The following is a 57,671-nucleotide window of genomic DNA, read 5'->3' as shown; positions in this document are numbered from 1 at the left end:
TGCTCGGCCGCGGGCGCCGGCCGCTGCGCGGGCACCACCAGCCGGTCGCCTCCCGGGTCGCGGCGCTGCTCGCCGAGGATGCCGGGCGGGGCGCTCACCGGGGCCTGGCGGCCGACCGGCGAGTCGTCGGCGTGGCTGACGCCGTTGACGTGGTGACCGTTGGCCCGGGCCGGCGGCTCGGCTGCGGCCGGCGGACCGGGCAGCGGCGACGGCAGGTCGCCGTGCCGGGGTGAGGAGGCGGCCCAACCGAGACCCGGGTCGGGCGGGCCCCACGCCGAGGCCTGCTCGCGGGCCCCGGAGATCTCCTCGCCCCGGGACCATCCGGCCGCCGAGGGCGCCCACCCGCTGCCGGCCCGGCCCAGGTCGTCCTGCTGACCCGTCCCGTCGCCGTGCTCTCCCGGGGTGGCGGCACCGGGTTGCCCTGTTTCACTCACCGCGCGCTCCTTGGTCGCCCCCGCTGAGGCTACCGTGTGGTGACAGTGGCGATAAGTTACAGCGGCGGGCCAATTCCGCGACGGGCCATGAGCCCAGACCGGTTCGGGTGAAATGCCGGCTCGTACGAAGAAACTCGGAGGTTCCCATGACCGCTGTGGGGAACGGTGCACAGACAGCCGGCCGGCCCACCCGCCTGCCCCGCTCGGCGCGCCGCAAGCAACTGCTCGCCGCCGCTCAGGAGGTGTTCGTCGCCCAGGGCTACCACGCGGCGGCGATGGACGACATCGCCGAACGGGCGGGAGTCTCCAAGCCCGTGCTCTACCAGCACTTCCCCGGCAAGATGGACCTCTACCTCGCGCTGCTGGACACGCACTGCGACGCGATCCTCGCGAAGGTCGACGAGGCCATGCGCGGCACCAACGACAACAAGGAGCGGGTCGGCGCGTCGGTGCGCGCGTACTTCGACTTCGTCGACCACGAGAGCGAGGCGTTCCGCCTCGTCTTCGAGTCCGACCTGCGCAACGACCCGGCGGTGCGGCAGCGCGTCGAGCGGGTCGAGCAGGGCTGCATCGCGGCCATCACCGACACCATCATCTCCGACACCGGGATCAGCCGGGCACACGCCGAGCTGCTCGCCTCGGGCCTGGTCGGCGCGGCCGAGACCGCCGCGCAGTTCTGGCTGGCCCGCGGCCGGCAGCTGCCCAAGGCCGAGGCCGAGGCTCTGGTCGCCGCGCTCTCCTGGCGGGGCATCGCCAGCTTCCCGCTGCAAGGTGAGTCAGCCTGAGCATCGGGGCGCGAGATCGGATAGCCTTCCCCTCGGCGGCTCTTTCGCCCGAACGAGGAGGCACTGTGGAGGTCAAGATCGGCGTGCAGTACGCGCCCCGCGAGCTGGTGCTGGAGAGCGCGCAGTCGCCGGCCGAGATCGAGCAGATCGTGACCGACGCCATGACCAAGGACGAGGGCACCCTCTCCCTGACCGACGAGAAGGGCCGGCGGGTGATCGTGCCGGTCAACAAGGTCGCCTACGTCGAGATCGCCGAGGCGTCGCCGCGGGCGGTCGGTTTCACCGTCCGCTGACCCGGTCGGCAGCCCGCGACGGGTGACGGCGTCGCCCGTCGCGGACCCCGCCCACCGGCCCGGCACGCCGACTCGTCCGGCACTCCGTGTGCCGGTGCGTCAGTCGTCGGGCCCGCACGTCAGTTGTTCAGCCCGGCGGCGGCCATCCGCGTGGTGTGCGCGGCGGTCAGCCGCCGGAACAATCCCTGCACGTCCACCCCGTCGCTGCCCGCGATGAGGGCGGTCAGCGTGCCCCGGTCGGCGGCGACCCGACCGGCCTGCGACAGGGCCTCCCCGACCAGCCGCCGCGCCCACATCGAGAGCCGGCCGGCCACCTTCGGGTCGGCCGCGATGGCGGCCCGGATCTCGGCGACGGCGAAGTCGGCGTACGCGGAGTCGTGCACCACGTCGAGGACGAGCCGGCGGTCCGGCTCGGCCAGGGCCGCGGCGATCTCCCGGATGAAGTCGTCGGTGATGGCGTCGCCCACGTACGCCTTGGTCACCGCCTCCGCCCAGTCCCGCGGCTCGGTCGAGTCGTGGTACGCCTGCAGCGGCGCGACGTACGGCGCCATCGCGTCGTCGGGGAGCACGCCGAGCGCGGCGAGCCGGTCGGCCAACCGACGGTAGTTGCCGATCTCGGCGGCGGCCATCTCGCTCAGGGCCGCCCGGCGGCGCAGGTCGGGGGCGAGCCGGGCGTCGACGGCCATCCGCTCGAAGGCGAGCAGTTCGCCGAACGCGACCAGGCCGAGCAGATCCGGGACGGCAGGGTCGGGCGGGTCCGGAACGGCAGGGCCGGGCAGGTCAGGGACGGCAGGGCCGGTCTGGTCGGGGTCGGGCACGAGCGCAGGCTACCGCCCGCCCGCACGCGCCGGGGGGAGTGGCGCAGGTCACACCCGGTGCCCCCGCGCCCGCCACCTGCGCCAGGAATCAGGACGACCGGCGTGCTGTTCAGGTAACATGGAGCAGTTGCCGTGGGCGCCGAGCTGGCCAGGCCGGTCCAACAGACCGGTCGGTCCGATCGAAGTCCGACTCCACGGCGCGCGTGCGGCCCGGTCCGGCCAGGCATTCCGCCGCCGACCGTGTGGCCCGCGCCACACCGATCGCGCCCTGAGGACATGACGGGGCGCACCCACGAGAGGGCACCCCCAAATCCATATGAGCGAGCTGACCCAAGAACTCATGGACGGCCAGGAGCTGGCCGCCACCGCTCCGGTGCGTCCGGAGGCACCCACCTTCGCCGAGCTGGGCGCGCGTCAGGAGACCGTCGACGCGCTGGCCGCGGCCGGCATCACCCGCGCGTTCGCCATCCAGGAGTACGCGCTCCCGATCGCGCTGCGCGGCACCGACCTGATCGGCCAGGCGCCCACCGGCACCGGCAAGACCCTCGGCTTCGGCGTACCGCTGCTGGAGCGCGTCTTCGCGCCCGAGGAGGGCGGCGACGGCGTGCCGCAGGCGCTGGTCGTCGTGCCCACCCGCGAGCTGGGCATCCAGGTCGCCAAGGACCTCGCCGCCGCGGCCCGGACGCGGGGCGTCCGGGTGCTGCCGATCTACGGCGGCGTGGCTTACGAGCCGCAGGTCGACGCGCTGCGCAAGGGCGTGGAGATCCTGGTCGGCACCCCCGGCCGCCTGCTGGACCTGGCCAAGCAGAAGCACCTGCGCCTGGACCGGGTGCACGCGCTGGTCCTCGACGAGGCCGACCGGATGCTCGACCTGGGCTTCCTCGACGACGTCGAGCGGATCCTCGCGATGCTGCCGGAGGACCGGCAGACGATGCTCTTCTCGGCGACCATGCCCGACCCGATCGTCACCCTCTCCCGGCGCTTCCTGCGCCACCCGGTGACGATCCACGCGGGCCACACCGCCGAGACGGGGCCGTCGCCGCAGACCGAGCAGCTGGCCTACCGCACCCACTCGATGAACAAGATCGAGATCGTGGCCCGCATCCTGCAGGCCGAGGGTCGCGGGCTGACCATGATCTTCACCCGCACCAAGCGGGCCGCCGACCGGGTCGCCGAGGACCTCGACTTCCGGGGCTTCGCCGTCGCCGCCGTGCACGGTGACCTCGGGCAGGGCGCGCGCGAGCGGGCACTACGGGCGTTCCGGGCGGGCAAGATCGACACCCTGGTCGCCACCGACGTCGCCGCCCGGGGCATCGACGTCAGCGGTGTCACGCACGTGATCAACTACGACTGCCCCGAGGACCAGGACACCTACACCCACCGGATCGGTCGCACCGGCCGGGCCGGGGCGAGCGGCGTCGCGGTGACCTTCGTCGACTGGGACGACATGCCCCGCTGGCGGATCATCGACAAGACGCTGGGCCTGGAGATGCCGGAGCCGCCGGAGACGTACCACACGTCCCCGCACCTCTACACCGACCTGCACATCTCCACCGAGATCACCGGCACCCTGCCGACGGCCGAGCGCACCCGCGCCGGCCTGGCGGCCGAGGTGGAGGAGGACCTGGGCGGTGGCCGGTCCCGCCGGGGCGAGGGCCGGGGCTCCCGGCGCGGCGACGGTCGCGGTCGCGGCGAGCGCCGCCAGGGCCACGCCACCGGGGAGACCGGCGGGCCGGGCGCCGACGCGCCGGCCGAGGCCGCCGAGGAAGGCACCCGCACCCCGCGTCGCCGCCGGCGTCGCCGCGCCGGCGAGACCGTCTCGGGCGAGCCGACCGCGGTGATCACCACCGAGGCCGCCGACGCCCCCGTCCCCGCCGCCGCCGCGGGCGAGGCCCCGAAGCCGCGCCGCCGCCGGCGCCGTCGTGGTGGCGGTGGCTCCGCCGCCGGTACGCCGGCCGAGGCGACCGCCGACTGACCCGAGCACGACACCCGACATCCCCGTACCGTTCCCCGGTGCGGGGATGTCGCCGTCGTGACCGGATGAAGGCCCGCGCGACCGGACGACCGAACGCGACCGGCCCCCACCCGCCCACCGCACCACCGCGCGTGGTCGGGGCGCACGCGGCGCGTCCGCGGGAGCGCAGCGTGCCCGAGAGGGTCGGGCCGCCCGGCGGTGCGCCGCCGACGACGAGGAAGATGGTGCAATGCCCGAACCGCTGGATGCCGCCCTGACCGAGGTTCGGGCGCTGTTGCTCGACCCCGCGCTGACGCGGGCGGTGGCCGCCGGACGCCGGCGCGGGCACCGCCCCTCGATGGTCCGCGCCGAACTGCGGCCGGTCGCGCTGAAGGCCGGTCCCCGGCTGCAGATCTCCACCTCCGACGGCTCCCGGCCGTACACCCGCAACGTCGCCCCCGGCCCGGAGGCGGACGCGGCGGTGGACGCGCTGCTGGCCGAGCCGTTCGGCAACTGGCACGTGGAGACCGCCGACGCGACGCTGCAACTGCGGGTGACCAAGTCGGGCGAGGCGCAGGTGCACCGGGCCGCCGCGGCCCGGCCGGTCGCCGAGCCGGGCGGGCACGACCGGGCGAAGGAGTACCTGCTCGACCCGGGCGACCCGATCTTCGCGGAGATCGGGGGCTCGGCGGCCAAACGCCGACAGGTCGACGCGTTCCTGCGGGCGCTGGCGGCGACCCTCCCCGACGACCTGACCGGGCCGCTGCGCGTCGTCGACCTGGGCTGCGGCAACGCGTACCTGACCTTCGCCGCGTACCGGTGGCTGGCGCGGCGGGGGCTCGACGTCGAGCTGGTCGGCGTGGACGTCCGGGAGGACCAGCGCCGCCGCAACACCGAGCTGGCCGAGCGGCTCGGCTGGGCCGAGCGGGTCAGCTTCGTGGCCGGCACGATCGCCGACGCCGTCGTGGAGCCCGCCCCCGACCTGGTGCTGGCGCTGCACGCCTGCGACACCGCCACCGACGAGGCGCTGGCTCGGGCGGTGCGCTGGCGGGCCCGCTGGGTGCTCGCCGCGCCGTGCTGCCACCACGACGTCGCCGCCCAGCTGCGTGCCAGGCCGGCCCCCGCGCCGTACGACCTGCTGACCCGGCAGGGCATCCTGCGCGAGCGCTTCGCGGACGTCCTCACCGACGCGCTGCGGGCCGGGCTGCTCCGGCTGCACGGCTACCGGGCCGAGGTGGTGGAGTTCGTCGACTCCCGACACACCCCGCGCAACCTGCTCATCCGGGCCCGGCGCACCGGCACCGCCCCGACGGACGGCCAGCGGGCGGAGTACCGGGACCTGGTCGGCCAGTGGGACGTCACCCCACGGCTGGCGACGCTGCTCCCCGCAACCACCCCGGACGCCGGCGCCGCACCGCGCTAGCGCGATCGCCCGACGCCGGCCCGGCACCGCGCCGGCGCGGCCGATCGCGGCCCGGACGCCGACCGTCACCGCGCCGGCGCCGCTGTTCGCGGCCCCTCGTCGCGTGGCGTCCTCGGCCAACGCCGTCGCCCGCCGCCCCGATCCCGCGCGGGCGCGCCGGTGCCGCGGCGCCCCAGCCGCTCACAGATTGGTTGAGAAGCGACAACCATCGCTCGGTCCCGGGTGATTCGCGTCATTGTTCCGGCGAAAAAGTCCCGCCCACGGGACGGTCTGGTCGGTCAGTCAATTGTTTCCATACCTTTTCGTACTACCCTCGGAGGCGCACCGCCGGGTGCCGGTCGGGAGGGAAGACCCGCAGGGATGGGTTCGGTAGAGGTATCGCCGCAGATGGCCTTCGCCCGCTTCGTGCGGCGCGCCATCGACGACGCCCGCGAGGAACGCGGGTGGACCGTGACGGACCTGGCGTCCCACACCGGCGTCGGTCGCTCCACCGTGTTCCGCTGGCTCGCCGGGGACTGGCAGGACTACCCCGAGCTCGCCAAGGTGCGGGGTTTCTGCGCCGCGCTGGACCTGCCGGTCGCGGCCGCGTTCCGCGCGCTCGGCCTGCCCGACGCCGGCCCGGCGCCCCGTCGACGCGTCGACGACGGCCCGGTCGAGGCGGACGTCCGGGTGATCCTGCAACGGCTGGCCGACCCGACCGTACCGGCCGAGGAGAAGCACCACATCCGCGACCTGCTGCGCTACCTGGCCCGCCGCCCGATCCGGCGCGCCGGCTGAGCCGCCACCCGCACCACCGCCACCCGCAGCGCGGGCCGAGGCACCACCCGCAGTGCCAGCGGCGATGGCGACCGCGCGGCCGGCGGCCACGGTGGGGCCGGCCGCCGGAGGATCAGGGCACGGTCAGGGTGAACTCGGCGGTCCGCACCACGCCGCCGACCTGGAAGTCGAGGTAGAGCCGGTACCGGCCCGGGCCGGGCGTGGTCACCCAGAACGTCACCGCCCCGTCGACCGTCTGCGGCTCCGGGTGGACGTGCAGGTAACCCAGGTCGCCCTCGCGCAACGCGACCAGGTGGCCGTACGCGCCGAGGTAGCGCTCCAGCGTCGGGGTGCCGGCGGCGGCCGAGCCGAAGCGGAAGGTCAGCGGGACGGTCAGGCCCGCCTGCGGTGTGCCCTGGTAGCCGACGGTGAACCCGTCGACCGTGGCCGAGGTGGCCGGCGCCGGCAACGGCAGCGGCTGGTAGCCGCCGGGCGCGACCAGGTCCACCCCGAGCGTCACCGCCGTCTGCCGGCCGTCGCCGGCGAGCGCGGTGAAGTCGGCGTACGCGCGCCAGACGCCCGGCTGCGGCAGGGTCAGCGGCACCGACCACGTGCCGTCGGCGGCCATGGTCGGGTGCAGGTGCTGGTAGCCGGTCAGGTCGCGGCGCACCACGATCAGGTGCATCGGCTTGTCGTGCACGACGGCGAACCGCGTCACCGGGCGGCGCTGCGCGTCGCGCACCTGGAAGCGCAGCTCGCCCGGCCGGCCGGCGGTGAACGACGACGTCACGGGGGCGAGCGTGTAGCCGGCCGAGGTGACCGAGAGGCCCGCCGCCTCCGCCGCCGCGCCCTGGTCGGCGCCGTGCTCGTGCGCGCCCGTCCCGGGGGCGTGGGCGTGATCGGCCAGGGCGCTGTCCCGCCCCGCCGACCCTGCCGGGCCACCGCCGTTGAGCCGGCCGAGACCGAAGCCGAGCAGCACCGCGAGCACCAGGCCGCCGACGACCAGCGCCAGCCGGAGCGTGCTCCGGTCCGGCACGGCCGACACCTGCTCCGGCCCGGCCGGGGACTGGTCCGGCACGGCCGACACCTGGTCCGGCCCGGCCGGGGACTGGTCCGGCACGGCCGACACCTGGTCCGGCCCGGCCGGGGACTGGTCCGGCACCGCCGAGGTCTGCTCACGCACCGTCGATCCCTGCTCCGGCACGGCCGGAAACTGGTCAGGCACCGCCGCCGTCCCGCTCACGCCCGGGCTGCTGATCGGTCATGCCGCTCACGCTACCCTCCGTCACGGTCGCGCCGCCCCGGCGGCGACTCGGCGTGGCGACGGTCGCAATCCCGCCCGCCCGGGAACTTCCCCGCCCGGTCTGCGACGGGGACGCGCGGCTCAGCCGGCCACCGCCAGGGCAAGGGGCAGCACGTCGGGGGCGCCGGCCCGGCGCAGCTCCCGGGCGACCATCGTCATCGTCCAACCCGAGTCGACCAGGTCGTCGACGAGGAGCACCGGTCCGTCGAGGCCGGCGAGGGTGTCGGCCAGGTCCTCCGGCACGGTGAAGGCACCGTGCAGCGCGCGTACCCGCTGGGCGCTGTTGCCGCGCGGGCCCCCGCCGGCCGGGCCGGCCGCCGTCACCCGGCCGAGCATCGGCAGCCGGCCGACGGCGGCGATCCGCTCGGCGAGCGAGCCGACCAGCCGGGGCCTGCTGCGCGAGCCGACCGCGACCACGCCGACCGGGCGGCGCGGCCACGGGTCGTCCCCGTGCGCCCACGCCTTCAGCACCTCGACCACGGCGGCGGCCACGTCGTCGGGGACGGCGACGTCGGGCGCCTCCGGCGCCACCAGGTCGCGCAGCCGGCCGCCCCACCCCAGGTCGGACAGCCGCCCCACCGCGCGCCCCGGCAGCGCCTGCTCCGCCGGGGCGATCCGCCCCTTGAGCGGTACGCCCACCGCCTCCAGCCCGGTCGGCCAGAGCTTCTTCGGCGCGATCTCCACGCCGGGTCGGCCGAGGAAGGTCTGCGCGGCGGTCAGCGCGACGTCGGACACCTCGGGCGTGAACAGCGGGCCGGCGCAGCGGTCGCACCGGCCGCAGCCGGTCGCCCCGGCGTCGTCCAGGCACTCGCGCAGGTAGCGCAGCCGGCAGTCGGGCGTGGTCGCGTACTCCCGCATGGCCTGCTGCTCGGCGGTGCGCGCCTGGGCGACGCGGCGCAACCGGGCCTCGTCGTAGACCCAGGGCTCGCCGGTGGCGAGCCAGCCGCCGCGCACCCGGCGGACCGCGCCGTCGACGTCGAGCACCTTGAGCATCAGCTCCAGCCGGGCCCGGCGCAGGTCGACGATCGGTTCGAGGGCCTGCGTGGAGAGCGGGCGGTCGGTGTGCAGGGCGGCCAGGACCGCCCGGACCTGCTCCTCCGGCGGGAACGCCAGCGAGGCGAAGTAGCGCCAGATCGCGGCGTCCTCGACGCCGGGCAGCAGCAGCACCTCGGCGTGCGCGACGGCGCGGCCCGCGCGGCCGACCTGCTGGTAGTACGCGATCGGCGAGGGCGGCGCGCCGAGGTGCACCACGAAGCCCAGGTCGGGCTTGTCGAAGCCCATGCCCAGGGCGCTCGTGGCGACCAGCGCCTTGATCTTGTTGTCCAGCAGGTCCTGCTCGGCGGCGCGCCGGTCGGCGTCCTCGGCCTGGCCGGTGTAGGAGGCGACCGCGTAGCCCCGGGAACGGAGGAACTCGGCGGTCTCCCCCGCCGCGGCGACGGTGAGCGTGTAGACGATGCCCGACCCGGGCAGCCGGTCCAGGTGGTCGGCGAGCCAGGCCAGCCGGTGCGCCGGGGTCGGCAGGTCGAGTACGCCGAGGCGCAGCGACTCCCGGTCCAGGCTGCCGCGCAGCACGAGGGCGTCGCCCAGCTGCTCGGCGACGTCGGCGGTGACCCGGGCGTTGGCGGTGGCCGTGGTGGCGAGCACCGGGGTCCGCCCGGGCAGGTTGTTGAGGAAGGTACGCAGCCGCCGGTAGTCCGGCCGGAAGTCGTGCCCCCAGTCGGAGACGCAGTGCGCCTCGTCGACCACCAGCAGGCCGGTGGTGGCGGCCAGCTTCGGCAGCACCGTGTCCCGGAAATCCGGGTTGTTGAGCCGCTCGGGGCTGATCAGCAGCACGTCGACGGCCCCGGCGTGGATCTCGGCCGTAATCTCGTCCCACTCGTCGAGGTTGGCCGAGTTGATCGTGCGGGCCCGGATGCCGGCGCGGGCCGCCGACTCGACCTGGTTGCGCATCAGCGCCAGCAACGGCGAGACGATCACGGTCGGGCCGGTGCCGCCCCCGTCGCCCTGTCCGGCGGGGGCATCTTGGTCGCGCCCCCGCAGCAGGGCGGTGGCCACGAAGTAGACGGCCGACTTGCCCCACCCGGTGCGCTGCACGCAGAGCACCCGGCGCCGGTCGACCACCAGCGCCTCGATCGCCCGCCACTGGTCCTCGCGGAGCCGGGCGTGCTCGCCGGCCAACCGCCGCAGCACCGCCTCGGCCCGCTCCCGTACCGCCGTCCGATCCTGGCTCATCCGGCATTTCTACCAGCGCCGGACGACCGCGCCCCGGTTCACGCCGGAGGTTCCGGTCACGATCCGGCCGGTGGCGGTCGCTCCGGCGTGGGAGCCTGTGCCGGGGGCAGGAAGAACAGCAGCTCACGGAGCCGGTCGGTGACGGTCGGCGGCAGCAGGCAACGGCCGGCGAGTTCCTCCATCGAGGCGTACGGGCCGCGCAGCCAGCGGTCCACCGCGATCTGGCGGCACTGGTCCGCGGTGAGCCCCGGCAGGCCGGCGAGCACCACCTCGGGAACGGTGTTGACGTCGACCAGGCCGCCGTCGTCGAACGTCCGGGACAGGTCGGGCCGCCCGATGCGCAACTCGTTCCGGGCGGCCGGGTAGTGGTAGAGCAGGTAACGGGCGTGCTCACGGCGGATCCGCCGCTCCTCCTCGGCGCGGGCCCTGGCACTGCCCTGGCCACCGGTGAGCGCCGCCCAGACCCCGCGACTGAGCAGGACCACGTGTGCCGCCCCGACCGCCCAGGTGATCGCGGCCAGGCCGAGGAAGAGCGCCGCCTCCGGCCCGGGCACCTCGGCGTCCGGATTCTCCACGTCGAGCATGGCCACCTCGACCGCGAGGACGACCAGATAGCCGACGCCGACGAGAGCGAGGCGCCAACTGCGCCGCCAAGCGGCGTACGCCAGGATCACCAGCCAGGTGAGGCACCCGAACGAGAGCAGAACGAGCGCGGTACCGGCGATCGTGGCGGTCGCGCTCGCCCAGCGGGGCAACGGCGTCCTCGGGCGCTTGGCGTCGACCACGGGCGGCAGTGCGGCGGCCGGGGGCGGACCGTACGCCGGCTGGGGCACCGGGCCGGCGGGCGGTGAGCTGACGGGCAGCGGCCCGGCCGGCGGCGGTACGGCCGGCGGCCCGGACGGGGCGGCCGCCGAAGTGGATGGTGCCGGCGGTGGCGATGCCGGGGCCGACGGTGCCGGCGGAGGTGAGGACGCGGCGGGTGGCCCGACCGGCGGGGCCGCGACGGTCGGTGCCAGCTCCGCCGGCGGAGCCACCTCGGCGGCAGCCGGCGGCAGTGGCCCGGCAGTGGTCGGCATGAGCGCCGGGTCGGAACGAAGGATGCGGCGGTGCAGGTCCTGGAGCGCGTCGCCCGGCTCGATGCCGTACTCGTCGCGCAGCATCTCGGCGAACTCCCGATAGGCGGCCAGCGCTTCGGCCTGCCGTCCGCCGCGATACAGCGCCAGCATCAACTGGTGCCTTAGCCGCTCCCGCACCGGGAACTCCGCGGTCAGGTCCACCAGCTCGCCGATCAGCTCCCGGTGCCGGCCCAGACGCAGCTCCAGGTCGGCCCAGCTCTCCAGTGCGGTGGCCCGCAGCTCGACCCAGCGTTGCCGGGCGGACTCGAAGTACGGGCCGGCGAAGCCCGTGAACGGCTCGCCGTGCCACAGCTCCAACGTGGATTTCAGCTCGCTCACCGCCTCGGCGGCCTGGCCCTCCGCACGGAGCCGCTCGGCCCGGCGGATCCCCCGCTCGAAGCGCACAGCGTCGACCGCCTCCGGCCCGACACGAAGCTGGTAACCGGCGTCGGTCAGGGTGAGCACCTGGCCGGGGCTGCGCGGTGACCGCTCCGGCTCGATCACCCGGCGCAGCCCGGCGACGTACTTCTGCACCACGTTCGTGCCGTTCGCCGGCGGCTCGTCCGGCCAGACCGCGTCCACGATCTGCGCGGTGGTGACCGGGCGGCCGGCGGCGAGCAGCAACACGGCCAGCACGGCGCGCTGCTTGCCCGGCCCGAGGTCGATCTCCCGCTCGCCGCACCAGGCCCGCTGGGGCCCGAGAACCTCGAAGCGCAGCGTCCCTGACATGCGAGTTTCCCGCTCCTGACACCCCCGCTGCGTGCGCCACGGCAGTGCACGGCAGTCGGACCGCAGCATATCGGCAGTGGTTCCGCCGTACCGGCCGGCAGCATCTGTCCCGGCAGACGCCAGACTCGTGAAGGAAGAGACCATGATGACGAACGGAACCGGCCGCGCCGGCACCGTCCGACGGAACGCCGGCGCCCTGGCCGCCGTCCTCACCGCGACCACTCTGCTCGCCGGGTGCGGCGCGATCGGGACGGGTTCCGAGGCCGGAGGAACCGCCTCGGGTCAGGCGAGCCCGACCGCCACGCCCAAGCAGGCGCTCCTCGCGGCGGTGCCGGACGGCACCGAGGGTGCGTTCCGGTTCACCGGCAAGGACGCCACCGCGGACCTGTCCGGCGTGGTGGACCCGGACGCGAAGGGCATCGACCTCACCGCCGCGGTGAAGGACCCGGAGCACGGCTTCACCACCCGGATGTCGTTCCTGGTGGTCCAGGAGCGGATTTGGATGAAGGTGAAGTTCACCGGCACCGAGGGGCTCACCGGGCTGCCGAAACTACCGAACCGCTGGATGGAGCTGGACCGGGCCCGGCTGACCGATCCGGAGAGCACCCCGACGTACGAGGGGGCGGACGTCGGCAACGCCGGGCCGATCATCGAGGCCGCCACCAGGGTCGAGGAGAAGAGCGACCGGACGTACGCCGGGATCGCCGACCTGACCGGCGGTGCGGCTGCCGAGGCGGTCGGCGAGGAGGAGGTCGCGGCCCTCGGCGACGCCGCCCGGCAGGTGCCCTTCACCGCCGTCGTCGGCGCCGACGGCAACCTCGCCTCGCTCACCGTGGACGTGCCGGCCGCCGGCAAGGCGAAGGCCTGGACGTACGTGGTGAAGTACCTCGACTACGGCGCGGCGCCGAAGCTCGCCGCGCCGAGCGGCGACGCCGCGCAGCAGGCACCGAAGTTGGCGTACGAGATGCTCAACGGCTGATCGACGGCGCAGGCGACCGGGTGTCGCGGCCGCACGGGGGGCCGCGACACCCGGTCGCTCTGTGCTCCGCTGGATATCCCGGCCCGTCGCGCAGCTGTCAGCGCCCGAGGACGGAGCCGCCGTCGACGCCGAGTACCCGGCCGGTGACGTGGCCGGCCAGGTACCGGACGGCCTCGGCGATGTCGTCTGGTACGCCGGCCCGCCCGACCAGCGTCGCCCCACGACAGAGACCCCGTCGATCATGAGGTTATTGCCACCGTCAACGGCGTTTCGCGGCAACAACTTCATGATCAACGGGGTCTGTCGGGGCGGAGGCCGGGTGGGTGGGGGTCAGGGGCGAGGGGGGCGGCGGAGCGAGTGGCGTAGGAGTGCCACGCGGGGGGCGAGGCTGGCCAGGCCGCCGGGGAAGAAGTAGACGGCCAGGATGAAGACCGTGCCGAGCACGAACAGCGGCTGCGACAGCGGGCGGCTCAGGAACCCGGGCAGCGCCTCCACCGCGTCGGAGGTGCCGAACGCGACCAGGCGGTGGTCCAGGTACATGTAGAGGATGCCGCCGATCACCGGGCCCCACCGGGTGCCCGGCCCGCCGAGCACCACCATGACCAGCAGCGCCAGGGTCCACTCGGAGGAGGTGATGTGCGGCGAGGCGCCGCCGACGATCAGGACGTAGACCACGCCGCCGGCCGCCGCCAGCCCACCCGCCAGGGTGAACGCCACCAGCTTGAACCGGTACGGGTCGAGCCCGAGCACCCCGATGCGCCGCTCGTCGTCGCGCAGGCCGGCGAGCACCCGCCCCGTCGGCGAGCCGGAGACCCGGTGCACCACGAAGACCACCACGACCAGGTACGCCAGCGCCAGCCAGTAGAGGTTGACCGTGTTGGTGACCCCGACCAGCCCCTGCGGCAGCCCGGAGACGTCCAGCGGCAGGCCCTCCTCGCCACCGGTCAGCCCGCCGAAGTCGCGGGCCACCAGGATCGCCCCGACCTGGGCGAAGGCCAGCGTCACCATGGCGAACGCGATGCCGACGGTGCGCAGCGCCACCGCGCCGAGGAGCGCGGCGAGGATCGACCCGCCGGTGATCGCCAGCAGCGCCGCCTGCCACAGCGGCAGCCCCGCCTTGGTGATCAGGATGTCCGTGCCGTAGACGCCGGCGGCGAAGTAGAGGGCGTGCCCGAAGGACAGCATCCCGGTGCGGCCGAAGAGCAGGTCGTACCCGGCGGCCAGGCCGCCGAAGACGAGGCAGACGGCGAGCAGTTGCAGGGTGCCCGGGGAGTTGAGCGCCCCCTCGAAGATGCCCGGCAGGTGCAGCGTGGAGTACGGCAGGATCAGCGCGACCACCAGCGCGACCAGTGGCAGGAACGGGCGCAGTCCGTGCCAGCGTCCCCGGCGCGGGTCCAGCTCGTCGGGCACCGCCGCGGGCGGAGCCGGGACCTCGGGGCTCTTGACCTCGGTCATGCCGTTGCCACCTTTCCGGCGATGCCCTGCGGGCGCAGCAGCAGCACCACGGCCAACAGCGCGACCACGCAGATGTCGCCCAGCCCGGAGGTGCCGTAGTAGTTCACGAACTGTTGCGTCAGCCCGACGGCGACGGCCGCGTACGCGGAGCCGACCACCGAGCCCATCCCGCCGATGACCACCACGATGAACGCGAAGATCAGCAGCGAGCTGCCCTGGCCGGGCGAGACGGTGCCGAAGTAGACGCCGCCGAGCGCGCCGGCCAGCGCCGCCGCCGCCCCGCCGATCGCGAAGACGAGGGTGAACGCCTTGCGCACGTCGATGCCGAGCGCGGTGACCATCTCCCGGTTCTCGACGCCGGCCCGGATGATCAGGCCGTAGCGGGTCCAGCGGAGGAAGGCGAGGATCGCGCCGAGCACCAGCACCGCGGCGATGATCAACAGCAGGCCGCCGTTGGGCACGTTCGCGCCGAGGATCGAGGTGACCTGCCGGGTCCACTCGGGGCGCGGGAACGGCCGGGCGTCCGCGCCCCAGGTGGCCTGGAGCAGGGCCACGCCGGCCAGCGAGAGGCCGACGGTGACCAGCACCTGCTCGATGGTGCGGGAGTAGAGCGGCCGGATCAGCACCAGCTCGACCAGCATCGCCACCAGCGTGCCGGCGGCCACCCCGAAGGCGACGGCGACCACGAAGCCGAAGCCGTCCGAGCCGGCGCCGGGCAGGTTGTGCGCCGCCCACCAGGTCCCGTACGCGCCGACGCCGAGGAAGACGCCGTGCGCGAAGTTGAGCACGTCGGCGAGGCCGAAGACCAGGGAGAGCCCGCTGGCGACCAGGAAGTAGAGCGCCGCCAGGCCGAGCCCGGTCAGCGCCAACAGGATGACGGTGTCCATCAGTGCTGGTCCTTCCTCGCGCCTGCGGGGCTCGCAAGCTCACGCCTCGCGCTCGGCGCGTGCCCCTCAGCCGAGCCCACGCCCAGCAACGACTTGGTCAGGGCGGTCTCCAGCAGCAGCTCCTGGGCGTCGCCGGTCCAGGCCACCTGCCCGGCGGCCAGCACGACCGCGTCCCGGGCGAGCCGCCGGACCACCGCCAGGTTCTGCTCGACCAGCAGCACCGGCACGGACTCGGCGACCCGTTCCAGCACCTCGGCCACCTCGGTCACCACCTTCGGCGCGAGGCCCTTGGTCGGCTCGTCGATCAGCAGCAGCCGGTTGTCGTTGAGCAGCACGCGGCCGATCGCGAGCATCTGCTGCTGCCCGCCGGAGAGCGAGCCGGCCCGTTGCCGTCCGCGCCGGTCCAGCTCCGGGAAGAGGGCGTAGACCTTGTCGTACGCCGGGGTGGTGCCCCGGCGTTCGGCGAGCCGCAGGTTTTCCGTGACGGTGAGCCCGGCGAACACGCAGCGGTCCTCCGGCACGTAGCCGAGCCCGCCGCGGATCAGCCGGTGGGTCGGCCGGGCCAGCAGGCTCTGCGCGCCCATCCGGATCGTGCCCCGGACCTCGCCGCCACGCGGCGTGAGGCCGACGATCGCGCGCAGCGTGGTCGTCTTGCCGACGCCGTTGCGCCCGAGCAGGACGGTGACGCCGGTCGGGGCGACCGTGAAGGACACCCCCTGGAGGATGTGCAGCCCGGCGATCCGGACCGACAGGTTCTCCACGCTGAGAATCGGTTCACTCACAGTGCCGTCTCCGTTCGCGACTGCGGGACTCGCAAACCCGGCTCATTCCTCGCGCTCACAGCGACTCCCCCAGGTAGGCCTCTTGCACGGTGGGGTTGGCCATCACCGTCTCCGGGGTGTCGCAGGCGAGCAGCGCGCCGTGGTGCATCACGGCGATCCGGTCGGCCAGCTCCAGGATGACGTCCATGTGGTGCTCGACCATGAGCACCGACCGGCCGCTGTCGCCGGTCAGCGAGCGGATCACCGAGACGAGTTCGGGCACGTCCTCGGCGCTGACGCCGGCCATCGGCTCGTCGAGCAGCATGACGCGGGGCTCCCCGGCGAGCAGCAGGGCGATCTCCAGCTTCCGCTTCTCGCCGTGGGCGAGGGTGCCGGCGAGGGCCTCGCCCCGGTGGGCGAGGCCGACCCGGTCGAGCGCCGCGTCGGCGGCGGCGGCGACCTCACGGTCGGCCGCCGCCCGCCGCCACAGCTTCATCGAGCCCCCGCGGTGCGCCTGCACGGCGAGCCGGACGTTCTCCCGCACGCTGAGCGAACCGAAGACCGAGGATGCCTGGAAGGTACGGCCGAGCCCGAGGCGGGCCCGCCGGTGCGGCGGGAGGGAGCCGATGTCCTCCCCGTCGAGGGTGATCCGACCTTCCGTGGCCCGGCGTACGCCGGTGATCAGGTTGAACAGTGAGGTCTTGCCGGCGCCGTTCGGCCCGATGACGCCGAGGAACTCCCCGGGCGCCAGGTCGAGGTAGACGCTGTCGACGATGGCGACCTCACCGATCCGCCAGGTCAGACCGCGGGTGGCGAGCATCTGTTGTCAGCCCTTCATCGCCACGGCCGGCGGCGCGGTCTCGTCCCCGGTCAGCGCCTTCTGGGCGGTGGCCGTGAACGTGGTGCCGCTGCCGGTCAGCTTGGCCTGGAACATCGGCTGGAGCAGCGCGTGGTCCTCGGCGCGGATGCTCATCTTGCCCTTGACCCCGTCGAAGCTCCAGCCCTCCAGGGCCTTGACCATCTTCTCGACGTCGTCGCCACCCTCCTCGACGGCGCGCACGACCATCTGCCCGGCGGCGAAGCCGTCCGGGTGGAACAGGTCGACGGTGCCGACCTTGGCCTTCAGCGCCTTGGCGGCCTCGTTGTCGGAGGCCCCGTCGAAGTAGTGCGACAGGAAGGAGATCTTGGCGCCGGCGGCGCCGAAGGTCGGCCACGAGGCGCGGATGTCCAGGCCGGTGACGACGGTGGTGGAGGAGAGCACGCCCTGCTGGTCGAGGGTCTGCCACATGGCCGGGGCGGTGGTGCCGGCCCAGGCGACGAAGAGCAGGTCCGGCTTGGCGGACTTGATCTGGCTGGCGAACGGGGTGAACTCGGTGGCGCTCGCCGGGGCCCGGACGCTGCTGACGGTCGCGCCCGCGCCGCCGATGACGGTCTTGACGGCGGCCTCGTTGGCGTCGCCGAAGGCGCCGTCCTGGGCGAAGACCACGACCTTCTTGCCGGCCGGGTCGCCGATGAACGACTTGGCGGTCACCACGTCCTGGTACGACTGCCGCCCGGAGCGGAACGTGTACTTGTTCGCGCCGGTCACCGCGTCGGTGGCGGCCGGCCCGGAGATGAAGAGGACCTTGTTCTGCGCGGCGATCGGGGCGACCTGGAGCGCCACGCCGGACGCCGTCGAGCCCGCGATGATCTTGTTGCCCTTACCGATCAGGTCCTTGGCCGCGGAGACCGCCTTCGCCGGGTCACCGGCGTCGTCGACCTCGGTGATCTCGATCGTCCGGTCGCCGACCTTGTTCGTGCCCTTGGTGGCATAGTCGAGGCCGGCCTTGAACCCCTCGATGTACTGCTTGCCGTAGCTGGCGAGGGCTCCCGACTGGGAGTACACCAGGCCAACCTTCACCGGGGCGGCGCTGTCACCGCCGCCGGAGGCGGTTTCCTGCGGGCTGCCACAGGCCGTGGCGGCGAGCGCCGCGGCCATCATGGTGGCGGCGGAGAGGAACACCCGCCGCGTCGTCCGGACCGTCATTGCGACTCCACGTGAGGACTCGGAGGTAGGGAACTACATGTGACGGCTCACGCTAGAAGTGACGTCACGCACGGGCTATGTGGCCGAAACACACAAGTAACAGGGGTGGGGTGGCCGAGAGTTACAACGGTCACGACCCGGCAGTGACGGCGCACGTCCGCGATGGGTCTCCGGGCCATCGATGGAAACGCTCCTGTGTCGCCCCGCGCCACCGGCACCCACCGAATGCCGTATTCCTCCCGCCGCCCGCCGGCCGCGCCTCCCCGTCAGGCACCTGCCTCGCTGGACCGCCTGCGAGATCTTGGTACGAAGGCACCCCTGGAGGGGCCGTTTCGTACCAAGATCTTCGGCGTCCGCTGCCCCTCAGGTCACCGGTCGGGGTGGACGTCATCGGGCCGGGGGCTGCCCCCATACATGGGGCAGCTCGACAGCGTCCACGCAGCCACCCGGCACACCTGAATCGTCTGCGACATCAGCTCGACAGGCACGTGACACAGGTGCGCGGGGCACGGACAGCCCGCCCGGGCACCACGGCCACCCCGGGCACCACGGGCACCACGGGCACCCCGACAACGACGCCGGCCCGGCACCCGGGGAGGGGTGACGGGCCGGCCGGCGGGGCGGCGGAGCCGGTCAGCGTCGGGCGAGACCCTCGCGGGCGGCGACGGCGGTGTCCGGGTGGTCGCTGAAGATGCCGTCCAGGCCGAGGCCGAGGAACAGCTCGTACTCGGCCTGGATGTCGCCGCGGGCGTTCGGGTCGGTGCCGATCCGGAAGTCGGCCGGCAGGAACTGGTTCTCCGCCCGGAACGTCCAGGCGTGCACGACCAGCCGCTCCCGGTGCGCGTCCCGGACCAGGGTGGTCGGGGCGAGCAGCTTGCCGGTGGCGTCGCGCGGGACGATCAGGTTCTTCTGCGCGCCGACACCGTCGGCGTAGCCGGCGATCCACTTCAGGCCGGCCGGCTTCGCCAGGTCCTGGTAGGTGCGGGCGTCGCCGGCGACGGTGAAGTCGTACGGGCGGCCGGTGGCGTCGAGGAGCTGGGCGAGCTTGACGTCGATCATCCGGTCCAGCTTGCGCAGGTTGGCCGTCTCGAAGGACTGGATGATCACCGGCGAGTTCCGGTGGGTCAGCTTGTTGCGCCGCAGCACCTCGACCAGCGGCTCCTCCAGCGGCAGCCCGATGGACGCGAAGTAGGTGGGGTGCTTGGTCTCCGGGTAGACGCCGATCGTGCGCCCCCGCGCCCGCCCTTCGGCGCGGGCCAGGTCGATGACCTCCTGGAGGGTGGGCACGTCGAACCGCCCGTCGAACGCGGTGTTGCCGACGCGCACCTGCGGCAGCCGCTCCTTGGCCCGCAGCGTCTTCAGCTCGGCCAGGGTGAAGTCCTCGGTGAACCAGCCGGTGACCGCGACGCCGTCGATGGTCTTCGTGGCCTTGCGGGCGGCGAACTCGGGGCGGGCGGCCACGTCGGTCGTACCGCTGATCTCGTTCTCGTGCCGGGCGACCAGCGCGCCGTCGCGGGTCGCGACCAGGTCCGGCTCGATGTAGTCCGCGCCCTGCCGGATCGCCAGCCGGTAGGCCTCCAGGGTGTGCTCCGGCCGGTAGCCGCTGGCGCCGCGGTGGGCGATGACGAGGGGGCGGTCGGTCGCCCGGGCCCGCTCGGCGGCGGGCGCCGGGGCGGCCGACGCGGCCACGGTCGGCACGGCCACGGCGGCCGCGAGCAGGGCCCCGGCCACTCCGAGGGCGGAAAGGGTACGTCGCAACGCCGTCTCCTGTCGTCGAGGGATCCGCCTCAGCAGACCTGTCCGGATTGACGGCGAGTTGGTCGGCGGCTGACGGGCGGATGAACCCTGGGCATGCCGGTTTCGACACCCGGATCGCGATGGAAAAGGAAGATTGTCTGGTGCGCCGGCTTCTCCGTCACCCCGTACGGATCGTGCCGTTCGGCTTCCTGGTGGCGATCCTGCTCGGCACCGGGCTGCTGATGCTGCCCTGGGCCACCAGCGAGCACAGTTACACCCCGTTCCTGACCGCCCTGTTCACCGCGACCTCGGCGGTCTCGGTGACCGGCATGGCGGTGGTGGACACCCCGAACTACTGGAACGACTTCGGGCTCGTGATGATCACCGTGCTCACCCAGGTCGGCGGCCTCGGCATCGTCACCGGGGCGACGCTGGTGATCCTGGTGGTGGCCCGGCGGCTGGGGCTGCGCAGCCGGTTGCTGGTGCAGGCCGAGACCGCCGAGTTCGGCATCGGCGACGTACGCCGGCTGCTGCTGCGCATCGCCGGCCTCGCCCTGGCCTGCGAGGCGGTGATCACCGCGATCCTGACGGCCCGGCTGTGGATCACCTACGACTACCCGTTCACCCAGGCCCTCTGGAACGGTGTCTTCCACGCCGTCCAGGCCTTCAACAACGGCGGGTTCGCCCTCTACACCGACAACCTCATCGGCTTCTCCTCCGACGCCTGGGTCACCCTGCCGCTGGCGATCGGCACCGTCATCGGCGGACTCGGCTTCCCGGCGCTGTTCGAGGCGACCCGGGAGTGGCGGCAGCCGCGTCGCTGGGCGGTCGCCACCAAGCTCACCATCTGGGGCAGCCTGACGCTGCTGGTGGCGGGCTTCCTGGGCCTGCTGGTCATCGAGTGGGCCAACCCGAGCACGCTGGGTCTCTACGCCTGGCCGGACAAGCTCCTCGTGGCGTTCACCCAGAACGCGTTCATCCGCACCGGCGGCTTCAACGTCGTCGACGTCGAGGCCCTGGAGGACGAGACCTATCCGCTGATCATCGCGCTGATGTTCATCGGCGGCGGCAGCGCCAGCACCGCCGGCGGGATCAAGGTGACGACCTTCTTCCTGCTCGCCTTCGTCATCTGGGCCGAGCTGCGCGGCGAGCCGGACGTGACGGTCGGGAACCGCCGGGTGGCCACCGCCAGCCAACGCCAGGCGATCACCGTCGCGCTGCTCAGCGTCGCGCTGGTGGCCGTCGGCACGGTGCTGCTGGTCTTCCTCACCGAGGGGGTCCGTTACTACCAGGCGCTGTTCGAGGTGACCTCGGCGTTCACCACCACCGGCCTCAGCGTCGGGGTCGCCTCCGCGCTACCGGAGAGCGGCCAGCTCGCCCTGATCGTCCTCATGTTCGTCGGCCGGGTCGGGCCGCTGACCCTCGGGTCGGCGATCGCCCTGAACACCCGCCGGCGGTTGTACCGCTACCCGGAGGAGCAACCCATTGTCGGATAGGAACACGAACGAAGGCGGCGTCCTGGTGATCGGGCTGGGCCGGTTCGGCTGCCACCTGGCCGGCGCGCTGACCGCGCTCGACCACGACGTGCTGGCCATCGACCGCAACCCGGACCAGGTGCAGCGATGGTCGGCCCAACTCGACCGCGTCGTACAGGCCGATGCCACCGAGGAGGGGGCGCTGCGCCAGCTCGGCGTGACGGAGTTCGGCCGGGCGGTGGTCGCGATCGGCGCCTCGGTGGAGGCGAGCGTGCTGAGCGTGCTGGCGCTGACGGAGCTGGGCGTGCCGCAGATCTGGGCCCGCGCGACCTCGGAGAAGCACGCGAAGATCCTCAGCTCGGTCGGCGCGCACCACGTGATCTTTCCCGAGGCGGAGACCGGCGAACGGGTGGCCCACCTGATCGTCACCAGGATGCTCGACTTCATCGAGTTCGGCGACGACTTCGCCATCGCCAAGGTGTGCGTTCCGGAGGCGATGGTCGGCCGGCCACTGACAGACCTGGTGCCCACCGAGCGCTACGGGGTGCGGGTGGTCGGCGTGAAACTGCCCGGCGAACGCTTCCGGTACGCCACCGACGCCACCGTCATCTCCCCGGGCAGCATGCTGATCATCGAGGGGAGCATCGCGCAGGTGCAGAACTTCGCGGCGCTGAGCTGACCGGCCTGCTCAGCCGACCCCGGCGGACTCAGTCGTCGTCATCGTCCCTTCCCCTTTCCTGGCTTGCTTTTTTTCCACCACCCGACCCCTTCCCCTTGCCGGAGTTGTCGGACTTGGCCTTCGAGCCGCCCGCGGAGGTGCCGGCCTTCGCCTTCGGAGCCTTGGTCGTCGGGGCCTTGGTGGCGGGCGCGGTGCTCGGCGCCGAGCCGGCCACGCCGGAGACCTGCACCCCGCAGGTCTCGTCGCCGAGGCGGAACTCCACCGGCAGCGGGTTGGCCCCGGTGTGACGGCCGGTCAGCGTGAACTTCTCCGACGCGCCGGGGGCCAACGCCCGCTCCGGGGCCGGCTCCACGAGCACCGTCCGGCCCTGCTGGCGTACGGGCACGGGCACCGACTTCGTCACGGTCTGCTGGCCGGGAAAGGTGAAGCTCATCCGCCAGGCGCGCAGCTCCTGCTGGCCGGTGTTGGTCAGGGTCAGCTCGGCGGCGAAGTCCTTGCCGGAGTCCTTGCGCAGCGTGTACGCCACGCGGCAGGGCGCCGGCTGCTCCGCGCCCATCCGCGCCTGCGTCGGCTGGTCGATGCCGCCGCTGGCCGGGCTGCGGGCGGTCACCCCCCACAGCGCCGCAGTCACCGCCACCAGGCCGGCAGCGGCCACCCCCGCCTCGACCCGCCGACGCCGGGCCGCCGCCCGCCGGTTCCGCGTACCGGAGAACGGCAGCGCGTCGGTGGCGGCGGACCAGGGCAGGATCGTGGTGCCGGCGCTGGCCAGCTCGGCCGGATCCACGGGCCCGGCGGCCGGGGAGACGGGCACCGCCGCGATCATGCCGGCCGCCTCGGCGAACGTCCGGGCGACCTCGGCGGTGCCGGGCCGGTCCTCGGGCCGCTTCGCCAGGCACCGGTGCACCAGTTCGCGCACCTCGTCGGGGAGCCCCGGCACCGGCGGCATCGGCTCCGGGTCGTTGTACATGTGCGCACGCAACATCTGGGTGGTGGTGCTCGCCTGCCAGGGCAGCCGGCCGGTGAGCATCCGGTAGAGCAGCAGGCCCACCGCGTACACGTCCGTGGCCGGGGAGACCTGGCCGTTGTCGAGCCGCTCCGGGGCGAGGTACGCGGGCGTGCCGAGCAGGGCCCCGTCCGGCCCCTTCTCCTTCTCGCCCACCAGTGCCGAGATGCCGAAGTCGACGACCTTGACGCCGGTGGCGGTCAGCATGATGTTGCCCGGGGTGACGTCCCGGTGCACCACGCCCCGGGCGTGTGCGGTGGCCAGCGCCGAGGTGACCTCCGCGCCGATCGTCACCGCCTCCCGCCAGGGCAGGCTCCCGCGGCGCAGCCGGCCCGTCAGCGACTCGCCGTCGACCAGCTCCATGACGACGTACGGCACGGTCAGGCCAGCCTGCTCGGACTCGCCGTAGTCGTAGACGTTGGTGATGTTGGGGTGGCACAGCCGCGCCGCCGCCTGCGCCTCGATCCGGATGCGGTGCCGGAACGCGCGGTCGGCGGCCAGCCGGGACGCGAGCACCTTGACCGCCACCTGGCGGCCGAGCACCTCGTCGTAGCCCCGCCACACGACGGACATGCCGCCCGCGCCGAGCTGCTCGATCAGCCGGTACCGCTCACCCAGCAGTTGCGCGCCGTCCCGGATCGGTCCACCCATGGGAGTCGTTGTTGCCCCGGACTGCCCCGGCTACACCTCGGCGGTCGGAATCGGTCACCGATGTCACCCGATCAGGCGGTCGCGAGGAGCTGGTCCACCGGGGCGTAGTCGTCGGTCAGCACCAGCGCCTCGCCGACGAAGGCGGTCAGCTCGGCGCCCGCGAGCAGGGTGGCGCCCTCCCGCAGGTCCACCAGCCGGACACGGATCGCGTCCAACGGCAGCGGGGCGTCGGAGGCGACGATGAGGAAGTTGGCGCCCTCCTGCCCGGCGAGCGCCGCCGCCGGGGCGATCACCGCGACGTGCCGGAACTCGGCGGCGACGGTGGCCAGCTCGCTGCGGATGAAGCGCAGCGGCGGGTAGTCGATGACGTTCTGCACGTAGACGCCGCCGGGCCGGGTCACCCGACGGATCTCGGCGGCCATCTCCCGGGTGGACAGGTGCCAGGGCACCACCAGGTGCCCGAAGGCGTCGCCGACCACGAGGTCCCGGCTGTCGGTCGCCTCCCCCGCCACCAGCATCCGGGCGTCACCCACCACCGCCCGCAGGTCCGGCCCCTGGCGTACGCCCAGCTCGCGCTCGCCCAGCTCGACCAGCCCGCCGTCGATCTCGAACACCACGTTGTCCGTGCCCGGGCGGGTGGCGGTCAGGTAGCGCGGCACGGTGAACCCGCCGCCGCCCAGGTGCAGCGCGTCCAGCCGCTGCCCCTTCGGAGCCACCACGTCGGCCACCGCCCCGATCCAGCGCGTGTACGCGTACTCCAGATGGGTGGGGTCGGCCAGGTCCACGTACGAGTGCTGGGCCGAGTTGAGCAGCAGGGTGCGGCCGGAGTCCCGGCCGGGGTCGGCCTCGACGCTGGCGCAGTGGTAGGCCGTCTCGATGTCGCACGGGTTCGGGGCGACCGTGGTGAGCCCGGCGCCGACGAGACCGAGCACGGCCAGGGCCACCTTGGCCCGCGCCGGGCCGGGCAGCTCCGCCCGGTCCTGCCGGCGCAGCCACACCCCGAGACCGAGCCCGGTGAGCCCGAGCGAGGCCGCCAGGGCGAACAGGATGACCGTGCTGGGCAGCGCGGCGACCAGCACGAAACCGGTGCCCAGGGTGGCGGTGATGCCGCCCAGCGTGCCGATGCCGGAGAGCCGGCCGACCACCTGGCCCGTGCGCCGCAGGTCGGCGAGCTGGAGCTTGACGACCAGCGGGGTGACCGCGGCGAGCAGGGCCGCCGGCACGAAGACGGCGAGCGCGACGAGCAGCAGGATGGCCGTGGCCGCCCCGCCGCGCAGCACCTCGCCGACGTACCGGACCACGGGCAGGGTGACCGCGGTGGCGATGCCGGCCAGCACCAGCGCCGGGGCCAGCAGGGTGCGCGGGTTGCGCCGGTCGGCCAGCCAGCCGCCCGACCACGCCCCGTACGCGATGGCCGCCAGCGCGATGCCGATGACCGAGCTGGTCACCTGGAGGGTCACCCCGACGTACGGCCCGACCAGGCGCAGCGCGACGGTCTCCAGCACCAGGACGGCGCCGCTGGAGAAGAAGACCAGGAACGCGGCGAGCCCGTTGGGCAGGGCCCGGGCGGACGGCCGCTCCGGATCGGCCGGCGGGGCCGTGACGTCGGACGATGGGGAGCTCACCCGCGCGATGGTACGCAGTGAACCTGGGGCCGCGGGTCAGTACATCGAGAGATGAACATGGTTCGTGTGGTCGGCGGCGGGGCTGCCGCTGCCGCCGTACGCCCGCCACCCGGTGCCCGGGTGCCAGATCTGCCGGTACCAGATCACGTAGAGCACGCCGAGCCGGCTGGCGTTGCGCACGTGCCAGGCGGCGAGGCTGTCCCCGTACGCCTTGTCCCCGCCGGTGGCGGTCTTGTCCTCGAACCCGTTGGTGGCGGCCGAGAAGTCGCAGGCCCGGCCCTTGGGATGCTCGCCGGAGCCGCCGCTGCGGTAGCAGGAGACGTGCCGCTTGTAGCCGGCGTTCTGGGTCTGCTGGAGGGCGTTGAGCGTGCGCGGGGTGATGCAGCCGGAGGTGGTGGGGTCGTTCACCGAGCAGGACTCCGAGGGCCAGGAGCCGTCGGGGTTGCGCGGCGCCGGCTTCGCCGAGGAGGAGTTCCCGCCGCTGAAGCCGCCGCTGCTGCCCGAGCTGACCGCCGCGAGCGCCGCCTCGGCCTCCTTCTTCTTCTTCGCCATCACCGCGAGCTGCTTCTGCTGCTCCCGGACCTCGGTGTCGAGGGCGATCTTGGCCTGCCGCGCCTGCTCGCGCGCCTCGGTCAGGTCGCGCAGGCGCCGGCCGTCGCGCTGTGCCATCAGGTCCAGGTGCGCCGCCCGCTCCAGGAACGCCTCGGGCGAGGCGCTGTTGAGCAGCATCGCCGTCGGGGTGAGCCGGCCCACCCGGTACGACTGGGCGGCCACCTCGCCGACCTGTGCGGTCAGCTCGACCAGCCGGCCCTCCAGCGTGGTCAGCTGCCCCGTCAGCGTCTTCTGCCGGCGCTTGGAGTTGTCCAGCTTCGCCTTGGCCTCGATGTGCGCCTTGGCGGTGGCCTCCAGGGCGTCCCGCAGCTTCTTGGTGCCGCCCTCGTTGGGCTCCGCGTACGCGGGCACGGCGCCGCCGCCGAGGAGCAGCGCCACCGCGACGAGCAGGGCGACCAGCGGACGGCGCACGGCCGACGGGGCGGGCAGCGGGCGGCGGGCACGCCGCGCCGACAGGACGATCAGCGGACGACGGCCGCGACGCCCGACGGGCATGGTCCTGCGCACGAAAGCATCCTTTCGTCGGCCGCCGGCCCCGGGTGACAGCGCTGCGCGGCGGCGGCCCCCGCCGGGCGCCGGTCGGCGGCCTGCTGGCGGAGACCGGCGGCCAGGATACCGGACCGGCCGCTCGTGATCAGGCCCGTGACCGCCCCGGCCATCGAACATCGACGTAGTGTCGCATCGACGTCACGCAGCGCCGAGCAGCGCGTCGTGGACCTCCGCCCAGACCCGCTCGCTCGCCGCGACCAGCAGGCCGTGGCCCTCGTCGGCCGGGTGGTAGTCGGCGCCGTCGAAGCGCCGGGCGACGCCGCCGGCCGCCCGGACCAGCAGGGTGCCGGGGGCGTGGTCCCACGGCAGGGTGCGCCAGAACAGCACGAACTGCTGGTCGCCGGTGAGCACGTCCAGGTATTCCCGGCCGGCGCAGTGCTGGCCGGGGAGCAGCTCGCCGACCCGCCCGCCGCCCGCCTCGACCCGCGCCTTCGCCGCCGGCGGCAGGAACCGCGACATCGCGGCACCGCGCAGCGCGTCCACGGGCGGCGTGTCCACGGCGGTCCGCACCGGCCGGCCGTCCAGCCACGTCCCCTCACCCGCCCGCCCGACGGCCAGCGTGCCGGCGAGCGGGTCGAACACCCAGGCGGCCGCCGGCTCGCCGTCGGTCAGCAGCGCCACCATCAACGCGAACGGCCGCCGGCCGGCCGCGAAGTTCGACGTGCCGTCGACCGGGTCGACCAGCCAGACGTCGCCGGACCCGCGCAGGTGGCGCAGCAGGCCCGGGTCGTCGGCGACGCCCTCCTCGCCGACCACCACCGAGCCGGGGCGCAGCCGGCGCAGGGCCGCCGAGATCATCTCCTCGGCACGACGGTCGGCGACGGTGACCAGCTCGCCCGGCGCCTTCTCGGTGACGTCGGCGTCGTCCAGCTTGCGGAACAGCGGCAGCACGACCTGGTCGGCGGTCTCGTGCAGCAGCCCACCGACGTCGTCGAGGAGGGTGTCAGCCACGCGGCGGCAGCTTGACCACGCTGACGAAGAACTCGTCGATCTGCCGGACCACGGAGATGAACCGCTCGAAGTCCACCGGCTTGGTCACGTACGCGTTCGCGTGCAGCTGGTAGCTGCGCAGGATGTCCTCGTCGGCCTGGGAGGTGGTCAGCACCACGACCGGGATGCGGCAGAGCTGCTCGTCCTTCTTGATCTCCTCCAGCACCTCCCGCCCGTCCCGGCGGGGCAGGTTCAGGTCGAGCAGGACCAGGTCCGGGGTCACCGCGTCCGCGTACTGGCCCTCGCGCCGCAGGTAGGCCAGCGCCTCGGCGCCGTCCGAGACGACGGTCAGCCGGTTGCGGAGCTTGTGCTCCTCGAAGGCCTCCTGGGTCATCAACACGTCGCCCGGGTCGTCCTCGACCAGCAGGACCTCGATCGGGCTCTTGCCGTCCGCCGGCGCGGTCATCCCACCGTCTCCCTCATGTCACCCGTTCTACCGCCTGCCGACGCCCGGTCGGGGCCGTCCGTGGCGTCCGTCTCGTCGCCGGAACCAGTGGCCTGCTCCGGCACGCCCGTCGTCCCGCCGTCGTCCTCGGCCCCGCTCGTGCCGTCGCCGTCCCCGGCGTCGTCGGTCGCCGGCCCGTCGGTCGCGGGCCCGTCGGCATCGGCGGCGGCGGTCGCCGCCTCGACGTCCTCGGGCAGCGCGGGGAGGGTGAAGCGGATCGCGGTGCCCTCCTCGGTGCCGGTGTCCACCCAGACCCGGCCGCCGTGGTACTCCACGATCTTCTTGACGATCGCCAGGCCGATCCCGGTGCCCGGGTACGCGTCCTTGGCGTGCAGCCGCTGGAAGATGACGAAGATCTTGTCGGCGAACTCCGGCTCGATCCCGATGCCGTTGTCCTGGCAGCTGATCTCCCACTCGTCGCCGACCAGCCGGGCCGAGACGTGCACCTTCGGCGGCACGTCGGGGCGGCGGAACTTGATCGAGTTGCTGACGAGGTTGGCCAGCAGGTTGGTCAGCAGCGGCTCCTCGCCGCGGATGACGGGCAGCTCGCCCCAGGTCAGCTCGGCGTCGGCGTACTGCCGGGCGGCCTCGGTCTGGCCGGCCACGTCGCCCATGACCTTGTTCATGTCGACCTCGGTGAAGCCGGTGGTGAGCCGGCCGATCCGGGAGAACGCCAGCAGGTCGTTGATCAGGCGCTGCATCCGCTGCGCACCGTCGACGGCGAACGCGATGTACTGGTCGGCCCGCTCGTCCAACTGCCCCGCGTACCGGCGCTGGAGGAGCTGGCAGAAGCTGGCCACCTTGCGCAGCGGCTCCTGCAGGTCGTGCGAGGCGACGTACGCGAACTGCTCCAGGTCGCGGTTGGAGCGGGTGAGTTCCTCGGCCTGCTTCTGGAGCTGGCTGTTGACCCACTCGATCCGCTCCCGGGCCTCCCGTACCTCGTCCAGCTCCTTGGCGATCTTGCGCCGCATGGCGTCGACGTCGCCGGCGAGCCGGACGAACTCGGGCGGGCCGGCGCCGGTGATGCCGTGCCGGTAGTCGCCCTCGGCGACCTCCCGGACCTGGTCGGCCAGCCCGGTCAGCGGGCGGACCACCATCTTGTCCAGCGAGATCAGCAGCATGCTGCCGGCGATGACCACCACCGCGACGGCGGCGATCAGCAGGACGACCAGCTGGTCGCTCGTCCGCCGGACGTCCGCGGCGCTCTGCTGCCGGGCCTCGATGATCTTCGACTGGAGGTTCTCCAGGGCGCCGCGGACCTGGTCGAACTGCGCCCGGGCCTGGTCGGTGACGAGCGCCTGCCCGGCGGCGGTGCCGCTCTGCTCCGTCGTGGTGATCACCGGCACCGCCACCGACCGGCGCCAGGCCTCGGCCCGCTCCTCGACGACCCGCAGCTCCGCCCGGATGCCCGGGTAGTCGTCGAGCAGCCGCTGCATCGCGGCGACCAGGTCGCGCTCCTGCGCCCGGCCGGCGTCGTACGGGGCCAGGTCGGCCGGGTCGCCGCTGACCGCGTAGCCGCGCACGGCGGTCTCCTGGTCCAGCAGCGCGTTCAGCACCTCCTGCGCCTGCACCCGCAGCGGGCCGGTCTTGTTCAGGATCGCGTCGATGTGCGTCCGGTTCTTCGCCGCCACGACGACCGCGCCACCGGCCAGACCGACCAGGAGCAGCGCGACGACGGCGAGCAGGGTGACGACCCGCTGACGCAGGGTCCACTCGCGGACTCCGGTCACCGGCCACCGCCCCGGCTGACCAGCAGCATGGCGACGTCGTCGGCGAGCGGCCCGCCGTTGAGCTGCTCGGCGCTCCCGACCAGCCAGGCCGGCAGCTCGGCCAGCGGCACGGCGAGACTCGCCGGGTCGGCGAGCAGGCCGCCCAGGCCGGGCACGTCGAGGCGTTCGTCGCCCTCGCCGACCCGCCCCTCGATCAGCCCGTCGGTGTACATCAACAGGGACCAGTCATCGGTGTCGAACTCCAGGTCGTAGGCCACGGGCCGGCGGGGTCGTACGCCGAGCAGCAGGCCGCCGGGCGCCGGAACGGGCACCACCTTGCCGCCGGCGAGCAGCAGCGGCGGCGGGTGCCCGGCCAGCCGGACGGTGGCCCGGTTGGCGTCGAGGTCCAGCCGCGCGGTGGCGACGGTCGCGAAGATCTCCTGGAGGCGGCGCTCGCTCATCAGCACCTGCTCCAGCGCCGGCAGCACCTCGTCGTCCGGCACGCCGGCGAGGATCAGCGCCCGCCAGGCGACCCGGAGCTCCACGCCGAGCGCCGCCTCGTCCACGCCGTGCCCACAGACGTCGCCCACGATCAGCTCCAGCCGGTCGGGGCTCGTCTGCACCACGTCGAAGAAGTCGCCGCCGATCAGGGCGGCGTGCCGGCCGGGCCGGTAGAAGGTGTGCACCGCGACCTCGTCGGTCGTCATCAGCGGCTGCGGCAGCAGGCCCCGTTCGAGGCGGGCGGACTCGGCCTGGCGCAGCTCGACCTCGCGCAGCCGCCGCGCGTTCTCGTCGGCCCGCTTGCGCTCCACCGCGTAGCGCAGCGCGCGGGTCAGCAGCACCCCGTCGACCTCGCCCTTGACCAGGTAGTCCTGCGCGCCCTCGGCGACCGCGACGATGCCGAGGTGCTCGTCGGAGCGGCCGGTCAGCACGCAGACCGCGGCGCCGCTGGCCATCTCCAGCACCTGGCGCAGGCCGTCGAGGCCCTGCGCGTCGGGCAGGCCGAGGTCGAGCAGGACGCAGTCGACGCCCACCACCCGCCGCCGGGCCTCGCTGAGGCTCGTCGCCACCAGCAGCTCGATCATGGAGTTGGTCTCGGCGAGCAGCTCGCCGACCAGGAAGGCGTCGCCCTCGTCGTCCTCGACCAGCAGCACCCGCAGCCGCTCACCCGGAGGCAGGTTGGGGTGCCTTCCCATGCCGCCGTGCGGGTACGGCACGACAGGAGATCCGGCCGAGCCGGCCCCCCGGTGCGGCCGGGTCACCGCCGCGAGACGCGGGAGTTCGCTGGTGATGTCGGGCTCCTTCCGAGTGCCCTGCTGATCCTGTATTAGACAACGTTCGCACACAACACGACGGGCGCCGCAGGCGCGGGCATGGGCCGGATCACCGCCGCCGGGCGGCCCGGGCGCTGCCCCGCCCGTCCGGGGGAGTCCCGCGGGCGCCGCCCCGGTGCAGGATTGGTGCCACCCCTGGCCCCACCCCCGAGGAGTCCCCGTGGGCGCACCCACCACCCGCGCCGCCGACCGTGCGCTCGCCCGGCCACGCCGCCGGTTGGCCGCCGCCACGGCGGCGCTCGTCGCGCTCGTCGCCGTCGGCGCCGGCACGCTGCTCGACCTGCGCACCCCGGCGCCACGACCGGCCGACGCGCCGCCCGGCGAGTTCAGCGCGGGTCGGGCGTACGAGCACGTCAAGGTCGTCGCGGCGCGGACGCACGTGGCCGGCAGCCCGGCCAACGACCAGGTCCGCGCCCACGTCGAGGGGGTGCTGCGCGGCCTCGGCCTGGAGACGGAGGTGCAGGACACCGTCGCGCCCGAGGCCGGCCAGCTCAGCGGGGCGGCCGGCGGCGCCACCCTGGCCCGGGTCCGCAACGTGGTGGCCCGGCTCCCGGGCACCGATCCGACCGGCCGGGTCTTCCTCGTCGCGCACTACGACTCGGTCCAGTCCGGGCCCGGCGGCAACGACGACGCCGCCGGCACCTCGGCGATCCTGGAGGTGGCCCGCGCGCTGGCCGCCGGCCCCCGTCCGCGCAACGACATCGTCTTCGTGCTCACCGACGCCGAGGAGGCGTGCCTGTGCGGGGCGTCGGCGTTCGCGTCGGGCCACCCCCTGGCGGCCGACGGCGGGGTGGTGCTCAACCTGGAGGCGCGCGGCTCCACCGGCCCGGTGATCATGTTCGAGACCTCGCGGAACAACGCGGCGCTGGTGGACGCCTTCGGCCGGGGCGCGCCGCACCCGGTCGGCACGTCGTTCGCGGTGGAGATCTACCGGGCGCTGCCCAACGACACCGACTTCACCGCGTTCCTCGACGCCGACTTCGTCGGGCTGAACTCGGCGTACATCGACGGCGGGGCGATCTACCACACCCCGCTGGACACCCCGGCGGCCATGGACCGGGCCAGCCTCCAGCACCACGGCGACAACGCCCTCGGCCTCGCCCGCGAGTTCGGCCGGGTCGACCTGACGGCGCTGGAGTCCGGGCACGACGCCACCTACTTCCCGGTGCCCGGCGGGCTGGTCCGCTACCCCGGCTGGCTGAGCCTGCCGCTGGCGCTGCTCGCGCTCGCCGCCGTGGTGGCCCTCGGCTGGCTGGCTCGGCGGCGCGGCCGCGTCACCGGGGGCCGGCTCGCCGCCGGGTTCGGGCTGACGCTGGCACCGATCGTGATCGCCCCGCTCGCCGCCCAACTGCTCTGGGCGGCGGTCACCGCGGTCCGCCCCGGCCACGCCGAACTGCTCGACCCGTACCGGCCCGCCTGGTACCGGCTGGCCGTGGTGGCGCTCGCCGCCGCCGTCCTGTTCGCCTGGTACGCGCTGACCCGCCGCCGGGTCGGCCCGGCCGCGCTCGCGATCGGCGCGCTGGGCTGGCTGGCCCTGCTCGGGTTGCTGCTCGCCGTGCTGGTGCCCGGCGGGGCGTACCTGGTCACCCTGCCGGCCCTGGCCGGCGCGCTGGCCGGGCTGGTCGCGGTGAGCGCGCGGATCGACGGCCCGTGGCCGGTGGTCGCGGCGACCCTGGCCGCCGCGGTGGCCGTGGTGGTCCTGCTGCCCACCGCCGTACTGCTGTTCCCGGCGCTCGGCATGGCGATGGGCGGCGTCGCGGCGCTGGTCGCGGTGCTGCTCGGCCTGGCCGCGCTGCCGGTGGTCGACCTCCTGCACCCGCAGGCCGGCGGCCAGCGGGGCATGGTCGCCCTGCGCGCCCGCCGGCTCGGCGCGCTGCCGGCCGCAGCCGCCGCGCTGGCGACGGTGGTGTTCGCCGGGGTCGGGCTCGCCGTCGACCGCTTCGACGCCGCGCACCCCGCGCCCACCCACCTGATGTACGCCCTCGACGCCGGCACCGGGCAGGCCCGCTGGCTCTCCCACGAGGAGGACCCGCAGCCGTGGACCGACGGCTACGTCGACGGGGTCGTCGAGGTCGCCGACTTCCCCGGCCTCGGCGACGCCGAGCTGCGCGTCGGTCCGGCGCAGGCGGCGAACCTGCCCGCGCCGAAGCTGGAGGTGCTCTCGGACACCACCGCCGGCACCGAGCGCACCCTGCGCCTGCGGCTCGTCCCGCAGCGCCAGGTCCGCCTGGCCACCCTGCACGTCGACTCGGCGACCGCGACGGTGCTACGCGCGGAGGTGGCCGGCCGGTCGGTGCCGGCGGAGGCCCGGGAGGGCCGCTGGGGCTTCGGCGTGGTCTTCCACGCCCCACCGCCGGAGGGCGTCGAGGTGACCCTTACCGTCACGCCGAAGGCAGGGCAGATGGCGCTGCGCGCGATGGACGCCAGCGACGGTCTGGACGCGCTGCCCGGCTTCCGGCCCCGCCCGCCGGACGTGGGGGTGGTGGGCTCGCACAGCTCGGAGATGCTGGCCGTCGCCCGCACCTATTCCCTCTAGTCGCAGGAGCGTCCCGGCACTACTTCCAGCGGAAGTGCACGAAGAGGCGACCGAAGTTCTTCGAGTCCTTCTCGACGCGGTGATAGAGCTGCTTGACGTCCTTCTGGTCGAGGAAGCGCAGCACCCGCTTCTTGAGCTGGCCGGAGCCCTTGCCGGGGATGATCTCGACCAGGGTGGCCTTCTTCGCCACCGCCTCGTCCATGATCCCGCGCAGGGCCCGGTCGATGTCGTGACCCTTGTTGAAGATGTCGTGCAGGTCCAGCTTCAGCTTCATCGCGCAGCCACCGGCAGGTCACGTCCCATACCGCCGATGGTAGGCCGCCCGGCGCGCTCCGCCCCACCCCCGCACGGGTGGAACACCACGGTTGTCATCAGACCCGTTTGACAGCCACGGCGTTCCACTCGTCGCGCGAGCTACCCGGCGGCGCCCGGCGTTGCGCTGCGCTGGCTACCTGGCGGCGCCCAGTTTGCGCTGCATCCGGTGACGACCGTACGGACGGGGCAGTCCTGTCGAGCTGCCCCGTCCGTGCGCCCACTTCCCCGGGCGTCGGGTCGTCCGCCGTCAGCGACCGCCCGCGACCCGGGTCTGCACCCGGTCCAGGGCGGTGCGGTAGTCGTCGTTGCCGCTGTGCATCGCCGCCGCGATGCGCAGGTGCCGCAGCGCGTCGGCGGGCCGGTTCAGCCGCTCCAGCGTCCGGCCCAGCACGTGGTGGGCGTAGTGGTCGCTGGGGTCGCGGTCGACCAGTTCGCGGAGCTGCTCCTCGGCCCGGTTGAGCTGGGCCGACTGGAAGTACGCCCGGGCCAGCAGCTGCCGCACCGACGAGTTGTCGGGCTCGGCCGCCACGATCGGTTCGAGCAGCCGGGCCGCTCCGGTCGGGTCACCGGCCTCGAAGAACATGGTCGCCCGCCGGTACTCGGCCAGAAGATCCATTCGACCCACCCCCTCGTGTCACGCCGCCACTTCTCCCGACGCTGGCACAACACCCGGCGTACCGCGACTGTTCCCCGGGCGGAACGCGGGCGGGATCAGGTGGGGGCGCCGTGCCGGCCGGCGACCAGGTCCCAGGCGCGTACGCCGCCGACGATGCCCGCCGTGTTGGGCACCACCACCACGTCGTCGCCCATCCGGGCGAGCTGCTCGGGCCGGATCAGCCGCGAGTTGCCGCCGCCCAGGTAGAGCCGGTCCCAGCGGAACACCGGGCGCAGCCCGTCCACGACCTGCCGGATCCGGCGGGACCAGAACGCGTCCCCGAGTCGGCGCCGCTCCGGCTCCCCCACGTACGTGTCGTAGGTGGTGCCCCAGCGCACCGGGGCGTGGGACAGCTCCAGGTGCGGGGCGAGCACCCCGCCGTCGAAGAGCGCGCTGCCCAGCCCGGTGCCGAGGGTCAGCACCAGTTCGCAGCCAGTCCCGGCAACCACCCCGGCGCCGTGCACCTCGGCGTCGTTGAGCACCAGCGCCGGCACGCCGAACGCCTCGGCGAGCGCGGTCCGCGCGTCGTACCCGGACCACTCCGCCAGCAGGCCCGGGTCGACCTTCGAGCGGGGGCCGGAGCGGGTCACGTAGTGCGGGGTGGCGACCACCACGCCGTGCCGGATCATCCCCGGCATGCCGACGGTCAGCCGGTCCGCCGCGGGCAGCCGGCCGCCCAGGTCGAGAAGCGTCTTGACGAACAGGGCCGGCGGCAGCGGGTACGGCGTGGGCACCCGCAGCGGCCGGGCGCGCATCGTGCCCGCCTCGTCCAGCACGGACCCCTTGATCCCGCCGCCGCCACAGTCGATCGCCAGAGTGGTCACCACCCGAGCAGTGTGCCGTGCGCCTCCCGAGCCTGGTTCGCGATCTTGCACTTTCGGCCCCACGTTCGCGGCTTTCGCCCCACTCGTCCAGGCACGAAGTGCAAGATCGCGGAGGCGGTGGGGGTGGGGAGGGCGAGCGGGTGGGGAGGGGTGGGGGGCGGGATAGGGTCGCGGTTGATGAGCGCGACGATGATCGTCAAGGGGCTGGCCGCGGGGCACGGGGACCGGGCGCTGTTCTCGGGGCTGGACCTGGTGGTCGCACCCGGGGACGTGGTGGGGCTGGTCGGGCCGAACGGGGCGGGCAAGTCGACGCTGCTGCGTACCCTCGCCGGGTTGCTGCCGGTGGAGGCCGGGAGCATCGCGCTCAGCCCGCCCACGGCGAGCGTCGGGCACCTGCCGCAGGAGCCGGAGCGGCGCGCCGGCGAGACCGTCCGGGACTTCCTCGCCCGGCGCACCGGGGTCACCGCCGCGCAGGCCGCGCTGGACGCGGCGACCACGGCGCTCACCGACGGCGCGCCCGGCGCGGACGACGACTACGCCGAGGCGCTGGAGCGCTGGCTCGGCCTGGGCGGGGCGGACCTGGAGGAGCGCGCCGAACAGGTCGCCGCCGAGCTGGGCCTCACGGTCGACCTGGACCACCCGATGACCGGGCTCTCCGGCGGTCAGGCCGCCCGCGCCGGGCTGGCCTCGCTGCTGCTCAGCCGCTACGACGTCTTCCTGCTCGACGAGCCGACCAACGACCTGGACCTGGCCGGCCTGGAGCGGCTGGAGGAGTTCGTCACCGGGCTGCGCGCCGGCACGGTGCTGGTCAGCCACGACCGCGAGTTCCTCACCCGCACGGTGACCCGGGTGCTGGAGCTGGACCTGCACCAGCAGCAGATCCGGCACTACGGCGGCGGCTACGCCGCCTACCTGGAGGAGCGCGAGGTGGCCCGCCGGCACGCCCGCGAGGAGTACGAGGAGTACGCCGACACCCGGGCCGGGCTGGAGGCACGCGCCCGCACGCAACGGGCCTGGATGGAGAAGGGCGTGAAGAACGCCCGCCGCAAGGCCACCGACAACGACAAGATCGGCCGCAAGTTCCGCTCCGAGGCGACCGAGAAGCAGGCGGCCAAGGCCAAGCAGACCGAGCGGCTGATCGAGCGGCTGGAGGTGGTCGAGGAGCCCCGCAAGGAGTGGGAGCTGCGGATGGAGATCGCCGCCGCGCCCCGCGCCGGGGCCGTCGTGGCCTCGCTGCGCGACGCCGTCGTACGCCGGGGCGGCTTCACCCTCGGCCCGGTGACCCTCCAGGTCGACTGGGCGGACCGGGTGGCGGTGACCGGGGCGAACGGCTCCGGCAAGTCCACGCTGCTCGCCGCCCTGCTGGGCCGGCTCCCCCTCGACCAGGGGCACGCCGCGCTCGGCCCGGGCGTGGTGGTCGGCGAGGTGGACCAGGCCCGGGGGCTCTTCCTCGGCGACGCGCCGCTGATCGACGCGTTCCGCGCCGCCGTGCCGGACCTGTCGCCGGCGGACGCGCGGACGCTGCTGGCCAAGTTCGGCCTGCGCGCGGCGCACGTGCTGCGCCCGGCGGCGACCCTGTCCCCGGGCGAGCGGACCCGGGCGGCGCTGGCGCTGCTCCAGGGGCGCGGGGTGAACCTGCTGGTGCTGGACGAGCCGACGAACCACCTGGACCTGCCGGCCATCGAGCAGTTGGAGTCCGCCCTGGCCAACTACCCGGGAACGCTGCTGCTGGTCACCCACGACCGGCGGATGCTCGACGCGGTGCAGACCAACCGGCGGCTGCGGGTGGCCGCCGGACGGATCGCCGAGGATTGATCCGTGCCGACCCGCTCGCGGCGGGTGACAATGACCCCATGCTCAAGTGGGAGTACGCGCTGCTGGTCCGCCGCCGCCAGGCGGCCACCAACGACATCGGCTGGGAGGTCGTCTTCGTCTGGTACGGCCCGGACGGCTCCATGGTCGACGTGACGCCCTACGGCGACACCGCGCTGGCCCACCTGAACCGGGCCGGTGACCAGGGCTGGGAGTTGGTGGCCATGAGCGAGGACCCGTCCCTGCCCGGCAACAACGAGCTGCACCGCTACCACCTCAAGCGGCCCAAGCCGGCCGCCCCGCCGCCCCGGCAGCGGATGCGCGGCGGCGGTCGCCCCCGGCGGACGATCACCGGCTGACCGCCCCGGCTCACCGCACGGCGTGTCGCGGGGCATATCGGGCGGAGATCCGGGTATCGGCCCGCGGGAGGTGGACCCGGATGGTCGCGCTGGGACAGACCCCGCCCTCGGCCGAGCGGCTGCGGGCGATCGACGTATTCCTCGCCGAGGCGTGGGCCGACCAGGCCCGGCACGACGACCGGCTGCGCGACCTCCCGGTGGAGGTGCGTTTCGACCGGGGGGTGGCCCACCTCGACGGCGAGGTCGCGGAGCAGTCCGACCTGCGCCTGGTCCGGGACCGGGTGGGCCGGCTCGACGGGGTGTTCGGCGTCTGGTGCCGGGTACGCGTCGGCGGGCGCGACCCGGTCGTGGTCGACCTCGGCTGCGGCGCCACCAAGCAGTGGCCGGGCAACCTGGGGCTGGACATCTACCCCGCCCCGGGGGTGAACGCGGTGGCCGATCTCTCCGCCTCGCTGCCGCTGGCCGACGACTCGGTGGACGTGCTGTTCGCGGTGCACATCCTGGAGCACCTGGTCGACTTCCTGCCGCTGGTCGACGAGTGCCACCGGGTGCTCCGACCGGGCGGCGTGCTGCACGTGATGAGCCCGTGGTGGCGGCACGTGAACGCCGTCGCCGACCCGACCCACGTCCGGCTGCTCGACGTGCAGACCGTCAAGGGGATCTGCCTGCAGCGCCCCCCGGGCACCCCGCGCTGGTATCCGCTGCACGTCGGCTGCGACGGCGCCTCGATCTTCGCCGACCTCACCCCGCTGACCCCGGACGCGGCGGGCCCCACCCCCGCCCACCTGGCCCGCTTCTTCGACTGAGGGGGCGGACGGGCAGCCGGGGTCAGCGGCCGAGGGTGCTTTCGCGGGGGGTGAGGCGCCAGGGGGCGGAGAGTTCCCGGGGCGGCGCGCTGCGGTCGCCGTCGATGCGGCCCGCGAGCAGCTCCACGGCCAGCCGGGCGATGCGCTCCTTGTCGGGGGCGATGGTGCTCAGGGTGGGCACGGAGAACCGGCCGTCCTCGATGTCGTCGAAGCCGGCCACCGCGACGTCCTCGGGGACACGCAGTCCCGCCTCGTGCAGGGCGCGCAGGGCACCCAGGGCGAGGGTGTCGTTGAAGCAGAAGACGGCGTCGGGGCGTACGCCGGAGGCCAGCAGCGCGCGCATCGCGGCGGCGCCGTCCGCGCGGTGCCAGGCCGACGCGGGCGCCACCAGCCCCTCGTCGTAGTCGATGCCGGCGTCGGCGAGCGCGGCGGTGTAGCCGGCGAGCCGAAGCCGGGCGCTCGCCCCCTCCGGGGTGCGCTGCGAGCCGATGGCGGCGATCCGGCGGCGGCCGAGCCCGACCAGGTGGGCGGTGAGCTCCCGGGCGGCGCCCACGTTGTCGATCCCGACGTGGTCGGCGGGGCCGTGGTCGACCCGCTCGCCGAGCAGCACCATCGGGGTGCCGTCGAGCCCGGTCAGGTCCTCCGCGGTGAGCGCCAGCGGGCTGAAGATCAGCCCGTCGATCAGGTGCTCGGTGATGCCGGAGGCGACCACCCGCTCCTGCTCGCGGCCGCCGCCGGTCTGGTCGATGAGCACCGTCCAGCCCAGCTCGGCGGCGGCCGTGACGACGTGCCGGGCCAGCTCGGCGAAGTAGGGGATGTCCAGCTCGGGCACGGCCAGCGCGATCACCCCGGTGCGCCCCTTGCGCAGGTTGCGCGCGGAGAGGTTGGGCCGGTAGTTCAGCTCGGCGATGGCCTCCTCGACCCGGGCGCGGGTGTCGGGCCGGACGTGCACGTAGCCGTTGACCACGTTGGAGACGGTCTTGACCGACACGCCGGCCCGCTCCGCCACGTCCTTGAGCCTGTGTCGCACTGCGCCACCTCCCGCCATGACTGGGGACTTTACCTCGCGACCGGCTCTTTACAACGTTGCTTACAACGTTGTAGAAACCAGGGACACCGGGTGACCGCGGTCACCCGGGACCGCGACGAGGAAAGGTGGCACCCCCTTGCGGACCGCGCAGCTCACGATCGACCCCGCCTTCGCGATCGGGCCGGCCGACCGGCGACTCTTCGGCTCGTTCGTCGAGCACATGGGCCGCTGCGTCTACGGCGGGATCTACGAGCCGGGACACCCGGCGGCGGACGCGCGGGGGCTGCGCGGCGACGTGCTGGAGCTGACCCGGGAGCTGGGCGTCTCGGTGGTCCGCTATCCCGGCGGCAACTTCGTCTCGGGCTACCGCTGGGAGGACGGCGTCGGCCCGGCGGGCGACCGCCCCCGCCGGCTCGACCTGGCCTGGAAGACGATCGAGACGAACGCCTTCGGGCTCGACGAGTTCATGGCCTGGGCCGCCGAGGCGGGGGTCGAGCCGATGATGGCGGTCAACCTCGGCACCCGGGGCGTGCAGGAGGCGTGCGACCTGCTGGAGTACGCCAACCACCCGGGCGGGACGCAACTGTCGGACCTGCGCCGCAAGCACGGCGCCGAGGACCCGTACGGGGTGCGGCTCTGGTGCCTGGGCAACGAGCTGGACGGCCCGTGGCAGGTCGGCCACAAGACCGCCGACGAGTACGGCCGGCTGGCCGCCGAGACCGCCCGCGCCATGAAGATGATCGACCCCTCGATCAGCCTGGTCGCCTGCGGCAGCTCCAACCGGCGGATGCCCACCTTCGCCTCCTGGGAGGCGACCGTTCTGGAGCACACCTACGAGCACGTCGACTACATCTCGGCGCACACCTACTACGACCCGTCCGACGGCGACCGGGCCAGCATCCTGGCCTCCGCCGTCGACATGGACAACTTCATCCGGGACGTGGTCGCCACGGCCGACCACGTGGCGGCGAAGCGGCGGGACCGGCGCAAGCTCAAGGTCAGCTTCGACGAGTGGAACGTCTGGTACGAGTCCCGCCTCCAGGCCGACCTGGCCCGGCGCGGCTGGGTGGAGGCCCCGGCGCTGATCGAGGACGACTTCACCGCCGTCGACGCGGTCGTCGTCGGCGACCTGCTGATCACCCTGCTCCGGCACGCCGACCGGGTCGGGGTGGCCTGCCAGGCCCAGCTCGCCAACGTGATCGCCCCGATCCGCACCCGCACCGGCGGGCCGGCCTGGCGGCAGAGCGTCTTCCACCCGTTCGCGCTGACCGCCCGGCACGCCCGGGGCACGGTGCTGCGCACCGAGCCGGTCGGCCCGACCTACGAGACGAAGCGGTACGGCGCGGTCCCCGTGCTCGACACCGTCGCCGTGCACGACGAGGAGACGGGCGGGTTGACCGTATTCGCCGTCAACCGGGGCTCGGCCGACCTGGCGCTGGAGCTCGACCTGCGCGGCCTGCCAGGACTCTCCGTCTCATCCCACCTGAGCCTCGCCGCCGGGGACGACCCGACGGCGACGAACACCGAGGCCGAGCCCGACCGGGTGACGCCCCGGCAGTTGCCCACCCCCACCACCGACGGCGGCCGGTGCGCCGTGCGGCTGCCGGCCGTCTCCTGGAACGTGCTGCGCTTCTCCCCCGCCGCCGGCTGACGCCGGACCGGCCCTGGGCAGGCACAATTCATCCCCGTCCCCCAAGGAGTGAAACCCGCATGATGCAGAACGAGATGAGCCGGCGGCGCCTGCTCGGCCTCGGCCTCGGGCTCGGCGCCGCCGCCTCGCTGACTCTGGCCGGTTGCGGCGGCGACGACGACAGCTCGGGGCCGGCGGCCGGCAACGGCGGCAAGGACTACACCGGCCCGAAGGTGGACCTGAAGCTGTGGAACGGGTTCACCGGCGGTGACGGCGACATCTTCAAGGCGCTGGTGAACCAGTTCAACACCGAGCACCAGAACATCGCGGTCACAATCGCAACGTACGAGTGGGTGGACTACTACGCCAAGCTGCCCGGCGCCGCCTCCAGCGGCAGCGGCCCGGACATCGCGGTCATGCACGTGGACCAGCTCGCCACCTTCGCCGCCCGGGGCGTGATCACCGAGCTGGACGACGTCGCCAAGGCGCTGGAGCTGAGCGAGGGCGACTTCGCGCCCACCGTCTGGAAGGGCGGGCTCTACAACGACAAGCGGTACGGCATCCCGCTGGACATGCACCCGCTCGGCTTCTACTACAACAAGGGCGTCATGCAGAAGGCGGGTCTGGACCCGAACAAGCCGCCGACGACGAAGGACGAGTACACCGCCGCGCTGACCGAGCTGAAGAAGTCCGGCGTGCAGGGGTTCTGGGTCAGCCCGTTCCAGTTCACCGGCGGCATGACCTTCTACTCCCTGCTGCACCAGTGGGGCGGCAGGGTCTTCGACGCCGAGGCCACCAGGGCCACCTTCAACTCCGACCAGGCCGTCGAGGCGTGCACCTGGCTGGTCGACCTGATCAAGCAGGGCCACTCCCCGGCGAACGTCGGCCAGGACGCCGACTACCTGGCGTTCAAGAGCGGCAAGAACGCCTTCAACTGGAACGGCATCTGGCAGGTCAACGACCTGAAGAAGAGCCCGGAGATCCAGTGGGGCGTCGCGCCCCTGCCGCAGATCGGCAGCACGCCGGCGGCCTGGGCCAACTCGCACAACTTCACCATCGTCAAGCAGCGGGCCAACGACACGAACAAGGTCTCGGCGGCGAAGGTGTTCATCAACTGGCTCAGCCAGCACTCCCTCGACTGGGCCAAGGGCGGCCAGGTGCCGGCCCGCAAGACGGTCCGGGACAGCGCCGAGTTCAAGGCGCTGACCGAGGTCAACGCGCTCGCCCCCGAGCTGGAGTACGCGGCCTTCCCGCCGGCGGCCCCGGGCCTCGGCGAGGTCATGACGACCTTCTACAACTCGTTCAACGAGGCGGCGCTGGGCAAGAAGTCGCCGAAGCAGGCGCTGGACGACGGGGCGGCCAAGGCCAACAAGCAGCTCGAGGACAACCGCAAGAAGTACGGGAGCTGAGTTCCCGTGGCGGACGTGATCGAGGTCGGGGCGGCGCGCGACGGCGCGCCGCCCCCGGCGGGCGACGCCGCCCGCCGGGGCGCCCCGGCCCGCCGGACGGGGCGGCTGACGCCGTACCTCTTCCTCGCCCCGTACCTGGTCCTGTTCGGGGTCTTCGGCCTGCTGCCGATCGTGCTCGGCCTCTGGCTCAGCGTGCACCAGTGGGACTTCCAGCTCCCCCACCGGCCCTTCGTCGGGCTGGACAACTACGGGGAGCTGTTCTCCGGCGACTCGGCCGTCTACGGCGACTGGTGGCAGAGCGTACGGGCGACGGCGATCTTCACCGTCCTGTCGGTGCCCCTGCTGGTGGTCGTCCCGCTCGGGCTGGCACTGCTGCTGAACCGCTCGTTCCCCGGCCGGACCTTCTTCCGGGCGGTCTACTTCGCGCCGTACGTGCTGGGCGTGGCGGTGATCGGCCTGCTCTGGCGGTTCCTGCTCGACGCCAACCTCGGCCTGGTCAACCGGCTCGCCGGGATGGTCGGGCTGCCGGCCGACACCCCGTGGGTGACCGACGTGCCGTGGGCCTGGGTGTCGCTGGTCGGGGTGACCGTCTGGTGGACCTCCGGCTTCAACGCGGTGATCTACCTGGCCGGGCTCCAGGACATCCCGCCGGAGCTGTACGAGGCGGCGAAGGTCGACGGCGCGAGCACCTGGGAACGGTTCCGCCACGTCACGCTCCCCGGGCTGCGCCCGGTGCTGCTGTTCGTGATCACCACGACCGTGCTCGCCTCGGCGAACGTGTTCGGCCAGTCGTTCCTGATCACCCAGGGCGCGCCGGGCACGGAGACCCGCACCGTGGTCTGGTTCATCGTCGAGGAGGGGCTGCGGGACAACGACGCCGGCCGCGCCGCCGCGATGAGCATCGTGTTCGCCCTGATGCTGGCGGTGGTGAGCATCGCCAACTTCCGCCTCTTCCGCTACCGGGAAGACTGAGGGGACCGCCATGACGACGCCCACGCGCGCCCCCGCGCCGACCCGCGGCGCCGCCCCGACCGCCGGCTCCCGACCGGCGACCGGGCTGCGCCGGACCGCGCGCTACGCCACCCTGGTGGCGCTCGCCCTGGTCTTCCTGACGCCGCTGGTGTGGATGGTCATCACCTCGCTGAAGACCTACACCGGGGCCCAGCAGATCCCGCCGACCTGGCTGCCGAGCCCGGTCTCCGGGTACGGCTACGAGCAGATCCTGAACAACTCGGCGAACCCGGTGCTGCGCTGGTTCCTCAACAGCATGCTGGCCGCCACGCTGCACGCGCTGCTGGTGCTGGCGACCGCCTCGATGGCCGCGTACGCCCTGGCCCGGATGCGGTTCCGCGGTCGCGGGGTGCTGTTCGCGCTGATCGTCGGGACGCTGTTCATCCCGCCGACCTCGCTGATCATCCCGAACTTCCTGATCGTCGACGAGCTGGACTGGGTCGACACCCTGGCCGTGGTGGTCGTGCCCGGCGCGGCGAGCGCGTTCGGGGTGTTCTTCCTGCGGCAGTTCTTCCTCTCCCTGCCCCGGGAACTGGAGGAGGCCGCGGTGCTGGACGGGGCCAGCCAGTGGCAGATCTTCTGGAAGGTGGTGCTGCCGCTGTCGAAGCCGGCGCTGGCCACCCTCGCCGTACTGTCGTTCCTGACCAACTGGAACGACTTCCTCTGGCCGATCTTCGTGCTGTTCAGCCCGGAGATGCTCACCCTGCCGCCGGGGCTGGGCCTGCTCCAGGGCGCCTACAACACGGACTACCCGGTGATCATGGCCGGGGCGGTGCTGGCCAGCCTGCCGGTGTTGGTCCTCTTCGTCCTCGCCCAGCGGCACATCATCCAGGGCGTCTCCCGCAGCGGCCTGAAGGGATGACGGCCGGGACGACCGGGCGGCGCGGCGCGGCGGCGGTGCTCGCCGCCGCGCTGCTCGCCGCCGGCTGCGGCGGTGGCGAAGACCCTTCGAGTACGGGAGACGACGCGCGCATGTTCACCAACCCGGTCGTACTCACCGACGCGCCCGACCCGCAGGCGATCCGGGTGGGCGACACCTGGTACCTCTTCCACACCAACGCCGCCGGCCGCAACGTCCCGGTGCTCACCTCCCCCGACCTCGTCGACTGGATGCCGGCCGGGGACGCGCTGCCGGAGCTGCCGGCGTGGGCGGAGCCCGGGAAGAACTGGGCGCCCGAGGTGATCGAGCTGGCCCCGGACCGGTTCCTGCTCTACTACACGGTCGCCGGGCGCGAGTCCGGGCGGCAGTGCGTCGGCCGGGCGGTGGCGAGCGCCCCGCAGGGGCCGTACCGGGACGACTCGGCCGCCCCGCTGATCTGCCAGGCGGAGCTGGGTGGCGCGATCGACGCCAGCCCGTTCCGGGACGCCGACGGCAGCCTGTGGCTGCTGTGGAAGAACGACGGCAACGCCATCGGGGTGGACACCTGGATCTGGTCGCAGCGCCTCTCCGACGACGGGCTGCGCCTGGTCGGCGAGCCGGTGAAGCTGCTGAAGCAGACCGAGCTGTGGGAGGGGAACCTGATCGAGGGGCCGTTCCTCCACCGGCACGACGGAAAGCTGTTCCTGTTCTTCGCCGCCAACGCCTACGACCGCGCCGAGTACGCCGAGGGCTACGCGGTCTGCGAGTCGCCGACCGGCCCCTGCGTGAAGGCCCCGGAGAACCCGATCCTGGCGACCAACGGGGTGGCCTCCGGGCCGGGGCACGCCTCGATGGTGGTGGTGGACGGCCGCACCTGGCTGCTCTACCACGCCTGGCCGCCCGGTCAGGAGGGCACGGTCGACCCGGGCCGCCAGATCTGGCTCGACGAGGTCGTCTGGGAAGACGGCAAGCCCGTCGTCAAGGGCCCGACGGCGGGACCCCGACCGAGGCCCTGACCACGCGGTCGGCGACGGAGGGCGACCACCAAGGGGTTCCGGGGAGCCCGGCCCGCGCAGGGATCAAGCCTGACCGCCCGGAGCGGGCCGGGCTCCCCGGAACCCCACCCCCCGCAACCTGGCGTGCGCGGGTCGTCACCGTGCGCACGGTGAGACCGGCCACACGGCGGAGCCGGGCCGGACGGACGGATCGATCCGGCGCAGACCCTTGCGCCGGACCCACGAGGTGTGAAAATTTCCTACCAAGCGGCGGATTGCCGACGGCGAATCTTGCCGACAGCGCCGCGATCGACCCCCTGACACGGGAGCCCCAACGAAGGGACACACCGCATGAAGGCAACTCGGCTCGGAGCCGCCGGGCTGGCCGCCGCACTGCTCGGCGCGCTCGTCGCCGCCACCCCCGCGAGCGCTACGCCCGACGCGGCGACCACCGCCTCCACCACCACCTGCGTCACCGACCCGGCCACGCCGAAGCGGCAGTTCCGGGCCATGTGGATCTCCTCGGTCGTCAACATCGACTGGCCGACCAAGGCGTCCCAGACCTCGCCCGACCGCATCGCCACCCAGCAGGCCGAGTACCGCGAGCTGCTGGACCTCGCCGAGCGGCTCAACCACAACGCGGTGGTCGTCCAGATCCGGCCGACCGCCGACGCGTTCTGGCCGTCGCCGTACGAGCCCTGGTCGGAGTACCTGACCGGGGTCCGGGGCGAGAACCCGGGCTGGGACCCGCTGAAGTTCGTGGTCGAAGAGGCGCACAAGCGGAACCTGGAGTTCCACGCCTGGTTCAACCCGTACCGCGTCTCGATGCCGGCCCCGGGCGGCGCCGGCGCGGACATCAGCAAGCTCGCGCCGAACCACCCGGCGCGGGAGCACCCGGAGTGGACCTTCGCCTACCCGCCGGCCGGGGTGGCCGGCAGCCGGCTCTACTACAACCCCGGCATCCCGGAGGTCCGCGAGTTCGTCCAGACCGCGATGATGGACGCCGTCAAGCGGTACGACGTCGACGGCGTGCACTTCGACGACTACTTCTACCCCTACCCGAGCGGCACCCACCAGGTGCCCGACGACGCGACCTTCGCGGCGCACAACCGGGGCTTCACCAACAAGGCCGACTGGCGGCGGGACAACATCAACCTGCTGATCCAGGAGATGAACGCCAAGATCAAGGCCGAGAAGTCCTGGGTGAAGTTCGGCGTCAGCCCGTTCGGCATCTGGCGCAACCAGTCGGCCGACCCGCTGGGCTCGGACACCACCGGCAGCCAGTCGTACGACATCATCTCCGCCGACACCCGCAAGTGGGTCAAGGAGGAGTGGATCGACTACATCGTGCCGCAGCTCTACTGGTACATCGGCCAGTACCCGGCCGCCGACTACGCCCGGCTGGTGCCGTGGTGGGCGGACGTGGTCAAGGGCACCCGCGTGCAGCTCTACATCGGGCAGGCCGACTACAAGAGCGGTGACCCGGTCTACGGCTCCTTCTGGATGAACCCGCGCGAGCTGTCCGACCACCTGACGCTCAACCGGTCGCACCCCGAGGTGCTGGGCAACGTCCACTTCTCGGCCGTGCAGGTCCGGGCCAACCGGCTCGGCGCGACCGACATCTACGCCGCCGAGCACTACTCGCGGCCGGCGCTGATCCCGACCATGTCGCACCTGCCGTCGAAGCCGCTGCTCATGCCGGTGGTCACGAAGGCCGCGCGGCAGGACGACGGGGTCCGGCTGAACTGGCTCCAGCCGGCCGACGGCCAGGGCCCGCTCGGCACCGCCACGTCGTACGCGATCTACCGCTTCGACGGGACCGACCCGGCCGGCCGGTGCGACTTCGCCGACGCGGCGCACCTGGTCGACACGGTCCGCGCCGACGGCGACTCCCAGACGCAGTCCTGGGTGGACACCACCGCCGAGGCGGGCAAGCGGTACACGTACTACGTGACCGCGCTCGACCGGCTGGCGAACGAGAGCCCGGCCAGCCCGCCGGCGTTCGTCCGCTGACGTCCCACCGAATGCCCCGGGTGCCCCTGGCGCCCGGGGCATTCGTCTGTTTCGGCGTCTGTCACTAATTGTCGACGGACACGACACCTCCGGGAACGGTCATTGATCGAAACTGATCGAAATCCGGTGACCCGCCGGTAACCCCGTCCCACCCCCGACCCCCCGCGGAGGTAACCGTGCCCAGACGCCTCACCACCCTGCTCGCCTCGGGCGCGCTCGCGCTGCTCGTCCTGCTCGGCGTCGCCTCCCCCGCCGCCGCCGTCACGCCCACGCAGAAGCTGTCCGTCCTGTCGAGCTGGACCCAGACCAGCGCCACCAGCTACAACGCCTGGAACTCCGCCCGGCTGAACAAAGCCGCCTGGGCCGAGTACGCCTTCGACTGGTCGACCGACTACTGCTCGTCGAGCCCGGACAACCCGCTCGGCTTCAACTTCACCCTCTCCTGCTACCGGCACGACTTCGGCTACCGCAACTACAAGGCGATGGGCCAGTTCTCGGCCAACAAGTCCCGCCTGGACAGCGCCTTCTACGAGGACCTGAAGCGGGTCTGCGCCACGTACAGCACCGTCGTCCGGCCGGCCTGCTACAGCCTCGCCTGGACGTACTACCAGGCCGTCAGCGCCTTCGGCTCGGTCGCGGCGGTGAAGCAGGCCGACATCGACCGCGCCGCCCGGATGAAGGCCGACGCCGAGCGCCGCGCCGCCCTCCGCTGAGGCGGGTCGACCGGGGTTCCCGGCCCGCCTCCCCGGGGTGGGCACGGGAACCCGGTCGACGCCACGCCCCACCGAACCGCCGGTCAGGCGTGCTCGGTGTGGCGGTCGGGTGTGACGGGGCGACGGGGAGCCGGGCGGGCCCGATCCGCGCCGAACCTCGTCGAATCCGCCGACAGGTCCGGATGCTCCACGCCGAGCGCCAGCGCCGCCGCCTCCTCCAGCCCCAACTCGGTCCCCTCCCCGTACGCGACGTCGAAGACCGCGTCGCCCAGCGCCCGGCGCAGCTCCCCCTGCCGCTGCGCCCAGTACGCCCCGTAGATGCCCGGCGTGCAGCGCATGCTCGCCCGCGTCGCCCCCGCCGCGCCGAAGAGGCGGGCGGCCGTCGCCCCGTCGCCCCCGGCGGCGCAGCGCACCGCGACCGCGTTGAGCGTGTCACAGGCCCGGCCGTGGAAGCCGTGACTCATCCGGGACCGGAGCGCCACCTGGAGGTGCTCGTGCGCGGCGACCAGATCGCCGCGGGCCAGGGCCACCATCCCGAGCAGCATGTCGACCGAGCGCCGCCCCCGCTCGACCGGGCGGGCCGCCTCGACCGGGCGGGCCGCACCCAACAGCTCGGCGGCCTCGTCCAGGGCGCCCCGCCGCCAGAGCAGCTCGGCCAGGCTGAACACGGCGAACAGCGCGTCGCCGACCACCTCCTGGTCGTACGCCCAGTCGATGACCTCCCGACAGACCCGCTCGGCCTCCGCGAACTGTCCCATGTCGACCAGCGGGGCCGCCCGCCCGGCGAGGACCCGGGCGAGCAGGCCGGTGTCGCCGGCCTGCCGGGCCGCCGCCTCCGCCCGCTGGGAGAACCGCAGCTCCTCGGCGAACTCGCCGTCCGCGCCGGCGTGCAGCGAATGCATGTGGTACGCCGCCGCCAGCTCGGCCTCCGGGATCCGCTCACCGGTCTCGGCGATCCGTCCGTACAGCCGGAACAACCAGAGCCGCCCCTCCCGGGCCAGGCCCCGCTCCCGCCACCACTGGTCCAGGCCCCCGGCCAGCCGCAGCCCCGCCCGGGCGCTGCCGCCGGTCGCGCACCAGCGCAGCGCGGCGCGCAGCTCGCCGGCGAGGGGATCGAGGGCGTAGAGCGACAGCGTGACCGGCTGCCCGTCCGGGCCGAGGTGCGCCCGCTCCAGCGCGTGCGCCGACCAGGCAACGTGCCGGTCCCGGGCGGCCCGCTCCTCCCCCGCCTCCGCCAGCCGCCGGGCCGCGTACGCCCGGATCGGGTCGAGCATCCGGTAGGTGCTGCCCGAGGCGTGCGGCTCGGCCAGCACCATCGACTTGTCGACCAGCACGGAGAGCGGGTCGAGCGGGTCGGCGCCGAGCAGCCACTCCACCGTCGACAGGTCCACCGGGCCGGCGAAGACCGCCAGCCAGCGCAGCAACCGGGCGGCGCGCGGCCCCAGCGTCCGGTACGACCAGGTGACCGTGGCCTGCATGGTGAGGTGCCGTTCGGTGGCGGACCGCTGCACCGCCCGGGTCGCCGGGGTGGGCGGCGGCACCCCGACGGCCGCCGCGACCAGGTCCACCGTGTCCTGCTGGTTGCCCGTCCACGCCCGCTCCACCGGGGGCGGCTCCGGGTTCTCCCGGCCCGCGTCCAGCGTGCCGAGCACGTCGTCGAGGCGCTCGGCGAGCTGGCCGACCGAGAGCACCCGCAGCCGGGCGGCGGCCAGCTCGATGGCGAGCGGCAGCCCGTCCAACCGCCGCACGACCCGGCGCAGGTCGGCCGACTCGGCCGGGTCCGGCTGCCGGCCACCCCGGGCCGCCGCCGTCCGGTCCAGCAGCAGCGCGACCGCGTCGCTCTCCGCGCCGTCCGCCGGCGGGTCGACCGACAGCGGCGGGATCCGCCAGACCACCTCGCCGGGCAGGCCGAACGACTCCCGGCTTGTGGCGAGCACCCGCACGCCCACCCCGCCGGCGAGCAGCCGCGAGATCATCTCGGCCGAGGCCGCCGGCTGGGCGTCGCAGGTGTCCAGGACGACCAGCATCCGGCGCGCGGCAGCGTACTCCACCAGGGTCTCGACCATCGGGCGGCCGGGCTCGGGACGCAGGCCGAGCACGGCGGCGACCGCGAACGCCACCAGGCCCGGGTCGGTCACCGCGGCGATGTCGACGAACCAGACGCCGTCCGGGTACGACTCCACCAGGTCGGTGCCCAGTTCCACGGCGAGCCGGGTCTTGCCCGCCCCACCCGCCCCGAGCACGGTGACCAGCCGGTGCGCCTCCACCAGCCGGCGCAGCTCGACGCGTTCGGCCTGCCGGCCCACGAACGAGGTCACCTGGGTGGGCAGGTTGTGCGCGACCGCGTCGGCCGTACGCGGCCGCGGGAACTGCCGCTCGATGCCCGGGGCGACCAGTTGGAAGAGCCGTTCCCGGTCGTCGAAGCCGCGCAGCCGGTGCAGGCCCAGGTCGAGCAGGGACGCGCCGGCCGGCAGCGGGTCGGCGTGCCGCGCCGTCGACGCCGAGCAGAGCACCTGCCCGCCGTGCGCGGCGGCGGCCACCCGGGCCGCCCGGTGCACCTCCGGGCTGGCGTACTCGCCGTCGCGCGGCTCGGCCCAGCCGGTGTGCAGCCCCATCCGGACCCGGGGCACGGCCTCGGCGGTCGGCCACTGGTGGCTGGCCAGCGCCCGCTGCGCGGTGAGGCAGGCGGTCAGCCCGGCGGTCGCGTCGCCGAACGCGAGGAAGAACGAGTCCCCCTCGGTCAACAGCTCCGCGCCCTCGGTGGCGGCGATCGTCCGGCGCAGCAGGCGGCGGTGCTCCCGCAGCACCGGCCGGTAGTCCGGCCCGAGGAGCTGGGCCAGCCGCGTCGAGCCCTCGATGTCGGTGAAGACGAAGGTCACCCACCCGCTGGGGAGGTGGATCCGTGGCGACATGCGTGGGACCTCCCCGTGACGTCGGACTCATGCTGCCTGATACTGGATCGTCACGCATCGTGAGAACGGCCGGCCGGGCTCGGACTCAAGGGGCCCGGCGGCCCCGGCGCGGACGAACGGGGTCGGCCGACGGGCGGGCGGAGGCCGACGAGTCAGCAGCCGTGGCCACCACTCAGCAGCCGCAGCCACCGCCGCAGCAGCCACCACCACCGGCCGGAGCGGCCACGCCGCCGGCCGCGCCGCCACCCCGACCGGTGACCGAGACGGTGGAGAGGAGCTTGACGGTGTCCGTGTGTCCCCACGGGCAGGGCGCCGGCTCGCCGGCCTGCGACATCGGACGGTTGACCTCGAAGGTGTCGCCGCAGGCGCGGCAACGGAACTCGTACCGGGGCATGACTCCAGGGTACGGCCGGGCCTGACGCCCGAGGAGACATGGGTGATACTCAACTTGTGGTGGACGGCGAGGACAGATCGACCCATCGGCCCCTGCGACCGGCCGTGCCGCCCGACGGGCCACCCGCCGGCTCCGGGGTCGCACCGGGGTCGTCGGCGCGCCTGCCCCGGCCCCGCCGCCCCTGGCTGAGGTCCGAGGCCCCCGCCGGTGCCGACACCCCGACGACGGCACCCGCCGAGCCCGCTCCGACGCCGACCGGGCCGTCGGCCACCCCCGCCGCACCGTCCGCCCCGGACGTCCCGTCGGCCGCGGCGGCGCCGGCCGCCGCCGGGAAGCCGAGCGCCGACACCGAGCCGCCGGCCGCCGCGAAGCCCGGTGCCGCCGCCGGCACGTCGACCGCCGACACCAAGCCCACCGACACGTCCGCCGCCGACACCAAGCCCAGTAGCACGTCGACCGCCGACACCAAGCCCGGCGACCCCGGGAGCGGTGCCGGGGGCGGCTCGGCCGTGGCGACGTCGGCGGAGAAGAGCGACCTCACGGCGACGAAGGTGGACGTGCTCACCAACGGGCCGGCCGCGCGAGCCCGGCGGCGCCGGGTGCCGTTCGCGCACGCCGTACGCCTGCCGCCGCCTCGCCAGGCGGCGGCAGCCGCGGTCCGGGCGACCCGGGACTGGTCGCGGCGCCCCAGCGGGCGGCTCACCCTGCCCGGGGTGTTCCTGCTCGCCCTGGTCTCGGCGACCGCCGCGGCGGGCGCGCTGCTGGTGCCCGCGACGGTCCGCGCGCCCCGTCCGGTCGCCGACGCCGCCTCCGTCGCGCCGACGGCCGGCCCGCAGGAGCCGCTGCCCGGCGGGCTGCCGCTGCCCACCCAGACGGTGCCGCCGCTCGGCACGGTGCCGACCGGCCCGGCCGTCGGCGGGGTGACCACCGGCCGGCCGTCGGACGCCCTCGCCGGCTGGGCCGCGCAGGTCGGGCCGAAGGTCGGCATCTCGCCGGTGGCCATGCAGGCGTACGGCTACGCCGAACTGGTGCTCGCCCAGACCAACCGCAGTTGTGGCCTGAGCTGGACCACGCTGGCGGCCATCGGCTTCGTCGAGTCCGGGCACGGCCAGGCCAACAACGCCCGGCTCGGGCAGGACGGCAAGGCGCTGCCCGAGATCATCGGCCTGCCGCTGGACGGGCAGGGCAACCGGATGCGCATCCCCGACACCGACGGCGGCCGGCTGGACAAGGACACCACCTTCGACCGCGCGATCGGGCCGATGCAGTTCATCCCCACCACCTGGCAGGAGATCGGGGCGGACGCCGACAACGACGGCGTCAAGGACCCGCACGACCTGGACGACGCCGCGCTCGCCGCCGGCAACTACCTCTGCAAGGGCAGCCGGAACCTCACCATCCCGGCCGACTGGTGGAACGCGATCCTGTCGTACAACGACGTCCGCCAGTACGCCCAGGACGTCTTCGACACCGCCAACCGGTACGGACAGGCCAGCCGCACGTGAAGTGATCGTCCGCATACATTGGAGAACCGGACACTTCCCCCGGGCAGCGGTTAGCGGCAAGCTAGACAGGTGATGGTGCGCGAGTGGGACCCCGGGACCGCGTCGTCCGCCGAGATCGCGTCGCTGCTGGACACGCTCAACGCGGTCCTGGCGGTCGACCTGCCGCGGGATCCACCGTGGCGGGAGAGTTCCCTGCGGGAATACCTCTCCGAGGTGATGCCCGGCGAGCGGCGGATCTCCTGGGTGGCCCAGGCGGAGCCGGCCGCCGGCGGAGCGCCGGGGCCGATCCTCGGCCAGGTGAACGTGCTCCTGCTCGGCGACATCGGCGTGCTGGAGGTGCTGGTGCACCCCTCCCGGCGGCGCGGCGGGCTCGGCCGTGACCTGGTCCTGGTGGCCGCCCGGCGGGCCTACCAGGAGGGCTTCCAGTCGATCGGGGTCGAGGTGGTCGGCGACACGCCGGCCGTCGCCTTCTACGAGTCGCTCGGCTTCTCTAAGGAATACGTCGAGACCCGAAGCGTGCTCGACCTGTCCGCGGTGGACTGGGCGGAGCTGTCCGAGATGGCCGCCGGCATCGGCGCGGGCTACCACCTGGAGTTCTGCCCCGGCGGGCCGCCGGACGACCTGATCGACGCGTACGCGCGGGCCAAGGCGGAGGTGCGCGACGTCGACGACGGCGAGCTGCGCCCCAGCTCGTACGACCCACAGCGGCTGCGGGACAGCCTGGACTGCCTGCACCGGCGGGGCATGAAGCCCTACATCGTGCTCGCCCTCCACGAGCAGACCGGGGAGGTGGCCGGCCTGACCGAGGTGGTGGTGCCCGCCCAGCACCCCACCCGCGCCGACCAGTACGACACCATCGTCGTGCAGGACCACCGGGGCTACGGCATCGACCGGGCGATCAAGGCGCGGATGCTGCTGGAGCTGCGCTCGGCGGAGCCGAGGCTGACCGAGGTGCAGACCTGGAACGCACAGGCCAACGAGGCCATGCTCAAGGTCAACGCCGAGTTGGGCTACCGTGCGGACCGCGAGTGGTGTGAATACAGCGTCGACGTGGCCGAGCTGGTGCACCGCCTCGACGCCGGACGCTGACCGGAGAGTTCACGAAACCGACCGGTGGGGGATGGACGACGGTCAGCGGAGCCCCTTAACGTGCGTTAGTTCCCCGTCCACCCATCGTGGAGGCCCCATGCGCCCGCGCCGCACTCTTGCCGCGCTCGCGACCGCCACCGCCGCCGTGACCGTCGCGGCTGTCGGCGTCGCACCCACCGCGGCCAGCGCCGCGCCCACCGACCTGTTCATCTCGGAGTACGTCGAAGGCTCGTCGAACAACAAGGCGATCGAGCTGTTCAACGGCACCGGCGTCGCCGTCGACCTGGCCGCCGGCGGCTACCAGCTCCAGTTGCACTTCAACGGCTCCACCACCCCGACGAACGTGGCGCTGACCGGGACCGTCGCCGCCGGCGACGTCTTCGTCTTCGCCTCCGCCTCGGCCGCGCCGGCGATCCTGGACCGGGCCGACCAGACCACGACAGCCGGCCTGTTCAACGGCGACGACGCGATCGTGCTGCGCCGGGGCGGCACCGTGCTCGACTCGATCGGCCAGGTCGGCGTCGACCCGGGCACCGAGTGGGGCACCGGCGTCACCAGCACCGAGAACAACACCCTGCGCCGGTTGCCCGCCGTGACGTCCGGCGACACCGACCCCTCGGACGCGTTCGACCCGGCCGCCCAGTGGGCCGGCTTCCCGGTCGACACGTTCGACGGGCTCGGCGCGCACACCGTCGACGGGGGCGGCCCGGTCGACGCGCCGGCGACGCTCACCTGCGGCCCGGCGCTGGTCACCCCGGCCGGCACGGCGGCGACCCGGGAGGTCACCGCCACCGACGCCGACGACCGGATCGTCGACTTGTCGGTCACCTCGGTCAGCCCGACCCCGGCCACCGGCTCCGTCAGCCGCACGGCCGTCACCCCGGCCGACGCGGTCGGCGGCACCGCCCGGGCCACGGTCGCCACGAGCGCCGACCTGGCCGCCGGGGCGTACACGGTGGTGCTGACCGCGACCGACGCGGACGGCGGCACCGCCACCTGCACCCTCGCCGTGCAGGTCACCCGCGAGCTGACGGTCGGCGAGGTGCAGGGTCCGACCACCGACGGCGAGTCCGGCCCGGCCGACCGGTCCCCGCTCGCGCCAGCGTCCGGCAACGGCACCAGCAGCACGCTGTACGACGTGCGCGGCGTGATCACCCAGCTCACCCTGGCGCGTGACTCGTCGGGCCGGGACCAGCGCGGCTTCTTCCTGCAGAGCCGGTCCGGCGCCACCGACGGCGACCCGGCCAGCTCGGACGGCATCTTCGTCTTCATGGGCTCGTTCACCTCGCTGATCGGCGGCTACGTGCCGACGGTCGGCGACGAGGTGGTGCTCCGGGCCCGGGTCTCCGAGTACTTCAACTTCACCCAGCTCTCCGGCGCGTCGCTGGTGCGCAAGCTCGCCTCCGGCGTCGACGTGAACGCCGAGGTCGAGGTGGCCGACGCGGTGCCGCCGGTCGAACTGGCCGACGCGCAGCGGTTCTGGGAGCGGCACGAGGGCACCCGGCTGCGGGTGCGGGCCGGCAGCGGCGCCGTGAGCGGGCGGAACGTCTTCGCCTCCACCGCCGACGGCGAGATCTTCGTTATCGACCGGGACGACCCGCTGCTGGATCGCGCCGACCCGTACGCGCGCCGGGTGTTCCGGGACGCGCACCCGCTGGACAACGACCCGGGCCGCCGCTTCGACGACGGCAACGGCCAGCGCATCCTGCTCGGCAGCATGGGCGTCAAGGGCACCACGGGCGACAGCAGCGCGCTGCTCCCGCCCGCCCGCACCTTCGACACGCTGACCGCCGACGTGGTCGGTGGCCTCTACTACTCGTTCGAGAAGTACGGCGTGCAGGTCGAGCGGGCCGAGTTCACCGGCGGGACCGACCCGTCCACGAACAACCCGCCGCAGCCGGCCAAGCGGTCGGAGGAGGTCGCGGTCGCGACCTACAACGTCGAGAACCTGTACGACTACCGCGACGACCCGTTCGACGGCTGCGACTTCGCCGGCAACGCCGGCTGCACCGGGGTACGCCCGCCGTTCGACTACGTCCCCGGCAGCGAGCAGGAGTACCGCGACCAGCTCGCCGCGCTGGCCGACCAGATCACCACCGACCTGCACTCGCCCGACCTGATCCTCGTGCAGGAGGCGGAGGACCAGGACATCTGCGCGGTCTCCGGCGGTGAGCTGGTGTGCGGCACCACCAACGACGCGGACGGCGCGCCGGACACCCTCCAGGACCTGGCGCTGACCATCGCGGCGAGCGGCGGCCCGGCCTACGCGGCCGCGTACGACCGCAGCGGCGCGGACGCGCGGGGCATCACCGCCGCGTTCCTGTACCGCACCGACCGGGTGTCGCTGGCCGAGGCGACCGCCGGCGACCCGCTGCTGGGCTCGGCGCCGACGGTGCAATATCGCGGCGCGGGGCTGCCGGGCAACGCGGACGTGCAGAACCCGAAGGCGCTCAACGCGGTGCTTCCCGCCGACGTGGACACGTCCACCGGTAAGGACGGCGACAACGTCTTCACCCGTGCCCCGCAGCTCGGCAAGTTCACCGTGGCCGCCGCGCCCGGGTCGACCGAGCGGTACACCCTGTGGGCCGCGAGCAACCACTACTCCTCCGGGCCGGACAGCCGGGTCGGGCAGCGCCGGGAGCAGGCCGCGTACGGGGCCGCGATCGTCACGGCGATCGAGGCGTCGGACCCGGACGCGCGGGTGGTGTACGGCGGGGACCTGAACGTCTTCCCCCGCCCCGACGACCCGTTCCCCGCGGCCGGGGACCAGCGGCTCAGCGCCACGGCCGCGGAGCCCACCCCGTCGGACCAGCTCGGGCCGCTGTACGAGGCCGGCATGCGCAACCTCTGGGACGATCTGCTCGCCGACGCCCCGTCGTCCGCCTACTCGTACAGCTTCGAGGGGCAGGCGCAGACGCTGGACCACCTGTTCGTGAACGGCGCGCTGCACCGGGACCTGGTCCAGATGCGGGCGGCGCACATCAACGCCGACTGGCCGGCCGAGCACGCCGCTGACGGCACGCGCGGCTCCAGCGACCACGACCCGCAGGTGGCCCGGTTCCGGTCGCGGGCCTCGCTCAACGTCGGGGACGTGTCGGTGGCCGAGGGCGACCGGGGCACCCGCCCGCTGACCTTCACGGTCACCGTCTCGCGACCGCTGTCCCAGCCGGTGCTGCTCTGCGCCGCCACGTACGGCACCACGGCCCAGGCCGGCGCCGACTACGACCCCTACGTCGGTTGCAAGGTCCTGGCCGCCGGGCAGACCTCGCTGGCCTTCCCGGTGACCGTGCGCGGTGACCGCAAGCGGGAGGCCGACGAGAAGCTGACGCTGCTGGTGACGGGCGTGCCGGGGCTGCGCCTCGCCGACCCGGTCGCGGTGGGCACCATCGCCGACGACGACTGACGTCGCCCGGACAGCCCCTCCGGCTGCGCGTACCGACGGCCCGCCCGCCAGGAAGCACCTGGCGCGCGGGCCGTCGGCCCTTTCAACGGGCGATGGGCCGACGGGGACGATGGTTTCACGGGAACCGGCGATCGTGCCCGCACGCGCGCGGCGGCGGGGGCACGTTGCGGTACTTGGCCACCCGTACCTCCCACTGGCTGCGCCGCCGCATGGCGTCCCGGACGGCGCGATTGCGGTAGAACGTCTCCGGCGGGCGGGCCAGCCCGTAGAGGTCCGCCCACCACTCCCCGGGCTCGGGGTCGAGGATGGTGTCGAGGTGCGACGGGTAGCGGCGTTCCGCCCCGTCGCGGGTGTCGTCGCGGTCCCGCATCGGTTTCAGCACCCGCCCGAACTCGTCGACCACCGCCAGCCGGAACCCGGCGACCCCGATGACGCGGCGCAGGAGCAGGATGCTCGGCACCAGCCGACCCGCCTCGATCCGCCCCACGGTGGCGTGGTGCACCCCCGCCCACCGAGCCAGCTCCCGCTGGCTCAGGTCGGCGCGACGCCGGATCGCGCGGACGATGCCGGCGGCGGGCCACGGAATGTCGAACGGCTCGGTCAGCAGCACGGGCGGTTCGTCGGAACGCGGTTGGTCTTCGC

Annotated in this window: 45 protein-coding genes and 2 pseudogenes; 22 read left to right on the top strand and 25 right to left on the bottom strand. The window is 73.8% G+C overall.

All coding sequences use genetic code 11. The features are described from left to right. The first annotated feature begins 580 nt into the window (after positions 1 to 580). Entirely contained in the window at positions 581 to 1,219 is a 639-nt protein-coding gene (locus tag ACGF5G_RS20430; protein WP_393264901.1) for a TetR/AcrR family transcriptional regulator, read from the top strand. A gap of 65 nt (positions 1,220 to 1,284) precedes the next feature. Beyond that, a complete protein-coding gene (locus tag ACGF5G_RS20425; RefSeq protein WP_350684773.1) occupies positions 1,285 to 1,512 on the top strand; it encodes a DUF3107 domain-containing protein in 228 nt (75 codons plus the stop codon). A gap of 119 nt (positions 1,513 to 1,631) precedes the next feature. On the opposite strand, the gene ACGF5G_RS20420 is transcribed toward ACGF5G_RS20425, so the two are convergent. Continuing rightward, positions 1,632 to 2,330 (bottom strand): ferritin-like fold-containing protein, encoded by a 699-nt coding sequence (locus tag ACGF5G_RS20420; RefSeq protein ID WP_393264899.1) that lies wholly within the window; start codon positions 2,328 to 2,330, stop codon positions 1,632 to 1,634. A gap of 316 nt (positions 2,331 to 2,646) precedes the next feature. On the opposite strand from ACGF5G_RS20420, the gene ACGF5G_RS20415 reads away from it, so the two are divergent. The 3 genes from ACGF5G_RS20415 (at position 2,647) to ACGF5G_RS20405 (ending at position 6,484) form a co-directional block, all read left to right on the top strand. Beyond that, on the top strand, positions 2,647 to 4,305 hold the full coding sequence (locus ACGF5G_RS20415) for a DEAD/DEAH box helicase (RefSeq protein ID WP_393264897.1): 1,659 nt from the start codon (positions 2,647 to 2,649) through the stop codon (positions 4,303 to 4,305). Between the two features lie 229 nt (positions 4,306 to 4,534). Beyond that, positions 4,535 to 5,707 (top strand): class I SAM-dependent methyltransferase, encoded by a 1,173-nt coding sequence (locus tag ACGF5G_RS20410; protein WP_393264894.1) that lies wholly within the window; start codon positions 4,535 to 4,537, stop codon positions 5,705 to 5,707. Positions 5,708 to 6,067: 360 nt separating this feature from the next. Beyond that, positions 6,068 to 6,484, top strand: a complete 417-nt coding sequence (locus tag ACGF5G_RS20405; protein WP_091627481.1) for a helix-turn-helix domain-containing protein — start codon at positions 6,068 to 6,070, stop codon at positions 6,482 to 6,484. Between the two features lie 112 nt (positions 6,485 to 6,596). On the opposite strand, the gene ACGF5G_RS20400 is transcribed toward ACGF5G_RS20405, so the two are convergent. The 3 genes from ACGF5G_RS20400 to ACGF5G_RS20390 all read right to left on the bottom strand — a co-directional run bounded on the left by ACGF5G_RS20400 (position 6,597) and on the right by ACGF5G_RS20390 (position 11,842). Continuing rightward, the gene (locus tag ACGF5G_RS20400) at positions 6,597 to 7,646 is read right to left on the bottom strand and encodes a hypothetical protein (protein WP_393264892.1); all 1,050 of its coding nucleotides are present in this window, start codon (positions 7,644 to 7,646) and stop codon (positions 6,597 to 6,599) included. A gap of 201 nt (positions 7,647 to 7,847) precedes the next feature. Continuing rightward, the gene (locus ACGF5G_RS20395; RefSeq protein ID WP_393264889.1) at positions 7,848 to 9,998 is read right to left on the bottom strand and encodes a DEAD/DEAH box helicase; all 2,151 of its coding nucleotides are present in this window, start codon (positions 9,996 to 9,998) and stop codon (positions 7,848 to 7,850) included. Between the two features lie 56 nt (positions 9,999 to 10,054). Further along, on the bottom strand, positions 10,055 to 11,842 hold the full coding sequence (locus ACGF5G_RS20390; RefSeq protein WP_393264887.1) for a BTAD domain-containing putative transcriptional regulator: 1,788 nt from the start codon (positions 11,840 to 11,842) through the stop codon (positions 10,055 to 10,057). Between the two features lie 142 nt (positions 11,843 to 11,984). Here ACGF5G_RS20390 and ACGF5G_RS20385 point away from each other — a divergent pair, with 142 nt between their 5' ends. Beyond that, a complete protein-coding gene (locus ACGF5G_RS20385; RefSeq protein ID WP_393264884.1) occupies positions 11,985 to 12,821 on the top strand; it encodes a hypothetical protein in 837 nt (278 codons plus the stop codon). Between the two features lie 97 nt (positions 12,822 to 12,918). On the opposite strand, the pseudogene ACGF5G_RS20380 reads toward ACGF5G_RS20385, so the two are convergent. The 7 genes and pseudogenes from ACGF5G_RS20380 to ACGF5G_RS20350 all read right to left on the bottom strand — a co-directional run. Next, positions 12,919 to 13,038, bottom strand: a pseudogene (locus ACGF5G_RS20380) (short-chain dehydrogenase); the annotation flags it as partial. A gap of 113 nt (positions 13,039 to 13,151) precedes the next feature. Next, positions 13,152 to 14,276 (bottom strand): branched-chain amino acid ABC transporter permease, encoded by a 1,125-nt coding sequence (locus ACGF5G_RS20375; RefSeq protein WP_393264881.1) that lies wholly within the window; start codon positions 14,274 to 14,276, stop codon positions 13,152 to 13,154. Continuing rightward, entirely contained in the window at positions 14,273 to 15,163 is an 891-nt protein-coding gene (locus ACGF5G_RS20370) for a branched-chain amino acid ABC transporter permease (RefSeq protein ID WP_350707141.1), read from the bottom strand. Before ACGF5G_RS20370 ends, ACGF5G_RS20375 begins: the two co-directional genes overlap by 4 nt. Further along, positions 15,163 to 15,945 carry an ABC transporter ATP-binding protein gene (locus tag ACGF5G_RS20365; protein ID WP_393264879.1) on the bottom strand — a complete coding sequence of 261 codons (783 nt, stop codon included), beginning with the start codon at positions 15,943 to 15,945 and terminating at the stop codon, positions 15,163 to 15,165. Before ACGF5G_RS20365 ends, ACGF5G_RS20370 begins: the two co-directional genes overlap by 1 nt. A 55-nt stretch (positions 15,946 to 16,000) precedes the next feature. Further along, on the bottom strand, positions 16,001 to 16,744 hold the full coding sequence (locus tag ACGF5G_RS20360; protein ID WP_357457389.1) for an ABC transporter ATP-binding protein: 744 nt from the start codon (positions 16,742 to 16,744) through the stop codon (positions 16,001 to 16,003). Between the two features lie 6 nt (positions 16,745 to 16,750). After that, a complete protein-coding gene (locus ACGF5G_RS20355) occupies positions 16,751 to 17,950 on the bottom strand; it encodes a substrate-binding domain-containing protein (RefSeq protein ID WP_393264877.1) in 1,200 nt (399 codons plus the stop codon). A gap of 633 nt (positions 17,951 to 18,583) precedes the next feature. Then, positions 18,584 to 19,708, bottom strand: coding sequence for a glycerophosphodiester phosphodiesterase (locus tag ACGF5G_RS20350; protein WP_393264875.1), 1,125 nt, complete (start codon positions 19,706 to 19,708; stop codon positions 18,584 to 18,586). A gap of 140 nt (positions 19,709 to 19,848) precedes the next feature. Between ACGF5G_RS20350 and ACGF5G_RS20345 the strand changes: the two genes are divergently transcribed. Then, a complete protein-coding gene (locus tag ACGF5G_RS20345; RefSeq protein ID WP_393264873.1) occupies positions 19,849 to 21,183 on the top strand; it encodes a TrkH family potassium uptake protein in 1,335 nt (444 codons plus the stop codon). A gap of 25 nt (positions 21,184 to 21,208) precedes the next feature. Beyond that, positions 21,209 to 21,841, top strand: coding sequence for a potassium channel family protein (locus ACGF5G_RS20340; protein WP_393265040.1), 633 nt, complete (start codon positions 21,209 to 21,211; stop codon positions 21,839 to 21,841). Positions 21,842 to 21,869: 28 nt separating this feature from the next. Here ACGF5G_RS20340 and ACGF5G_RS20335 read toward each other — a convergent pair whose 3' ends face one another. From ACGF5G_RS20335 to ACGF5G_RS20305, 7 genes are all read right to left on the bottom strand, one after another. Beyond that, a complete protein-coding gene (locus ACGF5G_RS20335) occupies positions 21,870 to 23,495 on the bottom strand; it encodes a protein kinase (RefSeq protein WP_393264871.1) in 1,626 nt (541 codons plus the stop codon). A 71-nt stretch (positions 23,496 to 23,566) separates the two neighbouring features. Next, a complete protein-coding gene (locus tag ACGF5G_RS20330; RefSeq protein WP_393264869.1) occupies positions 23,567 to 25,120 on the bottom strand; it encodes a fused MFS/spermidine synthase in 1,554 nt (517 codons plus the stop codon). A 36-nt stretch (positions 25,121 to 25,156) separates the two neighbouring features. Further along, positions 25,157 to 26,227 (bottom strand): coiled-coil domain-containing protein, encoded by a 1,071-nt coding sequence (locus tag ACGF5G_RS20325; protein WP_393265038.1) that lies wholly within the window; start codon positions 26,225 to 26,227, stop codon positions 25,157 to 25,159. A 192-nt stretch (positions 26,228 to 26,419) separates the two neighbouring features. Next, the gene (locus tag ACGF5G_RS20320) at positions 26,420 to 27,232 is read right to left on the bottom strand and encodes an inositol monophosphatase family protein (RefSeq protein ID WP_393264866.1); all 813 of its coding nucleotides are present in this window, start codon (positions 27,230 to 27,232) and stop codon (positions 26,420 to 26,422) included. Continuing rightward, positions 27,225 to 27,677 carry a response regulator gene (locus tag ACGF5G_RS20315; RefSeq protein WP_091102297.1) on the bottom strand — a complete coding sequence of 151 codons (453 nt, stop codon included), beginning with the start codon at positions 27,675 to 27,677 and terminating at the stop codon, positions 27,225 to 27,227. Before ACGF5G_RS20315 ends, ACGF5G_RS20320 begins: the two co-directional genes overlap by 8 nt. Then, a complete protein-coding gene (locus ACGF5G_RS20310) occupies positions 27,674 to 29,446 on the bottom strand; it encodes an ATP-binding protein (RefSeq protein WP_393264864.1) in 1,773 nt (590 codons plus the stop codon). Before ACGF5G_RS20310 ends, ACGF5G_RS20315 begins: the two co-directional genes overlap by 4 nt. Beyond that, entirely contained in the window at positions 29,443 to 30,621 is a 1,179-nt protein-coding gene (locus tag ACGF5G_RS20305) for a PP2C family protein-serine/threonine phosphatase (protein WP_393264861.1), read from the bottom strand. Before ACGF5G_RS20305 ends, ACGF5G_RS20310 begins: the two co-directional genes overlap by 4 nt. Positions 30,622 to 30,919: 298 nt before the next feature. Here ACGF5G_RS20305 and ACGF5G_RS20300 point away from each other — a divergent pair, with 298 nt between their 5' ends. Next, a complete protein-coding gene (locus ACGF5G_RS20300; RefSeq protein ID WP_393264859.1) occupies positions 30,920 to 33,295 on the top strand; it encodes a M28 family peptidase in 2,376 nt (791 codons plus the stop codon). Positions 33,296 to 33,314: 19 nt separating this feature from the next. Here the strand turns inward: ACGF5G_RS20300 and ACGF5G_RS20295 are convergent, their stop codons facing one another. The 3 genes from ACGF5G_RS20295 to ACGF5G_RS20285 all read right to left on the bottom strand — a co-directional run bounded on the left by ACGF5G_RS20295 (position 33,315) and on the right by ACGF5G_RS20285 (position 35,092). Next, a complete protein-coding gene (locus tag ACGF5G_RS20295; protein WP_013736060.1) occupies positions 33,315 to 33,569 on the bottom strand; it encodes a Smr/MutS family protein in 255 nt (84 codons plus the stop codon). A gap of 288 nt (positions 33,570 to 33,857) precedes the next feature. Then, the gene (locus tag ACGF5G_RS20290) at positions 33,858 to 34,226 is read right to left on the bottom strand and encodes a tetratricopeptide repeat protein (RefSeq protein ID WP_393264857.1); all 369 of its coding nucleotides are present in this window, start codon (positions 34,224 to 34,226) and stop codon (positions 33,858 to 33,860) included. Between the two features lie 95 nt (positions 34,227 to 34,321). Beyond that, positions 34,322 to 35,092: an ROK family protein gene (locus ACGF5G_RS20285; protein ID WP_393264855.1), complete on the bottom strand. Its 771-nt coding sequence runs from the start codon at positions 35,090 to 35,092 to the stop codon at positions 34,322 to 34,324. Between the two features lie 174 nt (positions 35,093 to 35,266). Here ACGF5G_RS20285 and ACGF5G_RS20280 point away from each other — a divergent pair, with 174 nt between their 5' ends. The 3 genes and pseudogenes from ACGF5G_RS20280 (at position 35,267) to ACGF5G_RS20270 (ending at position 38,066) form a co-directional block, all read left to right on the top strand. Next, positions 35,267 to 36,904 carry an ABC-F family ATP-binding cassette domain-containing protein gene (locus tag ACGF5G_RS20280; protein WP_393264853.1) on the top strand — a complete coding sequence of 546 codons (1,638 nt, stop codon included), beginning with the start codon at positions 35,267 to 35,269 and terminating at the stop codon, positions 36,902 to 36,904. 38 nt (positions 36,905 to 36,942) lie between these two features. Continuing rightward, positions 36,943 to 37,188: pseudogene (locus ACGF5G_RS20275) on the top strand (hypothetical protein); the annotation flags it as partial. 152 nt (positions 37,189 to 37,340) lie between these two features. Next, a complete protein-coding gene (locus ACGF5G_RS20270) occupies positions 37,341 to 38,066 on the top strand; it encodes a methyltransferase domain-containing protein (RefSeq protein ID WP_393264851.1) in 726 nt (241 codons plus the stop codon). 22 nt (positions 38,067 to 38,088) lie between these two features. Here the strand turns inward: ACGF5G_RS20270 and ACGF5G_RS20265 are convergent, their stop codons facing one another. After that, positions 38,089 to 39,096 carry a LacI family DNA-binding transcriptional regulator gene (locus tag ACGF5G_RS20265; protein ID WP_393264848.1) on the bottom strand — a complete coding sequence of 336 codons (1,008 nt, stop codon included), beginning with the start codon at positions 39,094 to 39,096 and terminating at the stop codon, positions 38,089 to 38,091. A 136-nt stretch (positions 39,097 to 39,232) separates the two neighbouring features. On the opposite strand from ACGF5G_RS20265, the gene ACGF5G_RS20260 reads away from it, so the two are divergent. The 7 genes from ACGF5G_RS20260 to ACGF5G_RS20230 all read left to right on the top strand — a co-directional run bounded on the left by ACGF5G_RS20260 (position 39,233) and on the right by ACGF5G_RS20230 (position 47,726). After that, complete coding sequence (locus ACGF5G_RS20260) at positions 39,233 to 40,747, top strand: alpha-N-arabinofuranosidase (protein ID WP_393264847.1); 1,515 nt, start codon at positions 39,233 to 39,235, stop codon at positions 40,745 to 40,747. Positions 40,748 to 40,806: 59 nt separating this feature from the next. Next, the gene (locus tag ACGF5G_RS20255; RefSeq protein WP_393264844.1) at positions 40,807 to 42,135 is read left to right on the top strand and encodes an ABC transporter substrate-binding protein; all 1,329 of its coding nucleotides are present in this window, start codon (positions 40,807 to 40,809) and stop codon (positions 42,133 to 42,135) included. Between the two features lie 6 nt (positions 42,136 to 42,141). After that, the gene (locus ACGF5G_RS20250) at positions 42,142 to 43,107 is read left to right on the top strand and encodes a carbohydrate ABC transporter permease (RefSeq protein ID WP_393264842.1); all 966 of its coding nucleotides are present in this window, start codon (positions 42,142 to 42,144) and stop codon (positions 43,105 to 43,107) included. A 10-nt stretch (positions 43,108 to 43,117) separates the two neighbouring features. Further along, positions 43,118 to 44,008 carry a carbohydrate ABC transporter permease gene (locus tag ACGF5G_RS20245; protein ID WP_393264839.1) on the top strand — a complete coding sequence of 297 codons (891 nt, stop codon included), beginning with the start codon at positions 43,118 to 43,120 and terminating at the stop codon, positions 44,006 to 44,008. After that, the gene (locus tag ACGF5G_RS20240) at positions 44,005 to 45,021 is read left to right on the top strand and encodes a glycoside hydrolase family 43 protein (RefSeq protein WP_393264837.1); all 1,017 of its coding nucleotides are present in this window, start codon (positions 44,005 to 44,007) and stop codon (positions 45,019 to 45,021) included. Before ACGF5G_RS20245 ends, ACGF5G_RS20240 begins: the two co-directional genes overlap by 4 nt. 330 nt (positions 45,022 to 45,351) lie before the next feature. Beyond that, entirely contained in the window at positions 45,352 to 47,013 is a 1,662-nt protein-coding gene (locus ACGF5G_RS20235) for a glycoside hydrolase family 10 protein (RefSeq protein ID WP_393264835.1), read from the top strand. 176 nt (positions 47,014 to 47,189) lie between these two features. After that, entirely contained in the window at positions 47,190 to 47,726 is a 537-nt protein-coding gene (locus ACGF5G_RS20230) for a phospholipase (RefSeq protein ID WP_393264832.1), read from the top strand. A gap of 83 nt (positions 47,727 to 47,809) precedes the next feature. On the opposite strand, the gene ACGF5G_RS20225 is transcribed toward ACGF5G_RS20230, so the two are convergent. After that, positions 47,810 to 50,638 carry an ATP-binding protein gene (locus ACGF5G_RS20225; RefSeq protein ID WP_393264829.1) on the bottom strand — a complete coding sequence of 943 codons (2,829 nt, stop codon included), beginning with the start codon at positions 50,636 to 50,638 and terminating at the stop codon, positions 47,810 to 47,812. A 172-nt stretch (positions 50,639 to 50,810) separates the two neighbouring features. Next, the gene (locus ACGF5G_RS20220; RefSeq protein WP_393264827.1) at positions 50,811 to 51,032 is read right to left on the bottom strand and encodes a zinc ribbon domain-containing protein; all 222 of its coding nucleotides are present in this window, start codon (positions 51,030 to 51,032) and stop codon (positions 50,811 to 50,813) included. 38 nt (positions 51,033 to 51,070) lie between these two features. Here ACGF5G_RS20220 and ACGF5G_RS20215 point away from each other — a divergent pair, with 38 nt between their 5' ends. From ACGF5G_RS20215 to ACGF5G_RS20205, 3 genes are all read left to right on the top strand, one after another. Then, positions 51,071 to 52,537 carry a lytic murein transglycosylase gene (locus tag ACGF5G_RS20215; RefSeq protein ID WP_393264824.1) on the top strand — a complete coding sequence of 489 codons (1,467 nt, stop codon included), beginning with the start codon at positions 51,071 to 51,073 and terminating at the stop codon, positions 52,535 to 52,537. Between the two features lie 72 nt (positions 52,538 to 52,609). Further along, positions 52,610 to 53,626, top strand: coding sequence for a GNAT family N-acetyltransferase (locus ACGF5G_RS20210; RefSeq protein ID WP_393265036.1), 1,017 nt, complete (start codon positions 52,610 to 52,612; stop codon positions 53,624 to 53,626). A 97-nt stretch (positions 53,627 to 53,723) separates the two neighbouring features. After that, on the top strand, positions 53,724 to 57,029 hold the full coding sequence (locus ACGF5G_RS20205) for a lamin tail domain-containing protein (RefSeq protein ID WP_393264823.1): 3,306 nt from the start codon (positions 53,724 to 53,726) through the stop codon (positions 57,027 to 57,029). Positions 57,030 to 57,144: 115 nt separating this feature from the next. Here ACGF5G_RS20205 and ACGF5G_RS20200 read toward each other — a convergent pair whose 3' ends face one another. After that, the gene (locus ACGF5G_RS20200; RefSeq protein ID WP_393265033.1) at positions 57,145 to 57,639 is read right to left on the bottom strand and encodes a multiprotein-bridging factor 1 family protein; all 495 of its coding nucleotides are present in this window, start codon (positions 57,637 to 57,639) and stop codon (positions 57,145 to 57,147) included. Positions 57,640 to 57,671 lie beyond the last annotated feature (32 nt).

It is taken from the genome of Micromonospora sp. NPDC047730 (assembly GCF_043204765.1).
GTDB lineage: Bacteria > Actinomycetota > Actinomycetes > Mycobacteriales > Micromonosporaceae > Micromonospora.
Note: the sequence above shows the minus strand (reverse complement) of the source record. Positions and strands in the feature narration are given on the sequence as shown.

Coding starts and splice junctions, on each gene's coding strand:
- ACGF5G_RS20430 (WP_393264901.1), top strand. CDS start 581: ATGACCGCTGTGGGGAACGGTGCACAGACAGCCGGCCGGCCCACCCGC.
- ACGF5G_RS20415 (WP_393264897.1), top strand. CDS start 2,647: ATGAGCGAGCTGACCCAAGAACTCATGGACGGCCAGGAGCTGGCCGCC.
- ACGF5G_RS20410 (WP_393264894.1), top strand. CDS start 4,535: ATGCCCGAACCGCTGGATGCCGCCCTGACCGAGGTTCGGGCGCTGTTG.
- ACGF5G_RS20405 (WP_091627481.1), top strand. CDS start 6,068: ATGGGTTCGGTAGAGGTATCGCCGCAGATGGCCTTCGCCCGCTTCGTG.
- ACGF5G_RS20395 (WP_393264889.1), bottom strand. CDS start 9,998: ATGAGCCAGGATCGGACGGCGGTACGGGAGCGGGCCGAGGCGGTGCTG.
- ACGF5G_RS20390 (WP_393264887.1), bottom strand. CDS start 11,842: ATGTCAGGGACGCTGCGCTTCGAGGTTCTCGGGCCCCAGCGGGCCTGG.
- ACGF5G_RS20385 (WP_393264884.1), top strand. CDS start 11,985: ATGATGACGAACGGAACCGGCCGCGCCGGCACCGTCCGACGGAACGCC.
- ACGF5G_RS20375 (WP_393264881.1), bottom strand. CDS start 14,276: ATGACCGAGGTCAAGAGCCCCGAGGTCCCGGCTCCGCCCGCGGCGGTG.
- ACGF5G_RS20370 (WP_350707141.1), bottom strand. CDS start 15,163: ATGGACACCGTCATCCTGTTGGCGCTGACCGGGCTCGGCCTGGCGGCG.
- ACGF5G_RS20360 (WP_357457389.1), bottom strand. CDS start 16,744: ATGCTCGCCACCCGCGGTCTGACCTGGCGGATCGGTGAGGTCGCCATC.
- ACGF5G_RS20355 (WP_393264877.1), bottom strand. CDS start 17,950: ATGACGGTCCGGACGACGCGGCGGGTGTTCCTCTCCGCCGCCACCATG.
- ACGF5G_RS20335 (WP_393264871.1), bottom strand. CDS start 23,495: ATGGGTGGACCGATCCGGGACGGCGCGCAACTGCTGGGTGAGCGGTAC.
- ACGF5G_RS20325 (WP_393265038.1), bottom strand. CDS start 26,227: ATGCCCGTCGGGCGTCGCGGCCGTCGTCCGCTGATCGTCCTGTCGGCG.
- ACGF5G_RS20315 (WP_091102297.1), bottom strand. CDS start 27,677: ATGACCGCGCCGGCGGACGGCAAGAGCCCGATCGAGGTCCTGCTGGTC.
- ACGF5G_RS20305 (WP_393264861.1), bottom strand. CDS start 30,621: ATGGGAAGGCACCCCAACCTGCCTCCGGGTGAGCGGCTGCGGGTGCTG.
- ACGF5G_RS20295 (WP_013736060.1), bottom strand. CDS start 33,569: ATGAAGCTGAAGCTGGACCTGCACGACATCTTCAACAAGGGTCACGAC.
- ACGF5G_RS20290 (WP_393264857.1), bottom strand. CDS start 34,226: ATGGATCTTCTGGCCGAGTACCGGCGGGCGACCATGTTCTTCGAGGCC.
- ACGF5G_RS20280 (WP_393264853.1), top strand. CDS start 35,267: ATGAGCGCGACGATGATCGTCAAGGGGCTGGCCGCGGGGCACGGGGAC.
- ACGF5G_RS20270 (WP_393264851.1), top strand. CDS start 37,341: ATGGTCGCGCTGGGACAGACCCCGCCCTCGGCCGAGCGGCTGCGGGCG.
- ACGF5G_RS20255 (WP_393264844.1), top strand. CDS start 40,807: ATGATGCAGAACGAGATGAGCCGGCGGCGCCTGCTCGGCCTCGGCCTC.
- ACGF5G_RS20245 (WP_393264839.1), top strand. CDS start 43,118: ATGACGACGCCCACGCGCGCCCCCGCGCCGACCCGCGGCGCCGCCCCG.
- ACGF5G_RS20240 (WP_393264837.1), top strand. CDS start 44,005: ATGACGGCCGGGACGACCGGGCGGCGCGGCGCGGCGGCGGTGCTCGCC.
- ACGF5G_RS20235 (WP_393264835.1), top strand. CDS start 45,352: ATGAAGGCAACTCGGCTCGGAGCCGCCGGGCTGGCCGCCGCACTGCTC.
- ACGF5G_RS20225 (WP_393264829.1), bottom strand. CDS start 50,638: ATGTCGCCACGGATCCACCTCCCCAGCGGGTGGGTGACCTTCGTCTTC.
- ACGF5G_RS20220 (WP_393264827.1), bottom strand. CDS start 51,032: ATGCCCCGGTACGAGTTCCGTTGCCGCGCCTGCGGCGACACCTTCGAG.
- ACGF5G_RS20215 (WP_393264824.1), top strand. CDS start 51,071: ATGGGTGATACTCAACTTGTGGTGGACGGCGAGGACAGATCGACCCAT.
- ACGF5G_RS20210 (WP_393265036.1), top strand. CDS start 52,610: ATGGTGCGCGAGTGGGACCCCGGGACCGCGTCGTCCGCCGAGATCGCG.
- ACGF5G_RS20205 (WP_393264823.1), top strand. CDS start 53,724: ATGCGCCCGCGCCGCACTCTTGCCGCGCTCGCGACCGCCACCGCCGCC.